This window comes from Chryseobacterium sp. 2P (genome assembly GCF_059579425.1).
On the sequence record NZ_CM184194.1, the window covers coordinates 3,056,128 to 3,113,798 of the forward strand.

The 57,671-nt window shown below is 37.8% G+C and carries 34 protein-coding genes (1 of these 34 running past the window's edge); 12 read left to right on the forward strand and 22 right to left on the reverse strand.

Annotated features, from left to right (window positions below; genetic code table 11):
- Window positions 1-98 precede the first annotated feature (98 nt).
- Both AC52CF_RS13900 and AC52CF_RS13905 read left to right on the forward strand, forming a co-directional pair.
- The gene (locus tag AC52CF_RS13900) at window positions 99-443 is read left to right on the forward strand and encodes a MerR family transcriptional regulator (protein WP_076392608.1); all 345 of its coding nucleotides are present in this window, start codon (window positions 99-101) and stop codon (window positions 441-443) included.
- A 112-nt stretch (window positions 444-555) separates the two neighbouring features.
- Window positions 556-1,872 carry a helix-hairpin-helix domain-containing protein gene (locus tag AC52CF_RS13905; protein ID WP_496517277.1) on the forward strand — a complete coding sequence of 439 codons (1,317 nt, stop codon included), beginning with the start codon at window positions 556-558 and terminating at the stop codon, window positions 1,870-1,872.
- A 664-nt stretch (window positions 1,873-2,536) separates the two neighbouring features.
- Here AC52CF_RS13905 and rluF read toward each other — a convergent pair.
- From rluF to AC52CF_RS13930, 5 genes are all read right to left on the reverse strand, one after another.
- On the reverse strand, window positions 2,537-3,259 hold the full coding sequence (gene rluF, locus AC52CF_RS13910) for a 23S rRNA pseudouridine(2604) synthase RluF (RefSeq protein ID WP_375180922.1): 723 nt from the start codon (window positions 3,257-3,259) through the stop codon (window positions 2,537-2,539).
- Window positions 3,260-3,300: 41 nt separating this feature from the next.
- Window positions 3,301-3,999, reverse strand: a complete 699-nt coding sequence (truB, locus tag AC52CF_RS13915; protein ID WP_375180923.1) for a tRNA pseudouridine(55) synthase TruB — start codon at window positions 3,997-3,999, stop codon at window positions 3,301-3,303.
- A gap of 62 nt (window positions 4,000-4,061) precedes the next feature.
- The gene (locus tag AC52CF_RS13920; protein WP_375180924.1) at window positions 4,062-4,880 is read right to left on the reverse strand and encodes an undecaprenyl-diphosphate phosphatase; all 819 of its coding nucleotides are present in this window, start codon (window positions 4,878-4,880) and stop codon (window positions 4,062-4,064) included.
- Between the two features lie 89 nt (window positions 4,881-4,969).
- Window positions 4,970-5,269 carry a DUF3098 domain-containing protein gene (locus AC52CF_RS13925; protein ID WP_076392542.1) on the reverse strand — a complete coding sequence of 100 codons (300 nt, stop codon included), beginning with the start codon at window positions 5,267-5,269 and terminating at the stop codon, window positions 4,970-4,972.
- Between the two features lie 2 nt (window positions 5,270-5,271).
- Entirely contained in the window at window positions 5,272-6,171 is a 900-nt protein-coding gene (locus tag AC52CF_RS13930) for a cell division protein FtsX (protein ID WP_076392540.1), read from the reverse strand.
- A 92-nt stretch (window positions 6,172-6,263) separates the two neighbouring features.
- Between AC52CF_RS13930 and rsmA the strand changes: the two genes are divergently transcribed.
- Window positions 6,264-7,034, forward strand: a complete 771-nt coding sequence (gene rsmA / locus AC52CF_RS13935) for a 16S rRNA (adenine(1518)-N(6)/adenine(1519)-N(6))-dimethyltransferase RsmA (RefSeq protein ID WP_214589155.1) — start codon at window positions 6,264-6,266, stop codon at window positions 7,032-7,034.
- A gap of 93 nt (window positions 7,035-7,127) precedes the next feature.
- Here the strand turns inward: rsmA and AC52CF_RS13940 are convergent, their stop codons facing one another.
- The 8 genes from AC52CF_RS13940 to AC52CF_RS13975 all read right to left on the reverse strand — a co-directional run bounded on the left by AC52CF_RS13940 (window position 7,128) and on the right by AC52CF_RS13975 (window position 19,934).
- The gene (locus AC52CF_RS13940) at window positions 7,128-9,500 is read right to left on the reverse strand and encodes a choice-of-anchor L domain-containing protein (RefSeq protein ID WP_214589154.1); all 2,373 of its coding nucleotides are present in this window, start codon (window positions 9,498-9,500) and stop codon (window positions 7,128-7,130) included.
- A gap of 119 nt (window positions 9,501-9,619) precedes the next feature.
- Window positions 9,620-13,225: a choice-of-anchor L domain-containing protein gene (locus AC52CF_RS13945; RefSeq protein WP_214589153.1), complete on the reverse strand. Its 3,606-nt coding sequence runs from the start codon at window positions 13,223-13,225 to the stop codon at window positions 9,620-9,622.
- Between the two features lie 245 nt (window positions 13,226-13,470).
- Window positions 13,471-15,831 (reverse strand): choice-of-anchor L domain-containing protein, encoded by a 2,361-nt coding sequence (locus AC52CF_RS13950; RefSeq protein ID WP_290265059.1) that lies wholly within the window; start codon window positions 15,829-15,831, stop codon window positions 13,471-13,473.
- 196 nt (window positions 15,832-16,027) lie between these two features.
- Complete coding sequence (locus tag AC52CF_RS13955; RefSeq protein ID WP_290265057.1) at window positions 16,028-16,561, reverse strand: DUF1003 domain-containing protein; 534 nt, start codon at window positions 16,559-16,561, stop codon at window positions 16,028-16,030.
- A gap of 12 nt (window positions 16,562-16,573) precedes the next feature.
- Window positions 16,574-17,344: a TIGR02757 family protein gene (locus AC52CF_RS13960; protein WP_496517278.1), complete on the reverse strand. Its 771-nt coding sequence runs from the start codon at window positions 17,342-17,344 to the stop codon at window positions 16,574-16,576.
- A 6-nt stretch (window positions 17,345-17,350) separates the two neighbouring features.
- Window positions 17,351-18,265 carry a ribonuclease Z gene (locus AC52CF_RS13965; protein WP_235131286.1) on the reverse strand — a complete coding sequence of 305 codons (915 nt, stop codon included), beginning with the start codon at window positions 18,263-18,265 and terminating at the stop codon, window positions 17,351-17,353.
- A gap of 145 nt (window positions 18,266-18,410) precedes the next feature.
- Window positions 18,411-18,986 (reverse strand): RdgB/HAM1 family non-canonical purine NTP pyrophosphatase, encoded by a 576-nt coding sequence (gene rdgB / locus AC52CF_RS13970; protein ID WP_375180931.1) that lies wholly within the window; start codon window positions 18,984-18,986, stop codon window positions 18,411-18,413.
- Between the two features lie 117 nt (window positions 18,987-19,103).
- Window positions 19,104-19,934, reverse strand: coding sequence for a CPBP family intramembrane glutamic endopeptidase (locus AC52CF_RS13975; RefSeq protein ID WP_496517279.1), 831 nt, complete (start codon window positions 19,932-19,934; stop codon window positions 19,104-19,106).
- Window positions 19,935-20,301: 367 nt separating this feature from the next.
- On the opposite strand from AC52CF_RS13975, the gene AC52CF_RS13980 reads away from it, so the two are divergent.
- The 3 genes from AC52CF_RS13980 (at window position 20,302) to AC52CF_RS13990 (ending at window position 25,100) form a co-directional block, all read left to right on the forward strand.
- Window positions 20,302-21,480, forward strand: coding sequence for an MFS transporter (locus tag AC52CF_RS13980; RefSeq protein ID WP_496517280.1), 1,179 nt, complete (start codon window positions 20,302-20,304; stop codon window positions 21,478-21,480).
- Window positions 21,481-22,212: 732 nt separating this feature from the next.
- Complete coding sequence (locus tag AC52CF_RS13985) at window positions 22,213-23,808, forward strand: peptide chain release factor 3 (protein ID WP_496517281.1); 1,596 nt, start codon at window positions 22,213-22,215, stop codon at window positions 23,806-23,808.
- Window positions 23,809-24,149: 341 nt separating this feature from the next.
- Entirely contained in the window at window positions 24,150-25,100 is a 951-nt protein-coding gene (locus tag AC52CF_RS13990) for a DUF4349 domain-containing protein (protein ID WP_496517282.1), read from the forward strand.
- A gap of 261 nt (window positions 25,101-25,361) precedes the next feature.
- Here AC52CF_RS13990 and AC52CF_RS13995 read toward each other — a convergent pair whose 3' ends face one another.
- Complete coding sequence (locus AC52CF_RS13995) at window positions 25,362-26,501, reverse strand: acyl-CoA dehydrogenase family protein (protein WP_116099329.1); 1,140 nt, start codon at window positions 26,499-26,501, stop codon at window positions 25,362-25,364.
- Window positions 26,502-26,743: 242 nt separating this feature from the next.
- On the opposite strand from AC52CF_RS13995, the gene AC52CF_RS14000 reads away from it, so the two are divergent.
- Entirely contained in the window at window positions 26,744-28,522 is a 1,779-nt protein-coding gene (locus AC52CF_RS14000) for an AMP-dependent synthetase/ligase (protein ID WP_290265035.1), read from the forward strand.
- Window positions 28,506-29,207, forward strand: coding sequence for a hypothetical protein (locus AC52CF_RS14005; protein ID WP_214589145.1), 702 nt, complete (start codon window positions 28,506-28,508; stop codon window positions 29,205-29,207). Before AC52CF_RS14000 ends, AC52CF_RS14005 begins: the two co-directional genes overlap by 17 nt.
- Before the next feature lie 460 nt (window positions 29,208-29,667).
- On the opposite strand, the gene AC52CF_RS14010 is transcribed toward AC52CF_RS14005, so the two are convergent.
- Together AC52CF_RS14010 and AC52CF_RS14015 are read right to left on the reverse strand one after the other, a co-directional pair.
- A complete protein-coding gene (locus AC52CF_RS14010) occupies window positions 29,668-30,444 on the reverse strand; it encodes a zinc ribbon domain-containing protein (protein WP_076392508.1) in 777 nt (258 codons plus the stop codon).
- A 3-nt stretch (window positions 30,445-30,447) separates the two neighbouring features.
- Window positions 30,448-31,545, reverse strand: coding sequence for a Nif3-like dinuclear metal center hexameric protein (locus AC52CF_RS14015; RefSeq protein WP_214589144.1), 1,098 nt, complete (start codon window positions 31,543-31,545; stop codon window positions 30,448-30,450).
- A gap of 63 nt (window positions 31,546-31,608) precedes the next feature.
- On the opposite strand from AC52CF_RS14015, the gene AC52CF_RS14020 reads away from it, so the two are divergent.
- Together AC52CF_RS14020 and AC52CF_RS14025 are read left to right on the forward strand one after the other, a co-directional pair.
- The gene (locus tag AC52CF_RS14020) at window positions 31,609-32,436 is read left to right on the forward strand and encodes an ion transporter (RefSeq protein ID WP_214589143.1); all 828 of its coding nucleotides are present in this window, start codon (window positions 31,609-31,611) and stop codon (window positions 32,434-32,436) included.
- A 43-nt stretch (window positions 32,437-32,479) separates the two neighbouring features.
- Window positions 32,480-32,638 (forward strand): hypothetical protein, encoded by a 159-nt coding sequence (locus AC52CF_RS14025; protein ID WP_336690036.1) that lies wholly within the window; start codon window positions 32,480-32,482, stop codon window positions 32,636-32,638.
- 65 nt (window positions 32,639-32,703) lie between these two features.
- Here AC52CF_RS14025 and AC52CF_RS14030 read toward each other — a convergent pair whose 3' ends face one another.
- From AC52CF_RS14030 to dnaE, 6 genes are all read right to left on the reverse strand, one after another.
- Complete coding sequence (locus tag AC52CF_RS14030; protein WP_496517283.1) at window positions 32,704-34,674, reverse strand: T9SS type A sorting domain-containing protein; 1,971 nt, start codon at window positions 34,672-34,674, stop codon at window positions 32,704-32,706.
- Between the two features lie 137 nt (window positions 34,675-34,811).
- On the reverse strand, window positions 34,812-38,330 hold the full coding sequence (locus AC52CF_RS14035) for a fibronectin type III domain-containing protein (RefSeq protein ID WP_496517284.1): 3,519 nt from the start codon (window positions 38,328-38,330) through the stop codon (window positions 34,812-34,814).
- Between the two features lie 1,268 nt (window positions 38,331-39,598).
- Window positions 39,599-40,348, reverse strand: a complete 750-nt coding sequence (locus AC52CF_RS14040; RefSeq protein ID WP_496517285.1) for a DUF6261 family protein — start codon at window positions 40,346-40,348, stop codon at window positions 39,599-39,601.
- A 211-nt stretch (window positions 40,349-40,559) separates the two neighbouring features.
- The gene (locus tag AC52CF_RS14045; protein WP_496517286.1) at window positions 40,560-45,677 is read right to left on the reverse strand and encodes a T9SS type A sorting domain-containing protein; all 5,118 of its coding nucleotides are present in this window, start codon (window positions 45,675-45,677) and stop codon (window positions 40,560-40,562) included.
- A 402-nt stretch (window positions 45,678-46,079) separates the two neighbouring features.
- Window positions 46,080-49,736 carry a GEVED domain-containing protein gene (locus tag AC52CF_RS14050; RefSeq protein ID WP_496517287.1) on the reverse strand — a complete coding sequence of 1,219 codons (3,657 nt, stop codon included), beginning with the start codon at window positions 49,734-49,736 and terminating at the stop codon, window positions 46,080-46,082.
- Between the two features lie 265 nt (window positions 49,737-50,001).
- Window positions 50,002-54,681, reverse strand: a complete 4,680-nt coding sequence (dnaE, locus tag AC52CF_RS14055) for a DNA polymerase III subunit alpha (RefSeq protein ID WP_214589136.1) — start codon at window positions 54,679-54,681, stop codon at window positions 50,002-50,004.
- A 224-nt stretch (window positions 54,682-54,905) separates the two neighbouring features.
- Between dnaE and AC52CF_RS14060 the strand changes: the two genes are divergently transcribed.
- The gene (locus AC52CF_RS14060) at window positions 54,906-56,978 is read left to right on the forward strand and encodes an alpha-ketoacid dehydrogenase subunit alpha/beta (protein ID WP_496517288.1); all 2,073 of its coding nucleotides are present in this window, start codon (window positions 54,906-54,908) and stop codon (window positions 56,976-56,978) included.
- A 165-nt stretch (window positions 56,979-57,143) separates the two neighbouring features.
- Window positions 57,144-57,671, forward strand: partial view of a bestrophin family protein gene (locus tag AC52CF_RS14065; RefSeq protein ID WP_496517289.1) — the 5' portion only. 504 nt of this gene lie beyond the right edge of the window; 528 of the gene's 1,032 nt are visible here — the first part of the coding sequence; it begins with the start codon at window positions 57,144-57,146; its stop codon lies off the right edge, out of view.

Here is a 57,671-nt window from a genome sequence, read left to right on the forward strand (position 1 = left end):
TTGAACCCTGATTACAAAGCGGAGAATGAACTTTTTGCCCTCTTAATTTGCTGTGGGATTTAAAAAATTTTTTATCTTTGACCATTACGATTCTAAAAATGAAGATAAATTTACCTGATAAACTGTATTATTCAATAGGAGAAGTAGCGAAAGCTTTTGATGTAAATACTTCATTAATACGTTATTGGGAACAGGAATTCCCTATCATTAAGCCTAAAAAGAACAAAAAAGGCAATCGGTATTTCACTCCGGAAGACATTAAAAATCTTCAGATCATTTATCATCTCGTAAAAGAAAAAGGCTACACTCTGGACGGTGCTAAAATCGCATTAACCACCAACAGCAAGATCTCCGAAACCATCACCATCATCGACAGATTGGAATTTGTAAAAGCTGAATTGCTGAAACTGAAGGAGTCTTTGGCAGAGAGGGATGAGGAATAGTTTAAATATTTCTTCCATAATCTTTTTTGAATTTATTTTTTGAAGCCGAATAACAGAATTTATATCCTAAAATAATCCAATTGCAACCCCATCATTGCGAATACTTAACAGAATGATTAAGTTTACAGCGATGAAAAAAAACTATTACCAGAGATTGGCAGTCATGGGAATATTGCTGATCATTTTATTCGCTTTTCAAAAATATACAAGTAAGGAAAAGGAAGAATTTCCCGATGTTCAGTTTATCACACAACCATTCGCTGTGCTCCATCTCACAGAGTTTGATCCTAATGAACTGGATGAAAAACAATGGCAGAATTTAGGGTTTACAGAAAAACAAACAGCGACGATTCTCAACTATAAGAAAGTAGTCGGAGGAAGATTTGTATCAAAGGAACAGCTTAAAAAATGCTTTGCCATTTCTGAGGAAAAGTTTTCGGAGCTGAACCATTATATTTTACTTCCGGAAACCCGTAAAGAAGCCAAATCAGTTGCATTCAAAAGTTTTGAAAAAAAATCGATTACGGTTAGAGGAAAATTTAACCCCGATCTTTATTCGGCAGACGACTGGACGAAAATGGGCTTTAGTGAAAATCAGGCAAAAGCTATTTTAAAATACAAAAGTTATCTGGGCGGAAGTTTTGTGAGCAAGGAAAAATTCAGGGAGTGCTTTATCATCAGTGAAGAAAATTTTCAGAAAATCGATCCTTATCTTATTCTACCGGAGAAAACACCGGAAAATTACAGAGCTGCTAAAAATTTTAATGTCGATAAAAAGAAAATTCAATATCATTCTTTCGATCCGAATGCATTGGATTTTGAAGGATGGAAGTCTTTTGGCTTTTCAGATAAACAGGCACAAATCATCATCAATTACCGTGACCGGAATTTAAAAGGAAGCTTTAAAAATCTGGAAGACATTCAGAAATGTTTTGTTATTTCTTCTGAGAAGTTTGAGGAAATGAAACCGTTCATTAAATTCAATACAGAAACAATTGCGGTGAGTAAAAATGACAAATCTGAAACTAAGCAGCAGGAAAAAACGGATTTTACCAAGGTAGATTTAAACGCAATAACCTACAAACAGCTTATAAAGTTTGGATTTGACGGAAAAGCAGCCGGTTCGATGATCGGTTTTCGAAATAAACTGGGTGGATTCGTGAATAAAGAACAGATTCTTTCTACGTACAATATTGATCCGGAACTGACGAAAAAATTACTTTCAACCGCACCGCTTATAACTTCGAATGTTCAGAAATATACGTTGCAGGATGCTCCGGAAGAATGGCTGAAAAATCATCCTTATTTTAAATATTCTGCAGAAAAAATTATTTTTTACCGAGTTTCCGAAAAAGATGAGAATAAAATCTGGAAGATGCTAAAACTGAAACCAGAGTATGAAGTGAGGATGAAATGGTATTTGAAGTAGGATGCAATTTTCCACACTTTAATTGAACCGCAAAAGAAGCATAACATAAAAATATCACATTTAAAATCAACAAGATACCTCTTTTTAATTAACCTCAGTTCGGGATAAGAAAAAAAATTAAATAATTGATTTATAATGTTGTATTATTTTATCGCAAAGAAAAACAAAAGATTTTTTTAATTATTGAAAGTTTGTAAGGTAAACAAAGGTACTTCGTTTATTTAAAAAAGACAAAAATGGTATTACTTTGATAAGTTTTACGCCTTTGTATATCTTAAAAGCGGAATTCCTGATAATTGAATCTCTTTGTTTAACCTTGCGTTTAAGACTTATCCCGAACTCAGTTAATTAATTTAAATTTATCAATTAAATCTGCGCGATCTGTAAAATCCGCGGGAGATAAAAAAACTTTTTGAGATTCCTCCTGTGTCAGAATGACAATGCAGCTTTAATTTTTTTGTCAAAATATTTTTTTAACAATCATTCATTGTTTTAACTATTATAGGAAGTATTCGCAATGTCACCCTCAGCTTGTCGAAGGGTTTTCTTTAAAGTTAATTTTTTTAGACTTTGCTTAGATCCTTTCAGGATTACAAAAAAGCTGTAAATACATCTGAGAAAAGTTTAAAAAAAAGAGATGTCCAATCCGGCATCTCTATTATTTTTAATCATATGTTTTACTGGAACTTTCAACCAGTTTTTGTAGGGCAGAAAGTTCTTCCTCCGTAAGATCCCTCCACTTTCCGATGGGAAGATCGAGTTTGATATTTAAAACCCTGATCCGTTTCAGCTTCTTTACTTCGTAGCCTAAATATTCGCACATTCTTCGGATCTGTCGGTTCAGACCTTGTGTAAGGACGATACGGAAATTCATTTCATCAATTTTTTCGACCTCGCATTTTTTTGTGACGGTATCTAAAATCGGAACTCCGTTTCGCATTTTATCCAGAAATTTGGGCGTAATCGGCTTATCGACTCTTACAATATATTCTTTTCCGTGGTTGTTTCGGGATCTCAGAATTTTATTTACTATATCGCCATCGCTGGTTAAAAGAATCAAACCTTCACTAGGCTTATCAAGTCTTCCGATCGGGAAAATTCTTTTGGGATGATTAATATAATCGATGATATTATTTTTCTCACGTTTTGTATCAGTCGTACAAACGATTCCTACAGGTTTATTAAAGGCAATATAAACATGGTTTTCTTCCGGCTCACGGATTGGTTTTCCGTCTACTTCAATCACATCTTCATCAGAAACCTTTGTTCCCATTTCCGGAACTTTGCCGTTAATGGTGATTCTTCCTTCCTCCAAAAGCTTGTCTGCCGCTCTTCTCGAACAGTATCCTACTTCAGATAAATATTTGTTAATTCTTGTTTTTTCCATACTATTTTCAGACTGCATTCATCAATAAAAGCAATTTCTTTTTATGATTCGTTAAATCTAAAATCATTTTCCAAAAAGTCGGATGTTGCATCTTCTATTTTATATTCTCCGATTTTTGTCCGTCTTAATTGTGTTAAATAAGCTCCCACACCCAACTCCTGTCCGATATCGTGAGCTAAACTACGAATGTAAGTTCCTTTTGAGCAGCCTACTGTAAAACTTACAAGCGGAAGATCAATTTTCACATTATCAATATAAAAAATTGTGGTTTTACGGGATTTCATTTCCACTTCTTCTCCTGCTCTGGCAAGATCATATGCTCTTTTTCCTTCGATCTTTATTGCCGAAAAAACAGGCGGAGTCTGATCTATTTCTCCTACAAATTTTTCCAATGCCGTTTTTATCTGCTCTTCTGAAATCTGCGAAATATCCTGATGCAGAATTTCGGGTTTTTCAGTATCGTATGATTCTGTCTGAACGCCGATTTTTATTTCGGTCCGGTATTCTTTTGGGGCATCCTGAATTTCAGGAATTTTTTTGGTGAATTTACCACAGCAGACAATCAATAATCCTGTTGCACGCGGATCTAAGGTTCCTGCGTGACCAATTTTGAATTTCTTAGGTAAATCAAACTCTCTTTTGAGTTTGTATTTCATTTTATTGACCGCCTGAAAAGAAGTCCAGTCCAAGGGTTTGTCTAATAAAAATATATGTCCAGATTGTAGATCTTCAGCAGTCATGGATATGAGTAATTGGTAATGAGTAATTTTTTAGTATTACTGTTTATATTTTTTAGCTTAAACTATTTAAAGAAATAAAAATAAATCAGTAAAGCAACCCCAACGAAAATACGATACCAACCCCAAGGTTTGAAACCATATTTATTCAAAACTCCGATGAATGCTTTGATGGCGATTAGTGCAACGATAAATGCAACAACATTTCCTACGATGAAAATCATGATGTGATCCTGAGATTCCATAATCATTTCATAACCTTTCTGCGGATTAGGTGTTTCTTTGCCCCATGTTTTTACAAAAACCGAATATACCGTTACCGCCAACATGGTAGGAACCGCCAAAAAGAATGAAAATTCTGCCGCTGCTTTTCTTGTCAGTCCCTGTGTCATACCTCCGATAATGGAAGCTGCACTTCTGCTCGTTCCCGGCATCATTGCAAGACACTGCCAAAAACCAATCGTTACCGCTTTTTTAATGGTAATGCCTTTTTCATCATCAATCTTTGGATTTTTGAACCACGTATCGGCAAACAGTAAAACAATACCTCCAAGAACCAAAACGGAGGAAATAGCGATCTGATTTCCTAAAACGGCTTCAATTTTATCATCAAATAAATACCCTAAAACCAAAGCCGGAACCACTGCAAAAGCAAGTTTAAAATAAAACTGCAAATTTTTCAGATCAAAAAACTTTTTCCAGTATGCCACAACCACAGAAAGGATTGCCCCAAACTGTATGGAAACCTGAAACATTTTTAAAAATTCAGTTTCTTCCAATCCCAGCAAATTGGCGGTGAAGCCCATGTGTGCAGTTGACGAAATCGGGAGATATTCTGTTAAGCCTTCAATGATCGCAATAATAATTGCTTTGATTAAATCCATAATTTATCCAAAATTAAAAGATTAAGAAACCAAGAGATTTAGACTGATCTAAATTTCCGAATTTCTTAATCTTCAAATAAAATTTATTTCTACTTTCTTTTTAAAATCGCGTATACTTCGATTCCGAAACCAATCACCACAAATAATGGTGCAATCCTGATTCTTCGGATAGAAAAAATACCTTCATTCCATGAGTTCGGATCGTATTTTCCGTCTACGGTATTGGCATCGGCTCCCATCATCAGAAGAAACCCTACCACGATGAATGCCAAGCCGATCAGCATCCATTTAAAGTTTTCTTTTCCGAAGTAAAAAGTGTTCTCCTTTGGAACTTCGGTTGTTTCTTTCCCGAAGTTATCTGCGGAAAATTTATTTGTTTTTTTGCTCATTTTTAAGAGTAATATAAGTCGTCAACGTTTGATCTTAAGAATCTCCAGGTAGCTACAATCGTACTTAAAACCGTAATAAAAATTCCTACTCCGAATACCAGCAGAACCAGCCAGAAGTATTGGTTGTTGTCCTGTACAAAGGCAGATCCGATCTGGCTTGTAAAGTAATACCATGCTCCGAAAAGAACCAGAAGTCCGATTGCAGAACCAATTGCCCCTAAAACTACCGCTTCGATGATGAACGGTTTCAGGATGAATCTTCTCTTCGCTCCTACAAGCTGCATGGTTTTAATAATAAATCTCTTGGAGAATATTTTCAGACGGATGGAGTTGTTAATTAATACAACCGCCAGTATTAAAAACAGGATGGAAAATCCTAAGATCCATTTCAGAATTCTGCTCAGGTTGTTGTATACATCGACCATTAAAGTACTGTCGTTCTTTACATCGATAATTCCCGGAACGGCTTTAATGGCTTTAATGGCTTCATCGATCTTTGCCGGATCTACATATTCCGGTTTTAGGGCAATTTCTACAGATGAAGGGAAAATATTTTCTTCGAAAAGCGCATCCGTATCAATTCCCATTGCTTTTTTCGCTTCTTTGGAAGCCATTTCTCTGGTTATGTACGTTGCTTTCTTTACCGGAGCCAGTGTCTGAATTTCTTTGAAAACCTCAGCTTCCATTTTCGCAATCTTTACAGAATCTTTTGCCTCATAGTTTTCATCAAAATAAGCATTTACCACAAGTTGCTCCTTGATATAGTCGGAATATTTCTGGGCATTGATTAAAATAAGTCCCATTAATCCCAACAAAAATAACACTAAGGCAATACTTATTACTACTGTAATATTGCTAGACCTAAGCCTTTTCTTATTAAATTCATCTACAGATTTAGCCATTAATATTAAAATTTTTGGCTAAAATAGAAAAAATCTTCCGAAATTTGGGAACGAAAAAGAGAAAATCACTGTTAATAAAATCATAAAAAACATTGAGTGTAAAAGCAAAAAAGCATCTTGGTCAGCACTTTCTGACGGATGAAAACATCGCAAGAAAAATCGTGGAAGGTCTGAGTTTTGAGGGCTACAATAAGGTAATGGAAGTGGGTCCCGGAATGGGAGTTCTCACCAAATATCTTATTGAAAAAGAACAGAATATTTACCTTGCGGAAATCGACAAAGAATCTATAGAATACTTAAAGCAAAACTATTCTAAAATAACCGAAGAAACTTTTGTGGGAGATTTTCTGAAGCAGGATTTTCGGTTTACCAACGGAGAACAGATTGCCATTATCGGAAATTTTCCTTACAACATTTCTTCCCAGATCTTGTTCCAGATTATCGATCATTATGAGCTGATTCCTGAAATGGTGGGAATGTTTCAGAAAGAAGTAGCGGAAAGAACAGCAGCCGTCCCAAGAACAAAAGATTACGGAATTCTCTCTGTCCTGATTCAGGCTTATTATGACACTTCGTACTTGTTTACGGTTCATGAAAATGTCTTTAATCCGCCGCCAAAAGTAAAATCCGGTGTTATCAGAATCACCCGAAACCCGAAAGAAGGATTAGCCGGAAATGAGGTTTTATTCAAACAGATCGTAAAGGCAGGTTTTAACCAGAGAAGAAAAAAGCTGTCGAATGCGCTGAAAATTTTAAATATTCCGGAAGCTTTAAAAACACATGAATTTATGGATAAAAGAGCGGAAGAACTCAGCGTAGCAGATTTCATTTCATTTACACAGCTCTGGAAAGAAAGTGTGTAGTAAAAAAGTTAAGAAGAGCAATAACTTAATTTATCCTAAAAAAAGCCCCTCAATTTCTTGAAGGGCTTTCATTTTGCATTATCGATTGATTTTTTATTCTCTGTTTTTCAACATAATCCAGCCAGACTGGGTCATGCTTGTTTTTGATTTCGGATACTGGAAGTTAAATTTATACCAGTATGTTGCAGTTGGTAGCTTTTTACCTCCTAAAGTTCCGTTCCAGATTGGGCGTTCTTTCGAGAATCTGAATAATTCTGATCCATATCTGTCATACACTGAACCTGTGAAGTTATTAAAGTTTCCAAGCGCTGTAAGATCCAATGTATCATTAACACCATCCTGATTTGGAGTAATTATATTTGCAATATTCAATGTGAAGAATTCTAACGCACCTACACAATGTGTACCCACTGTTCTTACCTGAATATCATAATGTGTATTATTTATAAGCCCTGTAAATACATTAGACTGCTGCCATGAAATACCGCCATCCACAGAATATTCTGCCGTTTGAGGGATGTTATTAATCATTGGAACCTGCGCAGTAATTGTTAACGTATTGTTGCTGTAATCAACATTCGAAACAAATGGTGAAGCTGCCGCCATTACTTTTGCAGTGAAAGTCTGCTGGCAAAATCCATTCTTAATGGTTACGGAATAAATACCCCACTGATCTACTTCTATAGTTCTTGTGGTTGCACCCGTACTCCATAAATAAGTGTAATTTGGTCCCGCTCCTGCGTCTAAAGTTACCCTGTCTCCCTGACACATTTCCACATCTCTCAATGAAGAACTGATTTCCGGAACAACCTCAACGGTAACTTTTGCAGGCTGTAAAGATTTACATCCTTTTGTTCCCAATGCATATACAGAGAAAGTAGTTGTATTGTAAACTGTTGCACTTTGCGTATTGCCTGTTCCTGAGAAGTTTGCCCATTGATAAGTTACTCCACCTGTGGCAGTAAGATCAACTACTGTTCCCGGGCAGACTTTAATTTTGGATGCCACAAGATTTGCAACAGGAGTAGTTTCTTTTGATAAGGTTAATTTAACCATCTTACTACAGAACCCGCCATTTGATACTACAACATAGAGAATCTGTCCGTCATTACCATTATAATGAAGAATATCCTGAATATAGTTGTTGTTCTGAGCAATTGCATCTGCCTGATTTACATAAAAATGAAATACCGCGCCCGGCGTTGTACTGATTGATGCCATAGAGTTGGTAAGATCAAACCAGGTGACATCCGGAGTTGTACAGAGCAGCAATGTCGCATCTACTGCGGCGGGTGTTGTTCCTCCGTTAATCTTAATATTGGCTTTACCCGGACAAGGACTTCCCGGGAATGAAACCTGAATTTCATAATTCCCCGGCTGTGTTGCTGTAATGGTAGGAGAAGTAGCTCCCGGAATAGCAACTCCGTTGAAGAACCACTGATACGTCATATTCGGATCACTAACCGATGCTGTGATAACCTGAGGAACATTGTCGCATACATTAATTTCCTCCGGCAATGTTGCTCCGGAAGGATCTAATAATTCTACTCCAATGTTGAAAGATCCACCATCTAAAAATACAGCAGAATCATAGCTGCTGTCAATAGCATCTGCCAAAACCATTTTAAAGTGGTACGCCTGTCCAGGAACCACTGTAGCGGTCGCCTGTAAAGGAACCGTTCTTCCGTTAAAGTTAGTTTCTATATTAGCCGTGTTATATCCTCCAAAAAATGCAACGTTTGGCGCGCCGCATCCCATATTGGTTCCCGCAAAACTATTTTGTGGGTGAATATTGGTTACACTCACCGGTCCTGTTCCCGGAGCCGGTAATACAGCCATGTTGACATAAGGTCCGCCGGATACAGGTTTTAATAATAAAGCAAATGCATCTGAGAAACTACAAGGGAAAGTTCCTGTATATTCTTCGGAAGCAAAAAGATAATTAAACTTTACCTGACTGGAAGTAGGTACAAAGTCAAACTCTAGAATAACGGCATCATTAAGTGTTGCAGAAGGATTCGTTGCTGCAACAAGATCCGGATCACTACCCGTCGGCAAATCATCTCCTAAAGTAGAGCTAATATAGCTGTTTCCGGCTTTTTGAGCATATCCTGTAGAAAGAACAATACCATCCTTGAAAGGAAAGCTGGTTGTTCCTCTGTTGAAATATCCCCAGGATCTGTTTGCATTTGTTGCCGGGAGATTCGGACTCACCTGCACGTTGGAAACGTTGGGTGTAACACAAGAATTGGTTCCTGATGAAATCAGCACATCTTTTACCAGCTGCAAAGGGGTATAAGCTGACGCAGGATATGTAGGAGCATTCACATCAATAAAAGCACCCGCTTTCATTGTAAGAGAGGAAGCCTTTTCTTGCTGAGGCTTTCTGTTTGTATTTTTTTGTGAATAAAAGAGACTCGATGAGGAGACCGCAAATAAAGAAAACAATAGTAGATATCTCTTCATAATAATTTTGTTTTAACAAATTTAACTTTTTTTTGAATATACCACACACATATTTGGCATTTTTATATAAAAAAAGCAAAAAAACCTCCCGGTTGGGAGGTTTTCAATTTAAATATCTTTTAATTTCTGTTTTTCAGCAAAATCCATCCGCTTCTCAGCTCAAGTTTTTTACTGGCAGGATTTTCCCATTGTACTCTGTACCAATAAGTAGCAGTCGGAAGCACCAGACTTCCTCTCAACATTCCGTTCCAGAAAGTCTGGTTTTTGGAAGCTTTAAATACTTCCTGTCCGTATCTGTCGAAAATGGAAGCTGCAAAATTGTTATAATTGCTGATTCCTGTAAAATCTACAATATCATTTTTTCCATCAGAATTTGGTGTAATGGCATTGATTATAACAAATGTAAAGAACGATATGGAAGTGCTGCATTTCGCATCTTTTACCTTTACCAGAAGATTATAATTGGCATTATCCAGTATATTGTAGAAAATATTTGAGGTCTGCCAGCTAAAACCATTATCTGCAGAATACTCCAGAGTTCCGCCTGTCGGGTTTGTCGTAGACAATGTTAAAACATGGTTCTCGTAAGAAATATTTGTGAATTGTGGTAATACCGGATTAATCAGCTGTGCAGAAAATACTTTAGAACAAACTCCATTACTTATCGTTACCGTATAAGTTCCCGGTGTACTTACGGAGATCGTTTGTGTTGTTGCTCCGGTATTCCATACATACGTATAATTTGTTCCTGCACCTGCATCTAAAATTCCTGAATCTCCGGCGCAAACATTAACATCTTTAAGAGTAGAGACAATTGCCGGTACAACCTGAATGGTAATTGAAGTAGGATTAGCCACTTTACATCCGTTTCCTCCTAACGCAAAAACAGAATAAGTAGTCGTGGATGTTGGAGATACAATTTGTGTACTTCCGTTACCCGGTAAACCTACCCATTCGTAAGTAACGCCGCCGGTTGCTGTTAAAGTTACAGATTCACCCGCGCATATTTTCATTTGAGAAGCAGTTAAAACTGCTACAGGAGGAGCCACGATTATTGTAATGGTAGCTGGAGTCGCTGAAACACATCCATTAGCACCCACAGCAAAAACGGTGTAAGTAGTTGTAGAAGTAGGCGAAACTACCTGTGTATTTCCATTTCCTGTAAGTCCTGTCCAGTTATAGGTTGCACCGCCAGAAGCCGTTAAAGTAACAGACTCTCCGGAACATATCTGTAATGCCGTAGAAGTTACAGTTGTTACAGGAGCTGTTGTATTTTGTGTTACCGTAACATTTGCTGTATAAGTACAATTTAAATTTCCTGGCTGGTTGACGTTAGTTACCGTTAAAGTATATACTCCACCCGCGTTTACCACCGGAGTTAATGTATTAGCTCCAGAAACAATATTTCCACCGCCTGTTGCGGTCCATGTAATCGTAGAACCTGCAGGGATTACAGAAGACGAAGCATTCAATGTAATCTGAGGTGTGGTACAGGTAATCTGCTGAGGCGGATTAATGGTTAAAGTGGTCTGAGGCGTAGATAAAAGCTGTAAGGTTACTACATTCTTACATCCTCCGTTCGTCACCAGAACATATATCGTCTGTCCTCCTGCACTGTTAAAAGACGCAGGATTTGCAATGGTATTCGTATTTCCGGCATTGGCGTCTGCAGCATTCAGATAATAAGCAAAGGTAACCCCTGTTGCTGTCGTAATCTGAGGTTGTGCCTCTGTTAAATTATAATTAATTCCTCCGTTCTGATAACATTTTAATAAAGTTGCATTCTGAACGGTAATAGGCTGAGTCACCTGTATCGTAATCGTTGCAGGAGTAGCAGAAACGCATCCGTTCGCACCTACTGCAGTTACCGTATAAGTTGTGGTAGTTGTAGGAGAAACAGTTTGTGTAGCTCCGTTTCCGGGAAGACCTACCCAATTGTAGGTAGCTCCACCAGAAGCCGTTAAAGTTACCGATTCTCCTGAACAGATTAAAACTTTTGAAGCTGTTAATCCTGTGGTTGGCGGTGCACTGTCTCCTGTAACCGTCACATTTGCGGTTCCTGTACAGGTAAGATTTCCCGGCTGATAAATATTAGAAATAGTTAAAGTATACGTTCCCGCTGTATTTACAACAGGATTTAAGGTATTTGCTCCTGAAACAATATTTCCGTTGGTAGTTGTCCAGCTGAAAGTGGAGCCTGTAGGATATACTGAACTCGAAGCATTTAACGTAACTTGTGAATTCGTACATGTTAAAACTCCCGGTGTGGCAATCGTTGCTGTAATCTGAGGAGCTTTTATCAATTGTAATTCGGCAACTTTGGAACAAAAACCATTTTTAACCGAAACATAAACAGTCTGTCCCGGACTTGAAAACGCAGTTGGTGTTGCTATTGTATTTCCGTTTCCGGCAACTGCATCTGCCTGATTTACATAATAAGCAAATGTAGCTCCCGGTGTTGTACTGATTGAAGACTGCGCCGATGTTAAGTTGAAAGTAGCATTCCCCTGCGTATAACAGGAAGTAAGTGTTGAATTCTGAACCGTCGGCGAAGTTCCTCCGACAACAGTAATAGAAGCCGTTCCCGGACAGGTATTTCCGGGTAAAAATACCTGAACAGAATATACTCCCGGCTGTGTAGCCGTATAGGAAGCATTTGTCGCTCCCGGAATTGGATTTGTTCCCAGATACCACTGATAAGTAGCTCCGCCTCCCTGAACCGAAGCCGTAAATGTCTGCGGAGCGTTATCACAAACGTTGATGGATGAAGGAAGTGAAACTCCGGCAGGATTTAACAGCTGTACCCCAATGTCGAAAGATCCTGCTTCAAGAAATACCGCAGAATCGAAATTAGCATCCTGATAATCTGCCAAAACCATTTTAAAATGATAAGTCTGTCCCGGAATTACCGTTGCTGTTGCCGTTAACGGAACAGTACGACCGTTAAAATTGGTTTCAATTTGAGGAATATTATATCCTCCAAAATAAGATACGTTTGCAGCTCCACAAGCTAATGGTGCTCCAGTCTGATATTGTGTGGAAGGGTGAATATTGGTCACACTTACAGGTCCTGCTCCTCCCGGTAAAACGGCAAGATTGGTATATGGATCCCCTACTTTTTTCAATAAAAGTGCAAAACCGTCACTGATAGTACAAGGGAAGTTCGTCTGATATTCTTTTGAAGCAAATAAATATCTGAAACTCACTTTCGTGGAAGCCGGAACAAAATCGAATTCGATATAAGTAGCATCATTAAGCTGATTGTTAGGAACTCCAAGAGCCGCTGCCAAATCTGCATCTCCTCCGGAACCTAAACCGTCACTTAATGTTCCCTGAAGATCATTTCCTGCTTTTCTCGCATATCCTGTCGTAAGAACAATTCCTTTGGCAAAAGGAAAATTAGTGGTTGCTTTATTAAAATATCCCCAGCTTCTGTTTTGGTCTGTCACTGCTAAATTAGGAGAAACAGATACATTGGTTACGTTAGCTGCGGAACACGTAGACCCTCCACTAATGAGCACATCTTTTACCAGTTGTGTTATGCTGTATGCAGACTCTGGATAAGCCGCAGTATTTACATCTATAAAAGCTCCGGCTTTCGTGTTTTCAGGGGTTTGTCTGCTCACAACTCCTTTTCCGTCTCTGCCTTTCTGGGCATTAACGAAACTCCCTACAAAAACCAAAAGCAAAGCCAAAAATAAATTTTTTGTCCTCCTATTTAACATTTTATATTATTTTAAACAAAAATACTATTTTTTTTAATTGAATTTTAATTCGGTGCTAATTACATTATCACTAATACAATTAAATATATCATAAAAAGAGTAATTTCAATTATCTGTAAAACGTAAAAAAGACCAACAAATTGTTGGTCTTTTTTACTATTGATTTAAATTTTTCCGCTCATAGTTTATCAATCTTGTGCATAGTTTTAAGCTGGTTCACAAAGACTGTAACAAATTACGGATAATTATTCGAAATTTTTCAATAAGATCCAGCCTGTCTTTACAACCGGCTTTTTACTTGCGGGATCTTCGAAGCTTACCTGATACCAGTAAGATGAGGTATTCAGTCTTTTGCCTTGGAAATATCCGTCCCAATAAGGCTGTAAGCTGCTTTCCCTGTAAACTTCTTTACCGTAACGGTCGAAAATAGAAGCTTTAAAGTCTTTGTTTTTATTAACGATTCGGAAATCGATGATGTCGTTAATGTTATCTCCGTTTGGCGTAATAACGTTCTGCATTACAAATGTAAAATATTCAAGGAAGCCTACACAGCTTGTTTTCTTCACTCTTACTCTGATGGAGATCACCGTATTTCTAGGCACATTGGTAAATGTATTGGAATTTTGCCATGTTAAACCATTATCAACAGAATATTCCAAAACACCGTTGCTTGGATTACTTGCCGTAATAATCATGGTTCCGTTTTCGTTATAGTTAACATTAATAACTTCCGGAATAACCGCCTGGATAACCTGTGTTGTAAAGACTTTTGAACACACTCCATTAGTAATGGTTACACTGTATGTTCCCGGAGTTCCTACAGAAATCGTCTGAGATGTTGCTCCATTACTCCACAGATATGTATAGTTCGGGCCTGCTCCTGCGTCTAAATTAATAACATCGCCCTGACAGATCATTCCACCGGAAAGTGTTGATTTAATAGCCGGAACAACTTCTATAGTAACGGATGCAGGCTGTAAAGATTTACATCCCTGTGTTCCGATCGCGTAAACAGAATATGTTGTAGTCTGGGTTGGAGAAACCGTTTGTGTAGCTCCGGTTCCCGATAAATTCGTCCATTGATAGGTTGCTCCGTTCGAAGCTGTTAAAGTTGTAGATTCGCCTAAGCAGATTCTTACTTTTGTTGCAGTAAGCTGTGCAACAGGCGTTGCTTCTTTTCTTAAAGTTAAAGTTACCGTTTTGCTACAGAAAGCTCCATTAGAAACCACGACATACAAAACCTGTCCGTCTGTTCCGTTATAACTTGCCATTTGTGCAGCAGTAAGATAATTTCCATTCTGAGCAACAGCATCTGCCTGATTTACATAATAACGAACGATGGCCGTAGTGGAAGTTGTAATCTGCGGCGTTGCATCATTTAAATTAAATGTTGCCAAAGATGGTGTTGTACAAAGTTTTAAAGTAGCATTCTGTGCAGGCGGCGTTGTTCCACCTACAATGGTAACGGTAGCTGTCTGACAATTGGTTCCTCCCACAAATGTTCTTACAACATATACCCCAGGTTCTGTTGCAATGTATGTAGCACTTGTTGCACCCGGTATGGCAACACCGTCTTTGTACCATTGGAAAGTCATTCCCGGAACGGAAGCAATTTGTGCCGTTAAAGTTTGCGGTGTATTATCACACATGTTAACGCTTGTTAATGGATTTCCATTTCCGTCTACAATGGTCATTCCAATATCAAAAGATCCTCCCTGAAGAAAAACCGCAGAGTCAAAACTACTGTCGGAAGCATCAGCCAGAACCATTTTAAAATGATACGTCTGTCCCGGAATTACCGTTGCCGTCGCTGTTAAAGGAATTGTTCTTCCATTGAAATTCGTTTCAATATTTGCGGTGTTCATCCCTCCAAAATATGCTTCATTAATAGGTCCGCACGTGAAACCGTTACCTGCAGGAACAATATTGGTAACACTTACAGGTCCCGCTGTTCCCGGTAAAATTGCCATATTGGTATAGGTAGGATCACCTACTTTTTTCAGTAATAAAGCAAAACCATCAGAATAAACTCCACATGGGAAATTAGACGTATATTCTTCCGAAGCAAAAATGTAATTAAATTTTACCTGAGTACTGTTAGGAACGAAGTCAAATTCAATAAAAACAGCATCTTTTAAAGGAGCCAAAGGGTTAATTGCCGTTACAAGATCCGGATCACTTACCGTAGAACCGGGAACAGTATCACTTAATCCGCTTTCCAGAACATTTCCCGCTCTTCTGGCTTTCCCTGTTACGAGAACAACACCGTCCGTAAAAGGAAAAGCGGTAGTTCCTTTATGAAAATATCCCCACGCTCTTTCCGTGTCTGTTGCAGGCTGGTTGGGTGAAACGGTAACATTGGTAACGTTGGCAACCGCACAACTGGAGCCACCGGAAATCAGAACATTTTTAACAAGCTGCTCTATATTGTAAGAAGATGGCGCATAAGATGCCACATTCACATCAATAAAAGCTCCAGACTTCAGACTCGCACCGGAATGCTTTTCTGTTATTGGTTTTCTGGACGTTTTTTGGGCAAAAACAGATCCTGAAACCAAGAGTAAAACTAAAAAGAAACAGTAGTTTTTTAATCTATAATTTAACATTTTGTTGTTGTTTGTTCAAAAATACTAAATTATTGGCTAAAATCAGAACAAAAAATAAGCATTATAATATAAATAACCTAAAATATTTTAAAATTAAAGAAATAACAGATAATCTATCTGAGTTAATAAAAAAGACTGATAAAATTATCAGCCTTTTTGTATGGAATTATAATAATTCAGCAATTATATCTGCTGATTAGTTATCTTTTTTCAGTTCATCAATCATATTCTGCAATTCTGAAATCTTATCTTTCAATGCTTTAATTTCATTTTTATTGGAACTTACATTGCTTTTCAGCATTACATTTTTGGCGCGCTCATTGTGGTCTTCCTCATCTTCATCCTCGTTAATTTCTTCAATATCTTCCTGAATGTCTTCGATGTCTTCATTAATTTCTTCGATATCCTCACTGATTTCCTCAATATCTTCGCTGATCTCTTCAATGTCTTCCTGAATATCTTCAATATCTTCCTGAATATCTTCAATTTTCTCATGGCTTTTATTCACCGACATCTGAATGAAAATCGCAAGATAAATTGCCTCCAATGAAACCACTGTGGTAAGAATCAGCAGCATTTTATCAAACTCTACAAGGTGAAGAATAGGCAGAAGAAAAGAAATCAAAAAAAACAGGGTATGTGCAATGAGCGAGGGAATAGAACCAATCCACCATGTAATTCCGTTTGCAATTCTTTCTAGCATTTCAATTTTTTCTTCGTTCTTTTTCATTGCGTTTCAATTTTAAAGTAATTCCTTTGTAACTCCCAGTCCAAACAATGCAAAATCGTATTTTGCAGGATCTTTTTCATCAAATGTACGGATCACCATATCCAGTTCTTCCACCGTTTTCCAGTCATTCTGCGTTCTTGTAATAAGCCCCAGTTTTCTAGAAATATTTCCGGTATGCACATCCAGCGGAATAGAAAGATATTTCGGATCTGTATTTTCCCAAAGACCAAAATCTACGCCACGCTTATCTTTACGCACCATCCAGCGCAGAAACATGATAATTCTTTTGGTGGAAGAATTTTTATACGGTGAACTTACGTGTTTATGTGTTCTGTGCTTTTCCGTTCCCAGAAACTGTGTTCTGAAACGTTCAATCGCGTGAGAAAAATTAACTTCAGAATCATTTACCCTGAATAAATCTTCCAGACTTTCATTCTCCGTATAAATCCTGTTAAACTGCTTAATAAAATAAGCAAAATCTTTTCCGTTAAACGTTCTGTGGACACTTTTGCCTTCAAGAAATTTCAAATCCTTTTCCGAGTGATTCAAAACAAAATCATAGGGGGAATTCCCTATAATATCGAGCATCTTTTCTGCCGATTTAATGATCGCCTTTCTGTTTCCCCATGAAATTGTAGCCGCCAGAAATCCTGCAATTTCAATATCCTGTTTCAGAGAAAAACGATGCGGAATCTGGATCGGATCATTTTCTATAAATTCAGGATCATTGTATTGGTCTGCCTTTTCATCTAAGAAGATTTTCAGTTCTTCAAACTTCAACATTATTTTTTAAATTTTTACAGGTTCCAGTGCTTTCGGTAAGAAAGTATTGGGAAAAACAGTTCTTGCTTCATCGGTAAATACGGTAAGATCTCCATAACGGTTGGAAAAATGTCCTAAGATCAGTTTTCCGACTTCTGCTTTTCTCGCAACTGTTGCAGCTTCCAAAGCAGTTGTATGCCCTGTGTAATCTGCCATTTCTTTCAAATCGTGAAGAAATGTAGATTCATGATAAAGCACAGTTACATTTTTAATGATCGGGATCACACTTTCCAGATATCTCGTATCGCTGCAAAAAGCGTAAGACACAGAAGGTGCAGGTTCTACGGTAAGAATTTCATTTTTAAGAACATATCCATCGCTTAAAACAAAATCTTTTCCGGCTTTTATATTGTGATAATCACAGGTTTCTATTTCGCTGTACTTTGCGATTTCCTTCATGTTCAAATGCCTGTCTTTCGGCTTTTCTTTAAATAAATATCCGTTGCAGTATATTCTGTGATCCAAAGGAATGGTGTACACTTCTACCCTGTTGTCTTCGTAAATTTTCTCTGAATAATCTTTATCCAGTTCATGATAAACGACTTCAAAACCTCGGTGCGTTTCTGTAATCGTGAAAATAGTTTCCAGCATTTTCTTAATTCCTTTCGGACCGTAAACGTGAAGCGGCGTTTCTCTTCCCAAAAGCCTGAAGGAAGCAATAAGCCCCGGTAAGCCGAAACAGTGGTCTCCGTGAAGATGAGAAATAAAAATATGATTGATCTTCGAAAATTTCGCTTTGGCTTTTCTCAACTGTACCTGCGTTCCTTCCCCGCAATCGATTAGGAAAGACCGTTCTTCCATCTCCAGAAACTGTGCGGTAGGAGAAGAATTTATCGTAGGAATTGCTGAATTAAAGCCTAATATCGTTAAATAAGTACTCAAATCGATGGTTTATTAAGGTGACAAATGTACGGATTTAGGTTAAGACTAAGATTTAGGCTGAGATTAAAATTGCGTAGTGGAAACCAATTTAAATATCTAAATTCTGGTTTCTGTTTTTACCATACATCTTAGCCTCAACCTCAAACTATTCTTTCCCTTTCAGGAAATCCAAAAATAGATCCAAAGCCTGTTTTCTGTGGCTGATTTTGTTTTTATCCTGTGGTTCCATCTCTGCAAAAGTCATGTCGTACCCTTCCGGAACGAAGATCGGATCGTAGCCGAACCCTTTGAAACCTTTATTTTCCTTCAGTAAATTTCCATGAACCCTTCCGTCGAAATATTTGGCTCCGTTTTCGTCATAATAGCATAAAACAGTAATGAAATACGCTTTTCTGTTTTCAATACCTTCCATTTCGCCCAAAACTTTTTCGATATTTTTGGCAAAATCATGATTTCCTGCATAACGCGCGGAAAAAATTCCCGGTCTTCCGTCCAGAGATTCTACAACCAGTCCGCTGTCGTCGCCCAAACTTGGAATTCCTGTTTTTTCGAAGCAGTATTTCGCCTTAATTAACGCATTGGCATTGAAAGAATCTCCGTCTTCTACGATTTCGTCATGAAGATCGTAATCAGCAAGACTTTTAACGATAAATTCATCGCCTAAAATCTGCTGAATCTCTTCTTTCTTATGTATGTTGTGCGTTGCTACCAGTAATTCCATATTCAATTTCATTTATTTAATTTCTATTTTGTTTAAATCTCAAATCATCATCACAAATAACACCAATGATATTAGTGAAATTCGTGTTTAAAAATTTAGTGCCATTCGTGTTTAGATTTAAATTTCAGAATAATGCACTTTATATTTTTTCATAAAAAGAAAATAAAACAAGGAGAAAAGTGCAATTCCTATCATCAGTATGATCCATTCCGAAACTTTAAAAGCATCTGCGAAGCTTTCCGTTTTTATATAAGTGATTAACAAGGTGGAACATAAATTATTAAAACCATGCAAAAGCATCGGTAAAAGCAGAGATTTTGTTTTGTAATAGACCAATCCCAGAACGCATCCTAACAGAACAGCTCCCACAAACTGCCATGGATTTCCGTGAATCACTCCGAATATGACAGAAGCAAAAACAATTGCCATTTTTGGTTCAACACCCTTATTCATCAATCCTTTCTGGATAATTCCCCTGAAAATAATTTCTTCAAAAATAGGCGCACAGATAACAGCAGTAATGATCATCACAACCGGATCATCGGTAAGTTTTTCCATCATCTGCGTGAAAAAATCGTAATACTTTCCGAAAAAAGGTCCCGTTGTAGGAATCTGAGCAGTAATAAACTCTGCAATAAACATCATCCCGATCATCATTGGAAAAATCAGGAGATAGGTATAAAAATTAGTTGGAGAAAAATTAAAATTCAGCTTCATTCCCGTTGTTCTTCTTACAATGAAAAAATCAAAGAAAGCAATCGCTGTAAGAAATCCTGCGGCATTGGTAATCATAAAAAACCAGTCTCTGTACTGTAGATTTTCCTTGAAAGTAAACACCCAGAAAACATTAAAGGATGAAACCACCATTGTTCCAAAAAACAATCCTGCCACTAAAACAAGACCGCCAATCCATGTAAACTTGAAATTCGGATATTTACTTTTTTCCATAGAATCTAAGAATTTATTGAGAAACAAAGATAATTCAAATTATGGGAAAAGAGAATCGCAGAGAAGTTTAACCTTAAAATACATTGTTACATTTATGTTTTTTAAAATGTTTAAACTAATTTCAAAATTAACCGCAAAAGTTGCAAAAGACCATTATTCCGCAATAATTAAAGTTCTCAAAAGACTAAAAATCGAAGATTTTTAAAGCTGTTGTTGCCTTTTTCATTTTTCGTTATTTAATTTGAATAAAAAATCAGCTTATATTTTATAATTTTTGCGGTTAAATAAAAAAGGTTAAACAGATTTTAAGTTAAAATTCTCTGTCAGACTATTTTAATGAAGTAACTTTGCAGCTTAATATTTTCACATGCAGGGTTTGGTAAAAAAGTCGGAGAATGTTAATCTGTCTTTAATCAGTTATGTAAGTTTTACCTTTATAGGATATTTCATTATCGGATTATCGCTTTCGGTGCTTCCTATTTTCATTAACAAAAGTCTTGGGTTCAGTCTGGTGATTGCAGGTTTGGTCATCAGTCTGCAATATGTTTCTACTTTTTTTCTGAGAGCTTATTCCGGAAAAATAATTGACGGAAAAGGCCCGAAACCAGCCGTTTTATTCAGCATGATCAGTTTTTCGCTGACGGGAATTTTCCTGATCATTGCTTATTATTTTAAATTTTCTCCGTGGTTAAGTTTAACATTTTTGGTCATCACGCGTCTTCTTACAGGCTGCGCGGAAGGAATGATTGGTGCAAGTCCGATTAACTGGGCAATTATGGCAGTCGGAGAAAAACATACAGCAAAAATTATTTCCTACAACGGAGTTGCCTGTTACGGAGCTTTAGCAATCGGAGCTTCTCTGGGGGTAACGATTGAGCATGAATTCAGCTTATACGGAATCGGAATTCTTTCGATTATTCTTGGAATTTTAGGGTTTCTTTTTGCAAAAACCAAAGACAATAAAACCAACACGAATATAAAGGAATCGCAGCCGTTCTGGAAAGTTTTGGGAAAAGTGGCTCCTTTCGGGGTTTGTCTGGCTTTAGGCGGACTTGGCTTTGCGAGTATTTCTACTTTTATCACTTTATATTACAACTATTTTCACTGGAATAACGGCGCTTTATGTCTGAGTGTTTTTGGGGTACTGTTTGTTGCGGGAAGACTCGTTTTCAATAATGTAATCAATAATTACGGAGGAATTAAAGTCGCCATTGTCTGTCTTTTGGTAGAAACTATCGGGCTTTTAATCATTTCATTTGCAACGAATTCACAAATGGCTCTTGTAGGAGCCGGCGTTACGGGACTTGGTTTTTCATTAATTTTTCCGGCTTTGGGTGTGGTTGCGATTAAAAGCGTGCCTTCATCCAATCAGGGTTCCGCTTTGGCGGGATATGGTCTTTTTATTGATCTTTCTCTTGGTGTTGCAGGACCGCTGATTGGCGGAATTGCCGATCTTTACGGGATGAGCTATATTTTTCCTTTCAGTGCGGCGATGGTTTTTGTGGGATTGGGACTGGCTTATTTACTTAAGCTTAAACACAAATAGCACTAATTTTTACAAGAATTAATAGGACTCAGATTGGTTTTCGCAAAGACGCAGGATTTTTACTAGTCTCAAATCTTTAAGGCGCAAGGATTTTATCTTTGATAAAATTGATCATCAGAATTATAAAATAAAATCTTTGATTTTATCCTTGCGTCTTAAGACTGGAAAACTCTTATTTAAATCTTGCGCCTTAGCGTTTTTCCAATAAAATTTAAACTCATCGTTGATCTTTTAAACACGAATAACACAAATGGTTTTCACAAATTCCACGAATTTGATTTTTTTTAGCCTATTTTTAGTTTGGCAAAAGCAAACAAAAAAAGTTGTTTAAAGTAAAACGGTAGAAAACTCTATGGAGTTTTATCTGTGTAGACACCATATTCACAATGTATTTTGCGTTCCGTAGGAACGCTATCTTTAAAAAATTTATCATATTTATAGATATCAATCCTACGGATTGATTTGCAGATTTATTCTTATTTCTACACAGATTCTGCTCCTAAAGGAGCAAACTCTCTTACTTCAAACAACTTCAAAATAAAAAATCAAAGATTTTTAAACTAATGGGTTCTTTTACGTATAAAGAATTTCATCTTAAGTTACTAATGTGTTATAATTTTTTGTGAGTTTTTGGTTAAATAAAATTCATGTCTTTTCGTGTAAAAATTTGTGTTCAAACAAAATTTTCAGGATTCGACAAAATTCCCGATTTTTGCAACTTCAAAATACGATATGTCAGACTTAATCAAAGAAATAGAAAAAAGAAAAACCTTCGGAATTATCTCTCACCCGGATGCCGGAAAAACCACTCTTACGGAAAAGCTTTTGCTTTTCGGAGGTGCAATTCAGGAAGCAGGTGCGGTAAAATCCAACAAAATAAAAAAGGGAGCGACCTCCGATTTCATGGAAATTGAAAGACAGAGAGGAATCTCCGTGGCAACTTCGGTATTGGCTTTTGAATACAGAAACCACAAAATCAACATTCTGGATACTCCCGGTCACAAGGATTTTGCAGAGGATACGTACAGAACTTTAACGGCGGTTGATTCTGTAATCGTTGTGATTGACGTTGCAAAAGGGGTTGAGGAACAGACGGAAAAGCTTGTTCAGGTTTGTAGAATGAGAAATATTCCGATGCTGGTTTTCATTAATAAGCTTGACCGTGAAGGTAAGGATGCTTTCGATTTGCTGGATGAGGTGGAACAGAAACTGGGATTAACGGTTTGTCCGCTTTCTTTGCCAATCGGGATGGGAGCTGACTTTCAGGGAATTTACAATATCTGGGAAAACAATATCCAGTTGTTTTTGGAAGAGAAGAAACAGAAGGTGGGTGAAGCGATAAAGTTTGACAATATTAATGATCCTTCAATTGATGAAGTGATTGGCGAAAAAGCTGCCGCTATTTTAAGAGAGGAACTGGATCTGGTTCAGTCGGTTTATCCGGAATTCAACCGTGAAGATTATATGAAGGGCGATTTGCAGCCTGTTTTCTTTGGTTCGGCTTTGAATAATTTCGGGGTTCGTGAGTTGCTGGATGCTTTCATTGATATTGCACCGATGCCACAACCGAAGGAAAGTGATACGCGTATTGTAAAGCCCGAAGAAAATGGTTTTACAGGATTCGTTTTCAAGATCCACGCAAATATGGACCCGAAACACAGGGACAGACTGGCTTTCGTGAAAATTGTTTCGGGAACTTTCAAGAGAAATGAAAATTATCTTTTGGTAAGAGAGGGCAAAAAAATGAAGTTCTCTTCACCAAATGCTTTCTTCGCGGATAAAAAAGAGGTGGTTGATGAAAGTTTCCCGGGAGATATTGTAGGTCTTCATGATACGGGAAGTTTCAGAATCGGAGATACGTTAACAGGCGGTGAAAAACTGAATTTCAAAGGAATTCCGAGCTTCTCTCCTGAACATTTCAGATATATTAACAACAACGATCCGTTGAAAGCAAAACAACTGGCAAAAGGGATCGATCAGTTGATGGATGAAGGGGTTGCACAGTTATTTACCCTTGAAATGAACGGCAGAAAGATCATCGGAACAGTGGGTGCGCTTCAGTATGAGGTAATCCAGTATCGTCTGGAGCATGAATATGGCGCAAAATGTACTTACGAACCTCTTTCTATGCACAAAGCGTGTTGGGTGGAAGCGGATGAAAAGTCAGACGAATTCAAGGAATTTGCAAGACTGAAACAGAGATTTTTGGCGAGAGATAAATACAACCAGTTGGTTTTCCTTGCTGATTCTTCTTTCACGATTCACATGACGCAGGAGAAGTTCCCGAATGTGAAACTGCATTTCATCAGTGAGTTTAAGAATGCTTAATTGAAATAAATCAGCTTTAAATAGATAATCCGCGGAAGTTTTTCTGCGGATTTTTTTATGAAATTAAATGAAACTTTTATACCATGAAGAATCTTGAGTGTATCTGAGATTTTTCGACTCCGCTTTGTTTCGCTCAAAATGACAGCTCCGAAAATTAAATTCAGACAGGATTTGGTTAAGAGAAAAAATAAAAATTTAAAAAAACTTTGTAAAACAGCATTTTTTTATTTTACAAAATACTAAAATTCAAACCCTTATCAATTTACATAAGCAAAACAATTCCTTTACAATCTTTACAAAAACTTCCCTCCTAATTTTACCTCATCGAAAAAATTAATGTTATGAGAAAGTTCATATTACTCGTTGCTGTATCAGGCACGTTCATTATGTGTAAAAAGGGAGAATCTGCAGTTTCTAAACTGGAAAATACCGCAGATTCTGCAGACAGCGCAATTTCTGTTGCTTCAGAAAAATTAAATGACGTAAGCGAAAAAGCCAATGCTGCGCTGGATTCTGCCAATGTAAAAATTAAGGATTTTGAAAACGCTAAAAATGAAGTGAAAGACAAGATTGAAAATACTTCCAAAATGGTAGATTCTTTATCTGAGAAAATTTCTTCCGTAAGACTGGAATCGAAAACGGAGAAAAAGGATTCGGCTAAAAAAGAAGAAAAAATTGTGGTGAATGTTCCCGCTCCGAAAGTGATTAAAGAAACCAAAATCGTTTATAAAGACAAACCAAAAAGTGAAAATTACGAACTGAATGTTCTGAAAAATAAAATGGTAAAATCGGGCTATTTAACCATGAATGCAGACAATACGGAAACAGTAAGGGAAGTTATAAGACAGGAAACGGTTAGAAACAACGGTGCTGTGACAAAAGAAGAACTCACTTATATTGCAGCAGAACCTTCCGATGACAGATCTTCGGAAATGGCGGATCAAAAAGCATATTATCTTCAGATTAAAGTTCCTCTGCAGAATTTTGACCAACTGATGGATGATTTAAGCAGCAATATCGGCAATATTAAAAGCAAAAACATAGAAGTAAAAGGAAATGACTATTATAACAATACGCTTTGTGAAATCAGGATCTCTCTTTTGGATAACGCTCATAAAGCTCCGGAAACTTTTGGTGAAAAATCTTTAGCCGCCGTTTCTTCAGGATGGAGTGTCATTACTTCTATTTTCCTGTTTATTCTGCCGCTCTGGCCATTGCTTTTAATTGCCGGAATCGGATATTATTTTTATAAAAAGAGGGGTAAAAACACAACCAATCATGATGCTCATTAATTTCGAAAGTCCATCCCTTGTGATGGATTTTTATTTTAATATTATTTTAATCATATAATCTCTTATGTAATAATTCTTATTGATATTTTTGATATATCAACAAACATAAGAATACAATCAAGGATTTAACTTTAACGAAAAATTTCAATCAAAAAGATAAATAAAGAGAAAAATTTTATATATTATATTTTGTGGTTCGTGTGAATGTAAAAAGGCTCCCAAATCTGGAAGCCTTTTACTATTTCATGTATAATTAAGCAATTACTTTGCAATGCTTCTTGAAATAACGATCTTCTGGATTTCAGAAGTTCCTTCGTAGATCTGAGTGATTTTTGCATCTCTCATCATTCTTTCTACGTGATATTCTTTCACATATCCGTATCCGCCGTGGATCTGTACAGCTTCAATCGTAGTGTCCATTGCCACCTGAGAAGCGTATAATTTTGCCATTGCACCGCTTTCAGAGATATCTTTTCCTGCATCTTTTTCTACAGCCGCCTTGAAGCAAAGCATTCTTGCTGCTGTAATCTGAGTTGCCATATCTGCTAATTTAAATGCAATCGCCTGATGATTGATGATTTCTGTTTTAAACGCTTTTCTTGTTTTAGCATATTTTAAAGCCAGTTCGTAAGCTCCGGAAGCAATTCCTAAAGCCTGAGAAGCAATCCCGATTCTACCACCGTTCAGAACAGCCATTGCGAAATTGAATCCGAAACCGTCTTCCCCGATTCTGTTTTCCTTCGGTACTTTTACGTTATTAAAGATCAAAGAATGCGTATCGCTTCCTCTGATTCCCAGTTTGTCTTCTTTCGGACCGATCTCAAAACCTTCCCAACCTCTTTCTACGATAAAAGCATTGATTCCTTTATGTTTTTTCTCAGGATCTGTCTGTGCAATTACAATATAGTAAGATGCTGTTCCTCCGTTTGTGATCCAGTTTTTAATCCCGTTTAAAAGGTAATAATCTCCTTTATCTTCCGCAGTTGTTTTCTGGGAAGTTGCATCAGAACCCGCTTCAGGCTCAGACAAAGCAAAAGCTCCTATTACCTGTCCGCTTGCCAAAGGGGTAAGATATTTTACTTTCTGCTCTTCAGAAGCAAATTTCTCAAGACCGGCACAAACCAAAGAGTTGTTTACAGACATTACCACAGCCGCAGAAGCATCTACTTTTGCAATTTCTTCCATAGCAAGAACGTAAGAAACACTGTCCATTCCGGCACCACCGTATTTAGGATCCACCATCATCCCCATAAGTCCCATTTCTCCCATTTTCTTTACCTGTTCTGCAGGAAACTTCTGGTCGCGGTCTCTTTCGATTACTTCCGGTAAAAGTTCGCTTTGCGCAAAATCTCTTGCTGCCTGCTGAATCATCAGCTGTTCTTCTGATAAATTAAAGTCCATAACATTGAATAATTAGATGGTCGCTAATTTACACTTTTTGGACAAATCTGAAAATAGAATCATAAATTAGATAAAAACAACGAAAGAAGTTGATTTTTAAATATTCATCATATATATGTTAAGTTTGAATTATTAAATATATTATGGCATACATTTTATTAATTTCTAAATAATCACTTGCAATTTCCACAATTAAAAAAAATGCTTATATTTAAAATCCTTTAACAATTACTTAAAAAATCATGACAATCAAAAGATTATTTGATATTCCTCAACATGCATTGAAAACCTATCCCAAGTCGGATATGTTTGTAACCAAATATCATGGTGAATGGAAGAAAACTTCCACACAAGAGTTTATCAATGAAGCCAATAAGATCTCAAGAGGACTTTTAAAGCTTGGCATAAAACCGGGTGATAAAATTGCATTAATCACCACCAATTCCCGAACAGAATGGGCAATAATGGATCTTGGACTTTCCCAGATCGGAGTAGTTTCCGTTCCTGTTTATCCTAGTATTTCTGCCGAAGATTATGAGTTTATCTTTACCAACGCCGAGATTAAGTACTGTTTTGTGTCTGATAAAGATCTTTTGAATAAGGTAGTTAAAGTAAAACATAACATCCCTTCATTACAGGGCGTTTTTACTTTCGATAATGTTTCGGGAGCTGCCAACTGGAAAGAAATACTGGATCTTGGCGAAGATGATTCTACGCAGATTGAAGTGGAAGATCTTTCAAATGCTATTAATCCTGAAGATCTGGCTACCATTATTTATACTTCCGGAACCACCGGAAAGCCAAAGGGAGTTATGCTGACGCATCACAATATCGTTTCCAATGTTTTGGGTTCTATCCCAAGAATTCCCAAAAAGAAAGGACTGGATTATAAAGATACAAGAGTTCTGAGTTTCCTTCCCATCTGTCATATTTTCGAAAGAATGCTTTTCTATCTTTTCCAGTACAATGGTTTTTCTATTTATTTCGCAGAAAGCATTGAAAAAATGGGAGAAAACGTGAAAGAGGTAAAACCTCACTACATGAGCGTTGTACCAAGACTCGTAGAAAAAGTGTATGATAAAATCTACGGAACCGGTTCTTCTGCGGGAGGATTGAAACAGAAAATCTTCTTCTGGGCACTGGATCTGATCTCTAAAAAGAAAAGCGTATCTAAACCATCCGGATTAAAGGAAATTATCGCCGATAAACTGGTATTTAAAAAATGGAGAGAAGGTTTAGGCGGCGAAATTGTTACTTTGGTTTCCGGTTCTGCGGCTTTGTCTACAAGACTGAATTTAATGTTCCAGAATGCAGGAATTCCTATTCTGGAAGGATATGGATTAACGGAAACTTCGCCTGTAATTTCGGTAAATTCTTTCAGCAAAATGAAAATCGGAACGGTAGGATTACCACTTGATAATCTGAGTGTTAAAATTCAGGCAGACGGAGAAATTACCGTAAAAGGACCTTCTGTTTTTAAAGGATATTTTAAAAATGAAGAAATGACGAAAGAAGTTTTTACAGAAGACGGTTATTTCAGAACGGGAGATATCGGACATATCGACAGCGACGGATTTTTACAGATCACCGACCGTAAAAAGGAGATGTTCAAGACTTCCGGAGGAAAATATATTGCACCGCAGACCATAGAAAATTTAGCAAAGGCTTCAAAATTTATCGAACAGATCATGGTTGTCGGGGACGGCGAAAAAATGCCTTGCGCACTGGTACAGCCAGATTTTGAATTTGCAAAAAGCTGGGCATCCAGAAACAATCTGAATGTAGGTTCTACTCCACAGGAAATTGCCAAAAGTGCGGAATTAAAAGAAAGAATTAAAAAAGAGATCGACGATATCAACCAACATTTAGGAAACTGGGAACAGATCAAAAAAATCGAGCTTACCCCAGAAGTCTGGAGCATTGATGGAGGTCTTTTAACGCCGACTTTAAAGCTGAAAAGAAAAGCGATTAAGGAAAAATTTATAGATCTTTACAATAAGATGTATGAACGTAAGGACTAAATTTTCAACGAAAATAAAGAATAAAAAAATTAACCGATTCATCATTTTTGGATCGGTAATTTTATTTTCGTCCTGTGAAAAACATACCGACAACACAAAGATATGTTCCAAAGAAGATTCTGTTCAATTTGTTTCGGATATACCAAAAATTCAAGGACTCAGCAGAACGGAACTTATGGATTATGTGAAATCTTCACCAACCATCGAGACAAACCAGAGCAGCGGAATTCCTTTCAGTACGCTTGATTATGATAAAATTATAGCATACGATTTCAAAGGTGATGAAGAATTGTACGATGCTCCGATTAATGAACAGGGAAACTTCATTCCTATCATAGAAAAACAGCAGTTTCTGTCACAAGAACAGGCTGATAAAATTTTAACGGCTTTAGCGAAAAAATCCAGTTATGGAGAAGCTTCCGCGGCGTGTTTTAATCCACATTTAGGGTTGGTATTTTTTAAGGACAATAAAAAGGTTAACCAGATCAGTATTTGTCTGGATTGCAATGGTTCTATTTCAGAAATTGATATTCCGGCTCGACGTCACAGAGTTTTTAACAAAGGAACTGATGACGAATATTCTTTTACCGGTTTTACTCCTCAAGGAAAAGCAGCTGTTGCTGAGCTTTGCAGAGCAATTAATTTTTACTATAAATCTGCAGACAGTACGAAGGCAAAAAAATAATTTTCTCTGTCGTATTTTTAACACGAATTGCACAAATATTTTTACGAATGGCTCTATCTAATGATTTCAAAATAAAGCTATTTCAGTTTTCCACTAAATAAAAGTTTTTAAATATTCTTTTTCTTTATAATCACTAATATCATGTGGTTTATATTTATTTTTTTAAAACTCTATAGAGTTTTATCTGTGTAGACATCATATTAGAAGGACGTTCGGCGTTCCGTAGGAACGCTATCTTTAGAACATTTATCCTATTATAGATATCAACCCTGCGGATTGATTGATAGACTTATTCTTATTTCTACACAGATTCCGCTCCTAAAGGAGCAAAGCTATTTTACCTTAAAAAACTTCAATATTAAATTGTGCTATCTGCGAAACATTTGCGCAATTAGTTTTTAAAGCCAAAAAAAGCTGTCTCAAAATTGAAACAGCTTTATATCTTTAAAATCGTAAGTTATTAAAATTTAATTACAGATTTCATTCTTTCGTTTTCTTCCATTACCAACTCGTCGTCAACAAGGATTTTTCCTGAATGCTCATCGATGATGATTTTCTTTCTCTGAGCAATTTCCATCTGCTTTTGTGGTGGAATGGTGAAGAATGATCCTTTCGGAGCGCCTCTTTCCAATCCTACTACAGCAAGACCGTTTGGAGAGTTTGTTCTGATTCTGTTGTATGAAGCCAATAATCTCTCATCAATTTTTTCAGAAAATTCTTTTGATTTCTCAATAAGATATTCTTCTTCTTTCTGAGTTTCAGAAATAAGACCTTCCAATTCTTCTTTTTTGAATTTCAGGTGATTTTTAAGCTCATCAATTTTTGAATTCAATTCACTTAACGTTTCGTTTTTGTGACCTATTTTAGCACCGAATTCTTTAATTCTTTTCTCTGCTAGCTGGATTTCAAGCTCCTGATATTCAATCTCCTTTCCTAACGCTTCAAACTCTTTATTGTTTCTTACATTATCCTGCTGAGACTTGTATTTTTCAATTAAAGTTTTTGCATGGTTTATTACTTCATGCTTTGTTTTGATCTGATCGTCCTGATCTTTAATTTCTGCATGAAATTTTTCAGCTCTTTTTTCAAGACCTTCGATTTCAATCTCAAGATCCTCTACTTCGATTGGCAATTCTCCTCTTGTATTTCGGATTTCGTCCAATCTAGAATCAATGATCTGCAAATCGTATAAAGCTCTTAACTTCTCTTCAACTGAAATATCGTTGGTTTTTGCCATATTTTAAATGAAATAATTTACCGGGTTTGTTTTCTCAATAGATTTTGAGATTGCAAATGTACTAAATTTTTGTGACAATATTTCAAATAATTGTTGAGTTACAAATTGTTCTGATTCAAAATGCCCGATATCACAGATCATCATTTTCGAATCGGCAAGGAAAAAATCGTGATATTTTACGTCTCCCGTAAGATAAGCATCACATTTTTTGGAAATTGCAGACCGGATGCCGCTTGCTCCGGAACCACCCAGAACTCCTACTCTTTTAATTTTTTTGTTATTGAATCCTGAATGACGGATCATCTCCAGACTGAATTTTTCTTTTACAAATTTCAGAAAATCCTTTTCATCCATCGGCTCATCAAGGTCGCCATACATTCCCAGTCCGGAATAATGGTTGGTATTTTCCAAACTGTAAATCTGGTGCGCGACTTCCTCATAAGGATGTGCTGTTTTCATTGCGTTAACGATCTGTCCCTGTTTGTAATCCTCAAAAATTACAGAAACCATATCCTCATCTGCATTTTCGCGGATGTTCTGCTGTCCCGAAAACGGATTCGAGCCTTCAATCGGTCTGAACGTTCCGTTCCCGTTGATTTTGAAACTGCATTCGTCATAAAATCCGATATTTCCTGCACCTGCCGAAAATAAAGCTTCCTTCACTTTTTCAGAATAATCTTTCGGAACGAAAACCGTAAGCTGTTTCAGATTATTTTTTTTAGGCTGAAGAATTTTTAAATTTTTTAATCCCAACTGATCACAGATTCCACGGTTCACCCCAAAAAAATCATTATCGAAAGCCGTATGAATGGCATAGATGGCAATTTTATTTTCAATAGCTTTTAAAACAGCTCTCTCTACATAGTTTTTCCCTGTTAAAGATTTCAGTCCCGAAAAAATGATGGGATGAAAACATACAATTAAATTACAGTTCTTTTCAATGGCTTCATCCACAACATTTTCCAATGCATCATGGCATACCAGAATTCCGGAGACATTTCTGTCGGGAACCCCGCAAAGCAAACCTACATTATCAAAATCTTCTGCCTGCTGCAGTGGAATTCTTTCTTCTATTTTGGCAATTACCTTACTTATTGTCATTTTATTGTCTATGTTTGGTACGAAAATAGGGATTATTTGTTAATTTTAAAAAAACCTCGAAAAATGGAAAAAGAGCACAATCTTATTCCCGAAGATGCTCTCTGGAAAAGACATCTTTACCGCATTATATACCGCTCCGACACAAAGCTCGGAAAACTTTTCGACATTACTTTACTGATTCTTATTCTCATCAGTACGGCAATTATCATGATGGAAAGTGTTCCGAAGCTGGATAAAAGGTTTCATTATACGTTCATTATTATGGAATGGATTATTTCCATATTTTTTTCTGCGGAATATTTTTCGAGAATTGCCGTAGTGAAAAACAAACGGAATTATATTTTCAGTTTTTTCGGGATTATTGATTTTCTTGCATTGATTCCGTTTTATCTGAGCTTTATTTTTCCGGTTACCAAATATTTCCTCATTTTCAGAATGCTGAGAATGTTAAGAGTTTTCCGGGTATTCAACTTACTGGATTTTATGAATGACGGTTCTGTAATTGTGAGGGCATTAAAGAACAGCTCACGAAAAATTTATATTTTCCTTTTATTTTTAATTATTTTCTCCGTGATTGTTGGCTCACTGATGTTTATGGTGGAAGGCGGAAGAGAAGGTTTTGAAACGATTCCGCAGGCAATTTACTGGGCGGTTGTTACCGTTACAACGGTTGGTTATGGCGACGTTTCCCCGATTACTCCGATGGGAAAATTTTTCGCCGTGGTTTTAATGCTTGCCGGTTATTCTATCATCGCTGTTCCTACGGGAATTGTAACCGCCGAGATGAGAAACAAAAGGCAAAATCTGGAAAAAGTATGTGACAGATGCGGGAATGAAGATATTGATGATGATGCAAGGTATTGTAAACAGTGTGGCAAGAAATTAGCTTAGTAAAAATTAATACTCAATTTATTAACGAAACACCACAACAATCATGGAACCTAAAAAGAAAAATAAACCGAACAGCTTAGTAATTATCCTTTTCTCGATGATCGCCCTTATGATCGTAATTTACTTCATACTCGTTATGTTCTTCCCTACTGTTTTCGAAAGTATGACGACAGGAGAAATTCAGCCCGTTCCCAATAAATAAAATATCTTCATTAAATAATAAAGGCGATCTTCAATAGACCGCCTTTTATTATGGTTAAAGTTTATTTATTTTTTAATTGCTTTTACAACCTGTTTAGAACCGTCTTTCATATCCAGCATCAGCAGATACACTCCCTGCTTCAGTTCACCCAAATGAATTTCTGAATGAGGATTTTCAATCACTCTTATCAGTCTTCCTGAAATATCTGTCACGGAAACCGATTTTACTTTAGCAATATCAGAAACTGTAACCACATCACTGAAAGGATTTGGGAATACTTTAACGGTATTTTTATTGGCTGCAACTTCAGAAGTTCCTAAAGTGTTTTTTGTAATATTAATGGAAAATGCTCCTTCCGGTTCATCTGACCAGCCACTGTAATGACCAACATTTACATAATAAGTATTTCCTGAAAGAGTGGGAATAGAAATTGTTTCAGCACCGCCCTGTCCTCCGTCATCTACTGTATTTTCACAGGATAATGCAGAGCAGTTTCCGCTATAAACTCCGATCTGAGGATCAAAATCACTTCCCGCAGGCATTGTTACGCTGATATTAAATGTACTTCCGTCTCCAGTAAAAGTAAACCAGGTTCCGTCATTCATTTCATTAGAACATACACTTACAATTCCTGAATTATTAGTAGCTCCCGCTCCGTCATTTTGTATATAAGTATAAGGGAAAGCATTGGCAGATAATGCACCTGAGCAGGCATCATTTACCGGAGGCGGAGGGAAAGTTCCTACACAGATATTAAAGCTCTGATTACTTCCTGCTCCGTAATAACTATAAACTCTCACCCAATATGTTTCTCCTGCGGTAAGACCTGTTACAACTCCGGAAGGCGGATCTGAACAGAATATACTGGAAAGCGCTCCACAGCCTCCACTGAATACCTGAAAATAAGTATCGGTATCTCCCGTTGTACTGCCTACAGAGGTGATATTGAGAAGGGATATTTTATGAGTCGCCGCAGTTGCTACAAATTTAAACCAGACATCATCATCCGCATCTCCGTAACATGGACTTGGGGCTGTTCCTGAATCTGTGGCACCCAGAGTATAACCAGCCGTTACAGTTCCACAGTTTAAATCAGGATTCACCGTTAAAGTAACCGCTGTTGCACATTCGTCATTAGCAGGCTGCGGAGGTGCGGTTGTAAATGATATTTCTGTACATCCGGCAGACTCTCCTCCTGAGCCTACAGCTATAATTTTAACATAATGGGTGGTATTAGGAGCCAATGCGACAGAGGGTGTATAACTATTGGTTGTTACAGAAACCTGATTCGCAACATTTGTTCCTCCTGAAGAAGTTCCGATAGAAACTTTGTAACTTGTTGCTCCAGCCGTATTATTCCATGTGATTGTAGGAGTTAAAGGAATAAAAGAAGCATTACTTCCCGGATAAGTAACTACAGGACAAGCCGGAATAGGATTCGGAGCCAGCCCCTGAAAGGTAACAACAGATTTATAATTTACCAGATTTCCCGTCGCAGGCGGTGAAGCCGGATCCGGATCTGTATAATCGTTTTTATAATAAAGGGTAGAATTTTGTGCCCCGTTATAAACGTGCATTGCCTCATCATAATTATTGTTATCATAGCCTGAAGAATTTTCTTCAGCAGCAATAACGAGATTGGAGGTATTATTGTAGGAAAAAGGGGTAGGAAAAACAATTTCAATAACACCGTTATTATTGGTAACTGTCCCGGAAAAAACCTGCGTTAGCTGAGCTCCGGGAATCCAGTCTGAATCTGTACTGAAAGATGTTTTGTTGGTCAGCCCCAGATAAACCACCCATTGTGAAGAGTTTGAAATGGACATTGTCGGATCTATATAGAACTTCAGTCCTGTAATGTTTCCGGCTGCGTTTGCGTTAATTTCCTGCTTTGTGAAAATCTGCTGCACGTAAGAATATCCATAATATGTACTGATTGGAGCAACGCCGACATTAGTACTTCCTGATCCGAGAGTAATCTGGGCAGAAAAACACATGCTTAAGAACAATAAGCATGAAAGTAGAATTTTTTTCATAAACTATTTATATTTTGTTGATTAAGTACTAATTTAACAATTATTATCTAATTTCTATAACAATTTTCAAATTTAATTAACAAAAAAAATAGCGGCTAATATTAGCCGCTATTATAATTTATGGTATGTATTAAAAACTATTTTTTAATTGTTTTTATCGTTTGTTTAGATCCGTCTTTCATCTCTAAAGTAACTAAATACATTCCTTGTTTCAATTCTCCTAAGTGAAGTTCTGAAGTAGGATTAGCAATAGTTTTCACTAATCTTCCCGCAATATCTGTAACCAGTACATTTTTAACATTAGCTATGTCAGAAATATTCAATACCTCAGAGAATGGGTTTGGATATACTTTGATGTTGTTTTTAGCATCTTTTACTTCATTAGTTGCTAATACAAGTGATGCATCATAAGCAGATACCTTGAATTGACCAGTTGTTGATGAAGAATAATTCCAAACACCAATCAGTAATGTAGATCCCGGAGTTAATCCTGTAAGAGATACTAAAGAGAAGTTACCGTCTGCGGAGCTGTCATCATCACAACCAATTTGCGTAAGTGCTCCACAGCTTCCACTGTACACTCCTAAAACAGTATCCGTAACATTAGAACCAGAAACAGACTGAGTCTCTATTGTAATATTTCCACTTGCAGGAACTACTACAGAATACCATACATCTCTGTAACCTGTAGTCTGGCAAGAATGTGTAGCCGTTGCATCAGAGGTTGCTGTAGCACCAGCATTAGTAGAAACCACTGCATTTTGCGCAAAAGTACCACCAGGCGTTAAAGCAATTGCTCCGGAACAGTCATCATTTGCAGGAGGCGGAGGTGCAGTTGTAAAGCTTCTTTCTGTACATCCCGGAGATGTAGATGTAGCATCATAAGCATTTAAGGTATAATAATAAGTCGTATTATAACTTAGCGCAGTTGGAAGTGTATAAGTTGTTACATTTCCTAAATCCTGAGCATTCATAATATTAGTAGCACCTGCTGAAGTACCGATAGAAAGTTTATAACCAGAAACTCCGGTTACAGCAGTCCAGGTAAATGTAGGGGTTACAGAAACATTTGTTGCAGCAGCTGAAGGTGCAGTAACTGCAGGACAGAAAGATTTTGTCGTAAATGTTACAGGAACCCAGATAGACTGATCTGAAGCACTACAATTAGATCTAACCCATAAATAATAAGTTGTAGAAGGGGTTAAATTAGATAAAGTAGTTGTAGCAGCAGTTAAGCCAGAAAGTGTTGGTGTTGTAGTAGCAGTCGGAGCTGTATTCGTTGTACTGTAATAAACATCATAACCGTTTGCAGGAGCTGTAGCAGGTGCAGTCCAGTTTACAACAGCAGAGTTATATGCTAAAGTTGCAGCAGGAACTGTAACCGCAGAAGGCTCTGAACATGTTGGAGTAACAACAATACTAATATCATCTACATACAGGTTATATTGGTCAGCAGCAGAATATGCATTAAATCCAAAATAATAAACACCGGATGCAGCAGGAGTAAAGTCTACAAAGTTAGTTGCCGCTGTTGCAGTGTTAATGTTTGTATGATCTGCCAAAGCATTCGTCATACTTGCACTGCTGGCAGAGGTGCCATATGCTACCTTTAATTTTTCAACATACGTTGTACTGTTATTTCCATAGGTGTATTTAATTCTATAAGAAACACCAGCCGTTAAATTGATTCCCTGAGTATAGAACCAGGCATTAGCAGCATTAAGAGAATTATACAGATAAGTAAGCGCTTTAGTAGTAAAGCCATAAGCAGCAGGTGAACTTGTAGTCCAATTGTTACCCGTACCCGCATTTTCTATAGAAGTACATGAAGGCAACGCAGGTGTCGTCACACTTTCAAAATCTTGTGTGTAAGGAACATTTGTAGATGTACATGCAGTTGTAAAGCTCAGAGGACCAGCCCAAGAACTTGTAGATCCGGAACCACAATTAGAACGCACCCATACATAATAAGTTGTATTAGAGGTAAGTCCGGATATATTGTAAGTTGTAACCCCCGCTGCAACAGTAGCACTTGGTGTTGTAGTAGCAGTTGGAGCTGTGTTGGTTGTACTGTAATAAATATTATATCCATTTGCAGGAGCTGGTGTAGGAGCTGTCCATGAAATGGTAGCACCTGAAGCTGTAATTGCAGATGAAGTAAGTACCGTTGGTTCAGTACATGCAGGAGTTAATTCCAATTTAAAATCATCAAACCCCATATAATATGGTGCAGTAGATGTTACGTAAGCTTTTATACCAAATGTATAAACTCCTGAAGTTGTTGGTACATATGTTACTGTAACTTTGGTATAATTGGTACTATTAGATCCCCCTGTTGCTGTTTGCGTTGAAGTAAGGAATGTACTAAGGCTTGTTGCTCCTGTAGAAGATTGAGCATTATTTACCAATACTTCATTCTGCCATCCCGTTAATCCATCTCCAACCCAATAGAATGAAAAATCATATGACTGACCTGCTGTAAGATTAAATGAAGGAGTCCATAAATATGCAGCCGTAGTAGGATAGTAAATAGTCATATAGTTAGGAGCAGACTTAGGATCATTATAAGTATTTCCAGATGCAGTCTGACTTGTAAACAGATAAGAAGAGCTTAAACCTCCACTTGTTGCCCAACAGCTTGGAGTAATTCCGTTTCCAACTGTTGTCATACCATCAAAGTTCTCAGTCCATGGGAAAGTTGATATCGCTGCTGCAGGAGCAGATACTGCAACAGGAGTAGAGTTAGTAGTGATTCCTGAACCTGAACAAGTAACAGCACAATAGAAGGAATTAGCAGCACTTACAGTTGTTGTGTAGGTAGATGTTGTAGCACCCGCAATTGCACCTGCATTATTGTACCATTGATAACTAACCCCTGATCCAACCGTAGAATTCTGCAGACTTAGCGTCGTAGAATACGGGGAAGAACACGGTGTACTTGTTGCCGTTGCTAATGTATTCCCGGGATTAGGAGCACCAGAGCAAGCTGTTGCAGTGTATGTTAGTTGTGTCTGATACCTTCTCGTTTGAGTGGTATAACTAGTAGTTGTAGCTGCAATTGCAGTTGAAGCACTGGTTCCCATCGCCTGAGCAGTAGTTGTAGTATCATATAACCATTGGAATGCTCCTCCTGTAAATGGAGTTGCCAAGGTACCGGAAGGAACCCATTCAATATATACTTCAATAGCACCTCCTGTATAACTGAAAGTGTTTGATGTATTATTGTTAAAGGTTACCCAGCCTGCAGCAGCAGGAAAATTGTTAGTACTATTTATCGTAGCACTATAAAATAAAGTTGCTCCTCCAATCATAGTACTCCAGGCAGTACCACTTGCTAAAGCTGTAGCAGTACTATTTTTAAGATAGACATTAAGTGTCCATGCATTACTGCCCGACACATTAAACGCCGTACTCTTATTATAGGCGATACTGTTAATGGTTGCTCCAGGAACAACAGATGCACCACTCAAATCCGCTGCCGTAAGCAACTGTATAGATTTTGAATGATGAAATGAACTCGTACCACTGGAACGATAGATAGGATCGCCATTTGTACCAGCCGATGCTGTACTGGCTCCCGAACCTATTGTTACTGTGGTTTGCGCCATGATGCCTGCATAGAGGAACATCAAACACATCAGTAAAAGTTTTTTCATGCGTAAAAAAATAAAATTAGGTGATGTAAAAATAAAAATAAATTTTAATTTAATTAACCAAAACTTTATAAATAATTAATATTTAATAATTAATAAAAACATTTTAAACCTATTTACTAAACAATCATTTGAATAATTAAATAAATCATAATTTAAACGAACTTATAAAATATTGTTTATTAGCAAGTTAAATAACACTCACAAATATTTGACTTACAATCAATAACAACTTTGCATAAAAAAACCTTTCAAAAAAATATAGACTGCCTCAAAGAGACAGCCTATATTAGTTAGTTCTATTTATCAAAATCTTTTGATAAACCATAAATTATTTACTTTTCGATACCTCTAAATATATATCTTTTTGATATACGGATAAAAACTACCACAAACCTTAACACTCTGATAAAAATCACCCAGTGCTTCAAATTTCATATTTACAGAAACTGTTTACAATGTATCAGGTAGCATGATGCTGCCATACTTTGATATTTCAGTTACAGGATCAGGGAGGCTTAATGGTGAGTGAAGTCATTTTTTTGTCCTTTATTTTTAATCTTTAAACCTGATGCAAAAGATTTTAATACTTTAGTTGTTCAAGTTTAATACTTAAATGGAAAAAGAGCACATAAGTTTAAAAAAATCAAAGATTTTTTCTCTTTGCTGACTTTGAAATAAAAGTTATTTAAAGTAAAATGGTAGAAACCTCTGTGGAGTTTTATCTGTGTAGACACCATATTCGCAATGTGTTCTGCGTTCCGTAGGAACGCTATCTTAAAAAATTATCGTATTTATAGATATCAATCCTATAGATTGACTTATGGGTTTATTCTTATTTCTAACAGATTCTGCTCCTAAAGGAGCAAACTCTTTAACTTTAAATAAGTCCAATAAAGTCTTTTGTGTCTCTCTTTTGCGGTTAAATTTAAATGAGCTTAACAGACTTGTTATATTCATTTTTTTATGGTCGTCTTCTATTAAGATATTGTAGAAAAAGTACTAAACCCTCTAAACCCGAAAAAATAATTTTCAGTCTTTTAGATGAACTTTTTTCTTCCTTTTCATATCAGACTATTTTAAAATATGCTCACTCAGGCGTTTTATCTGCGGATGCTCCCGAAAACACATTTCTTTGGGCGAAACGATTTCGGAACTCCCCGAAAATGTTTTCCTTTTGGCGGAATACACCCGGCGGGTTCCGAAAGTCTGCTCCTTTAGGCGAAACGGTTTCGGCTGTTCCCGACAGCTCCCTCCCTTCGGCGGTGGCTCTAGGAAGGCGTTTCCGGAGATTCAGGTTTCTGATCTTCTCCCCCGCTTTCTTCCGTACTGCTGTATTTGGTAACGGCAAGATTATATTGGTTTACCAGACTGCTGAGCTTTGCCATTAACTGATCGTATTCTGCACTTGGGGTAAGCAGGGCATGAGCCTCTATATGCTGCTTCAGTGTCCGGTAAGCTTCCGTAGATGCTGTTCTGGCAGTGGCTAACACACCTGTTTCTAGTTCCGAAAGTTGTACGGTACGGGCAATGTACTTGTTGTTAAAATTCTGGTTGGAAGTTTTCAGCTCGTTTACCCAGTCCGTAAGTTGAAGCTGGGAGATTTTATCGCTGTGCTTTTCTTCCCATTCTGCTACGATGCTGTTAATCGTGGCGGTTTCCAGCTGATACCGAAGCTTGTAGATACGGTCTCCAAAACGGTTAAGGATATCTAAAAGTGCAAAGGCATTGTTTTTGATCACCGGATCGAAATGGTACTGCCATGCTTCCAGCATCATTTTAATCCCGATAACAGCATTGTCTCTCTGCGCATCCAAAGCCTGAGTTTCCGGCGTAATATCGCTTCCCGTATAGGGCAGATAAGCATTATTAAAACTTTGTGCCGCTGTTTGCAAAATTGTTCTTTGGCTGCCTATATTTAATTGGTCGGCAGCGGCTTGAGGTAAAAGTTCCAGTACATTGTTCACGAATTGCAGAAAATCTCCGTTACGGTATTTTTCCAGATTGGCGGTTGTAATCATTGTGTTATTTTAAAATTTTAAAGGGCTAATTTATAAAAAAATTGAAAGCGTTTTTCTGTTCAGGTATATTTTGTGAAAAATTTTAGATAACTTCGATATATTGGCGGCTATAACATTTTCATAGTAAAGAATTTTCATGAAACATTTATCAAAAAAATAGAGGCTGTCCTATTGACAGCCTCTACCTTTTTATTAGTATAGTTATTTAAGATTATCTCTTAATTGTTTTGAATGTCTGTTTAGAGCCATCCTTCATTTCAAGAGTAACTAAATACAATCCTTCTTTAAGCTCTCCCAACTGGAGTTGAGAAGCTGGAGTTGCGATAGTTTTCACTAACCTTCCGGCAGCATCTACGATGAAGATAGATTTTACATTAGATACATCAGAAATGTTTAGTACATCCACAAATGGATTAGGATAAACTTTAATTCCTTTGTCTTTATACAATATTTCGCCTGTACCCAATGTAGGAGCCATTTCCGCATAAGAAAGGAAACCTGTGTAACCGGCGCTTGCCAATGCAGTAGTAGATTGTGTTGTATTTGGACTGCCTGCCGCATAAGTACCGGTAGTACCAAATGAGCTGTCATACACTCCATTTGCCGTTGTCGCGATTACCGGGAAATTACTACTTGCAATTGCTGCATCTCCTAATCTTACATTGATGGTTGAGAAAGCACCAGATACCAGTGGAGCTTCCCATCTTCTTGTAGCAGATAAATTTTGAGTACCTGCGCCAGCCGTTCCGGAGTTGGAATCAAAAGCTTCAGCTTTCATATTGGTTACCGCCGTAGTTGCCGGTGCCAATGCAATTGGAGCATACGCTGTTTTACCTACAGGATATACTATATAGCTTGTATTCGCATTACCGGAAGCAATCGTTCTGGCAAATGGTCCCACTACATAAGATGTAGTGCTGCCTCCTGACAATGTACCTGCAGCTGTTGCTGTACCTAATGTCAATAAGTTAGTAGAAGTTGTATTTACTTTACCTGCTGTAAGCGTTAAAGTTCCACTTACTGATAACGGTGCATTTAATGTAACACCTCCGGTACTTGCATTGTTTACAGTTAAACTAGTTAAGTTAGCTGTAGGAGATGCTGCTAAATTTCTGAATACACCTGTACCAGATATAGTTTGAGCATTGGTAGATGCCAAGCTAGAAGTAGAAGATGTTAAATCTGCTCCCCATTGTGCCAATTCTAAAGTACCAGTAGAAGTAAGCGTACCATTATTTACAATATTTCCATTAATTTTTGAACCAGATAATCTTAGCTCACCAGAAGTAATGGTTAAATCTTTTTCAACACCTACGGTATATGGAGGTACAACAAATCTATTTGTACCTGTAGGTAAATTAATAACTAAATTACCCGCAATAAAATATCCAGTGCCCGGCCAAGTATTATATTGAAGACCACTCGTGTTTCCACCTGCATCAGTAGACACTCCGTCTCCTAATTGAATTGTATGATTTACTCCTGCACGGTAACCATTACCCCAATACGCGAAAGCATGTCCATTTGAAGTACCTCCTGCTGCTGAAGTTGCCACATGCGGATCTACAATAACAATTCTACCGCCTGTTAAATTTAATGTAGCTCCTGTTCCTGAAGTACCAAAACCAAAGATATTAGTACCAGAAGCAACAGAATTAGCCACTATACCTGCATCATTACCATCTACAATAATATCTCCACCTGATTGATTAAATGTTGATCCATTTACATTATTTACATTACCATTTACATTTAATATACCACCTGAAATTGTTAATGTTCCGTTATTTACTAATGAATTATTTTTAAGAGTACAACCTACCGTAAGATCACCGGATGCATTTACCAATGTCCCTCCTGTATTAATCGTAACATTTTTAGAAACATTTCCTGCGGAATTTACCGTTACCGTAGTACCTGCTGCAATTTGCACCACATCTGTACAAGATGGTACCGTTCCTTTATTCCAAGTTGCAGCACTATTCCAGTTTCCGTTTCCTAAAGAGACAAAAGGAATATCCGAAGCTGCGATACCTAAATAATAAGTATCCGCTAAATTAGCCAATGGAAGAACGGTTCTTTGTGCATTTACATAATTTGTTCCTGCTTGGTGTGTCCCTAAAGCCGGAGCAGAAGCTAAGGTAATTCTGCTGTTACCGTTAACAGCAGTATAAATATTTTGCCCGTTTATTGCCATAGAATAAGTAGGTGTTCCCGTAATCCCTGTCTGAGAAACAACCCAGTTGGATTTTGCCTGCGTATCTACAGTATAAGCCCCATCTACAATGCTTACAGTATTTGTTCCCGCAACATCATTATATTGTACTGCAATTTTACCACCAGTGGTAGCAGCAGCTGTTTGGTTTAAGTAAAGATTTCTTGCCACAAAAGCGGTTGATGTTCCTGTAGCAAAAGGATATACTCCTGTAGTCGTTGCTGACGGTGTTGTACTTGCTGTAATAGTTGCTCCACCTGTTGTAGTAGGCCACCATCTTGCAAAAGTACTTCCTGTACTAAAGCCACCTGCAGTATAAGATAAAGTTCCGTTAGATGTAGCTGAAGTTCCTAAAATAAGAGTATTAGCACCTGTATTTACGAAACCTGTTGTCATTGTTAATGTACCAGAAACAGTTCCTGTATTTGCACCGCTTAATAAAGAGTTTGCATTGCCAAAAGTAACCCCTGTTGAAGAACTATTATTAATCGTTACAGAAGTAAAATTAGCTGTAGAACTTGCCGTAACAATATTATTTCTGAATACTCCGGTTCCTGAAACAGTCTGCGGTGTAGTAGAAGCTGATGCTGTTCCGTTATTTTTGAAATTCTGGAAACTCACTGTGGAAGCAGTATGTGTAAATGTACCATTATTGGTAAAGTTACCCGCAATACTTACTCCCGAAGTTGGTATTCTAAATTCTCCATTTGCATTAATGGTTAATGTATTAATACCAATTGTGGCGGAATTTGATACATATCTGTTTGTACCCAAAGCTCCGTCTATTATTACATTATCAAAATAGATTTTACTTCCTGCATTGTTCCAGATAAATCCTCCAACAGCTGAAGCCGTTGCCGTAGTACCTCCTGCATCTGTAGATGATCCGTCACCAAACTTCAAAGTCCAGCCAGCTGTATTATCAATCGCAGTTCCTCCCGTATAGGAGAATGCGTATGAAGTAGTACTGTTAGCTGCATGAGGATCTACCACCGTCATCGTTCCACCGGTAAGCGTTACGTTTCCGGTAGCTATATTTACTATATTTGTACCAGAAGCTACACTCGTCGCTGTGGCACCCGCATCGTTTCCATCTACATTAATATTTCCTCCACTTTGAGCAAAAGTAGAACCGGAAGCATTGTTAATATTACCATTTACTGCTAATGTTCCTCCAGATACCGATAAGGTACCGTTATTGTTAATATAATTATTTTTATTAACACATCCTACAGCAATAGAACCTCCTGTAACAGCTAAAGCTCCCCCTGTATTAATAATTACATTACTTGGATTTGCCGTTGTAGAAGAAGATACAGTCACCGTATGTCCTGAAAGAATAGCTGCATTAGCACACGAAGGCACCACTCCGCCTACCCATGTACTTGTACTTTCCCAAGGACCGGATTGTGCAGATTCAATAGGAGATTCTGATGCAATAGAAGCTAATGTATAAGTAGCTGCTATATTTGCAGCAGGTACAGCCGCTCTTTGTCCCATAGGCTGGTTTGTACCTGCCTGTGCAGTACCTAACAACGCTCCGTTATTTAATACCGTAACATTGGGAGTTACAGCTGTATAAGTTCCCTGCCCCTGAACGGCAACAGTATGGGTAGCAGAAGAAGCGTATCCCGCAGAAGTCGTCACCACCCAATTAGCATTCGTCTGCCTGTCATAAGTTAATGAACCTTCGGTTAAAGGAGTTATTGCTGTAGTGCCTGAAGCACCATTAAACTTTACAGCCATTTGACCAGCTGTAGTTAATGCTGCAGTAGCTCTATGAAAATGATCCGCTGAAAGTCCAATTACAGGATTACCCATTACAAAAGGATAAGTTCCTGCACCCGGAGTTGGAATTGTAGATGCTGCTATAGTAGTTCCTGATCCTGCTGTTCCGTACCATCTGCTGAATGTAGAACCTGAACTGAACCCTCCTGCAGTATACGACAGTGAACCAACAGTTGTACCACTTACACCTAATATAAAAGCATTAGATCCCGTATTTACCACGCCATTTGTAAAAGTTAATGTCCCTGAAACAGTACCTGTATTTGCGCCGCTTAATAACGAGTTTGCATCTGCAAAAGTAACACCACCTGCACTCGTATTATTGATGGTTAAACTTGAAAAATTTGCGGTTGGAGAAGCTGCTAAATTTCTAAAAACGCCACTACCAGAGATAGTTTGATTTTTTGTGGAAGGTGCATCAACACCATTGGAGAAAAATTGAAAAGATGTTGTACTCGTGTTTGTATACGTATCATTATTAATCAGATTACCTCCTATTCTATTAATAGAAGTAAATCGAACTTCTCCAAGAGTGATTCTGAAATCCCCACTAAAACCAAGCGAATATGTTGTAGAACAAAGTCTCCTATTGCCTGTTCCTGCCGTATTAAGAATAAAATTACCAAAGTAAAGTCTTCCTGAACTGACAAAAGTATTCAAGTTAAAACCCGCTGTGTTAGTAGTAGCATCAGTAGAAACCCCATCTCCAAATTGTAAAATATGTGTTGATGTATTGGATGGATTAGCCATCGAACTGCTGCTATAATTGATAGCATCTCCTGATCCTGCGTTGGGATCAACAATAATGAGTGAGCCAGCTGTCCAGTTGATATTTGAGCTAGTAATACTTAATGTAGCTGTGCCACTGGCTACACTTCCTGTGGTATTGCCTCCATTATTTGGATCTATTGTGATAATACCTCCAGATTGATTGAATGTACTGGTACCCGAAACAATCATGTTTCCATTTACATTCAAATTCCCCCCAGAAACAGTTAATGTTCCTCCTGTTACATTTAGAGTAGAATCAAACGTTCCTGCTTTACTCACCGTAAGAGCATTTGCAGCAACTGTTAAACTTCCGGAGTTTATGGTAAGCTGCCTTACCGATGCATTCCCGGGAAGCGTCATTGCTGATGAATTTTGTATTACAAAATTATCTGCATTACTAATAGAACCGGGTGACGTTCCCGTTCCGTCAGTATTGGTTCCCCAGGAAGCCACATTTGTAAAATCCGTCGCCGAGGCTTTCGAATAATACGTGGTCTGAGCTTTTATTGAGGCGACACCGCCAATCAATAAAAGTAAAAAATACGTTTTTTTCATAAATTGTTAAATTAAAATTAGGACTTGTAAAATTATAAATAAATTTAACCCAATTAAAAAAAACTCAATAAATATTTAAATTTAACATAAAAAAAACATATTAAGCATGATATTTTTAAACAATCATTTAAAAAATTAAAATTTATGTAATTAAAAAGCAATTCATAAAAAACTGTTTATTAGGTAGTTAATTATTAATCACAAATCACTGATTTATAAACAACTATGACTTAACATAAAAAAATAAACATTCTCCAACCTGAGATCTCTGCTTAAAATGAAACTTTTACATCTCGGTTATTATTTTCAGGACACAGAACTGTAATGTAACATTTCTCAAAAAAATAGAGACTATCCAAATTGGCAGTCTCTATAATTTATTGATTGGTATAATGAACAGAATTACCTCTTAATCGCTTTAAAGGTTTGTTTAGATCCGTCCTTCATATCCAAAGTAATTAAGTACATCCCTTCTTTCAATTCATTTAAATGAACTGATGATTCAGGATGGGTTATCGTTTTAACCAATCTTCCTGCAATATCTGTTACATAAACAGTTCTTACATTAGAAATATCCGATATATTCAAAATATCTGTAAAAGGATTCGGATATACTTTAATATCGTTCTTCGTACCGGATAATTCGTTTGTCGCAAGCGGAGCGGTTACAATGAGTGAATAATCAATAATTTCTCCCCTTGAAAAACCTAAACAAGGATCCGTTGGTGCGCTGTTGTTATAATTGATCAGAACCCTCATTCTGTACGTTCCTACAGATGTATTTGCAGGGATGGTAAGTGTTGCACCGCTTGTGGTTGTGGTATAAGCTGTTGTTGCATACAGCTTTTCGGAAGCATCAAAAACATTATTCTGATTTAAATCTACCCAGACAGCCATTCCCACAGTAGGTCCTCCCGCCGTTATGGAAACAGGGATAACCGTATTGGAAGAAGATTTAGCAATTGAAATATTATTTGAACTCATCAGATTCTTATACCCGAAAGTTGCTGCGCTGTTTGCTGTTGCAGAACTATATGCCATATTGGTATTGGCAGTGGTGGATGTAAATGAACTGATCCATGAATTCTGATTGGAAGTTGAAGGTGTACAGTAATTGCTTGTATAGAATCTTGTTCCGCCTTCCCATGCACTGTTATCAGTAGCGGTACATTTAGCTCTTGCCCATACATAATAGAATGTATCACTGGTTAATCCTGTCAGGTTAGCTGTTGTACCCGTTCCACTTGTAGTTACTGAATTAGCCGCATTTAAAACCGTTGTTACTGTTGGTGGTGTATTTGTCGTACTGTAATAAACATCATACCCTACTCCAATCGTAGAAGAAGGTGCCGTCCAACTAACTGCAGCTCCGTTAGCTGAAGTTGATGGTACAGTAATTAATGTCGGATTATCGCAGCTTGGAATAGTCTGAATATTAATATCATCAATCCCGATTCCTCTGTAGGTTCCTCCTACACCGTGTCTGAATGCCAGATACTGATCTGTTCCCGCCGGAATATTTACCGTATACTGTGCCATAGTTGACGTTAAAGTAACCGAACTGATCTGCGTAAAAGTAGAAGCATCAGCAGGATTGCTTAACGTTCCTACCTGAAGCGTATAACCTGCAGCCCCTCCCACAGCCATGAAACGAACTCTGTTTGCTCCGTTTGAAAGAGGGGTAATTTGTGGGGAAACCAACATTCCTCCCGCTGTGGTAGCTGTATCATTATATAGATAATACCCATTTGGAGCAGAAGAATTATACGATGTATTTACATAGCCATATCCTGCCCAAGATGACGGCTCTAAATATCTCCAGCAGGAAGGTGCGTTTGTATTGCTGCTGCTTCCCGTAGCTGTGGTGTCGAAATTTTCAGACACAGGAAGAGAGGTTACAGCCGGGCAAACAGTTGTAAAGCTTCTCTCTGTACAGTTTAAAGAGTTTTGAGTTGCCGTATATGCTCCTACAGACCAATAATATACCGTACTATAATTAAGAGAAGTTGGCAAAGTGTATGTGGTAACATTTCCTACATCAAAATTATTAAGGACATCATTTCCGCCCGGCGTTGTTCCTATTCTCAGCTTATAGCCTGTAACTGCAGAAGAGGAAGAAGCAGTCCATGTAAAGGTAGGCGTCAGCGGAACATTTATAGCAGATGCTGCAGGCGCAGATTGTGCAGGACAGATAGAAAGTGTTGTAAATGTTCTCTCTGTACAACCTGTAGATGAAATCGCAGCATTATAGGAATTAACCGTATAATAATACTTTGTGTTATATGCTAATTCTGTTGGCAAAGTATACGTTGATACGTTCCCTACATTCAAATTATTTAAAACATCTGTTCCTCCTGAAGTTGTACCCACAGATAATCTGTATCCTGTAGCTTCCGGATTTGCCGTCCATGTAAATGCGGGCGTTACGGAAACTCCTGTTGCCGCCGAAGAAGGCGCAGAAACCGTAGGACAGAATGTTTTCGTGGCAAAAGAAGATCCTGAAACCCAAGAACTCTGATCCGAAGCAGAACAACGGGATCTTACCCAAACATAATAGGTTGTATTCGGCGTTAAATTGGTTATTGTATACGTTAAACCTGTTGCTCCCACAACATTTGGCGTTGTAGTAGCAGTAGGTGCTGTATTGGTAGTACTGTAATAAATATCAAATGCCGGTGCAGGATTTGCCATCGTCCAGCTTACCGGAGCTGTTGTAGAGGTAGTCGTTCCGGGAGTTATAGAATCCGGGAACATGCAAGGAATTACGGAAATATTTACATTATCAATATAAATATCGTTGCTTCCATTATCTCCTGTAGCCATAAATCTTACAATCGCCGTCGGACTGCTCGTTCCCAAGTCTGCATATTTGGTAGTCCATGAAGCAGAAATCCCCTGAGTAGAACCTACCTGATTGAAAGTATTTCCGCCATCTGTAGAAACCAGAACTTTTAAAACATCAGTTCCTGAAGTATTCTGATAATCATACGACAACAGCCTCGATCCTGTTCCAGAAGATAAATTGATATACAAGTCCATATATCCTGAAGCATTGATCGTATTGTATGAATGGAATCTTGCGGCAGGAGCTACACCGGGTGCAGCAACAGCAATATTTCCACCCACGCTTGTCCATCCTGTTGTACTTGCGTAACCATTTACCGTAATATCACTTGCTCTCCAAGAATTATCCCCTCTCGAAGGCCATGTTCTCCAATAGCTTGCATTAGGAAGATCGCCTATGGAGTTTCCGTTTTCCCATGTCGTGAAACTTTCATTAAAAGGAATCGCAGCATACGTTGCAGGCGGCGCAATCCATGTTCCCGGAGAATAAGTAAACGTAAGACCGGAAGCAGGTACAGTTGTGGAATTGGTCGTTCCTAAAGTAACCGAATCTGTACTTCCTGTTCCTATGGAAGTTGCTGTCCAGTCTGTTCCTACTCTGTTGTTGGTATCAGAAGCTTCTGATCCTCTTATTCCGACCTGTCCCGTTAATACTGCAGTACCGGAAACACAATTTCCGTAGACAATGCTTACATTATTAGAAGTTAAATCAAACTGAATCTGAAAATTAAGAAGCTGCGCAGCAGATGCCCCACTTCCCTGAAGATCTTTAAACTGTATAATAAATTTTGAACCAACAGTATCGTAAGAGATCTCGGAGGTTGTTGTATTTGCGTTCTTCAAATTGGCTGCAAAACCTGCAAATGCCCCTTCATAGGGAGTTGTGGTATCTGTAGACAACCCGGTATATGTAGCTGCAAGAGCAGCGGTTCCAAGCGTTACAAAACCATTATTGCTGAGGTAAACAGCGTTATAAGATTTACCATTAAATTTAAAAGCTGATGGTAAATTAATCGCAGCAGAAACAGCATCTGTCCCTAAGGCTGCTCCCGACTGCCAAATTGTTCTGGAGGCAGAAAGCGGTGTGTAAGCTCCTGTAGTCTGCGTAAATCCGTAGCCGTTATTGGTATTCGGATTGGTAGCCTGAGGCGGTCCCACCTGTGCAAACGCTGCCGATCCCAAGGCAAGAAGACACGTGAGTAGAATTTTCTTCATATTTCAATAAAATTAAGGGCGGTAAAAATATAAAAATTATTCATTAAATCTGTTAAAATTCAGAAATTCATCATTATTTAATGTTAAAAAGATAAAATATTTTAATAAAAAATAAACATTAATTTAATTTTAACAGATCAATAAAAAGTGGAATTTTAATGAGTGGCTCATGGTATTGGTTTAAAAAACACAAAAATAAAAATGGCTAAAAATCTGATCAATAGATTCATAGCCACTTTAAATTTATATCAGCAGAGTTTTAAATTTAATTCAGATAAAATTCATATTTTTTTAATAATTGAATTTCTTTGATCAGTTCACCGCTTAGATTTACAGAATGCTTCATAGACTGAACTTCGAGATGTTCCACCTTCGAATCTTCTTCTACATTTTTCAGATAAAATTTCAGCTTCTGCGTTCCCTGATTTCTTTCTAAAACTTTTCTGAAAAAATTCAGGTCTTCCGGTCGGAAATCCATCACATCCATCACTAAGGAAATACTTTTTGCAAATCTCTCAAAAGCTTCCTGAAGCTCAATAACATCCGTAACATTCACAAAAACCCTTCCGTCCTTTACCTGAGCAAATTTTATTTTGAAAATAACAAACCGCTGAACCTCCAGTTTTTCTTTCAGCTTCATATAATCACGATCTCCCAGTCGGAAAGAATAAGAACCGGAATAATCTTCCAACGTTACAAAAGCCACTTTTTCACCACTTCGGAAACCATCTTTTACCACATATTCGGTAATCAGACCGGCAACAGTATATTCTTTTCCGCCACCGCCGTTTTCTCTTTCCTTCTGTAAGGTTTTCCAGTCTTTTTTCTTCTCTTCGAATAATTCTTCCTGCTTATTCGCAAAAGCCTGTTCTTTATACGCATCTACTTCATCAAGATTAAGGAAATGGAAAACACCTTTTGGCTCTGCTTTTTTGGTGACTTCCTCAATGATTTCCTCTTCTTCACCCGCAATCACATCATCGGAAACAATTTCCGCAAGTTCAGCCACATCTTCCGGAACCTCCTGCTCTAAGATCGGAACCTCATCTATTACGATTTTAGATTCGTCTTCTTTTTCCAGAACAGATTTTTTGGAAAGACTTCCCTGTATAAACTGGAACTGGTATTTGAATTCGTCCAGAGGATGTGCAGAAAGATAGAATCCAATGGTTTCTTTTTCCTTATTCAGCTTATGCATATTCGGCCATTCCGGACACGGAGCCAGTTTGGGCTGCTCGATCTGAACTTCCTCTGCAAAATCCGCAAAAAGAGAATGTTCCATTTCATTTTTACTTTCCTGAAAGCTCTGTCCGTAACGGATCAGTCTTTCGAGATTGGTTCTTCCCGCCATATCAATATCGAAATACTGACCTCTGTGGAAATTGTCGAGTTCGTCAAAAGCTCCTGCCAAAACCAAACTTTCTGCCACTCTTTTATTCATTTGCGAAGGCAGAATTCTTTCGAAGAAATCATAGATATTTTTAAATCTTCCGTTCTGTCTTTCTCTTGTAATGGCTTCACTCGGACCTTCACCAATTCCTTTAATGGCACCCAGACCAAAACGGATCTGCCCTTTTTCGTTTACCGAGAATTTGTACTGCGATTCGTTTACATCCGGTCCCAAAACATCAACGCCCATACTTTTACAGTCTTCCATGAACATGGTGATGGAATCTGTATTGTTAATGTTGTTACTCATCACACTCGCCATATATTCTGCCGGATAATTGGCTTTTAAATAAGCAGTCTGATACGCAATAAATGCATAACACGTAGAGTGAGACTTGTTGAAGGCATATTCTGCAAAGGCTTTCCAGTCGTTCCAGATTTTCTCTAAACGTTCTTCGTTGAGGTTATTTTTTCTTCCGCCTTCAATGAATTTCGGGTACATTTTATTAAGAACGTCGATCTGCTTTTTACCCATCGCCTTTCTCAGCGTATCGGCTTCCCCTTTCGTGAAATTTGCCAGTTTCTGGGATAAAAGCATTACCTGTTCCTGATATACGGTAATTCCGTAGGTTTCTTTTAAATATTCCTCTGTTTCCGGTAAATCGTAGACGATTTCTTCAATTCCGTGTTTCCTGTTGATGAAGTTCGGGATGTATTTTATAGGACCGGGACGGTACAATGCATTCATGGCAATAAGATCGGCAAAAACGGTAGGTTTCAGCTCTCTCATGTACTTTTGCATTCCGGGACTTTCATACTGGAAAATCCCGACTGTTCTTCCCTCTTTAAATAACTGATAGGTTTTTGCATCATCAAGCGGAATAAGATCCGGATCAATATCTACTCCATATCTTGCTTTTACTAGTTTTAAAGCATCTTTAATAATGGTTAAAGTTCTCAGCCCTAAAAAGTCCATTTTCAGAAGCCCTGCACTTTCTGCCACCGAGTTATCAAACTGCGAAACCAGAATATCGGCATCTTTTGCCGCAATGGTTACCGGAACCAGATTACTTACATCTTCCGGCGTAATGATAACCCCACAAGCGTGAATTCCTGTATTTCTGATGCAGCCTTCCATTTTTTTTGCACTCGCCAAAACTCCGTGACGCGCATCATTCGGACTGTCGAGAACGTAGCGCATTTCGTCAACAAGCTGTTGTTCTTCAGGTTTTAATTTATCGTATTTTGCTAAAGCTTTCGCAATATTCATTCCCGGTGTGGAAGGAATTAATTTAGCAATATTATTCGTGTCAGGAATCGGGACATCCAAAACTCTCCCCGCATCTTTAATCGCAGATTTACCTCCTAAAACCGAATAGGTAATAATCTGGGCAACCTGTGTTTTTCCGTATTTATCAACCACCCACTTGATGATTTTATCACGTCCTTCATCATCAAAGTCGATATCGATATCGGGCATGGAAACCCTTTCCGGATTCAGGAATCTCTCGAAAAGGAGATCGTATTTAATAGGATCTACGTTTGTAATTCCGATACAGTAGGCAACTGCAGAACCTGCCGCAGAACCACGACCGGGACCCACCCAAACGCCCATTTTACGGGCTTCGTTACAGAAATCCTGAACAATCAAAAAGTAACCGGGATATCCTGTATTGGCAATAACTTCCAGTTCGAAATCCAGACGTTCTTTTATCTCATCTGTAATTCCGGTTTCCACATATCTTCTTTTTGCCCCTTCGTACGTTAAATAGGTAAGATAAGCCATCTCACCGCGTTTTCCGCCATCGACATCATCTTCGGGATGAATAAATTCTTCCGGAATATCGAATTTAGGAAGGAGAACGTCTCTTTTTAAAGTATAAGGCTTGAACTTTGCGAAAAATTCTTCATATGCTTCGAATGCATCGGGATACGTTAAAAACGCTTCCTTGATTTCATCCGCCGTTTTCATATAGTATTCTCCGGTTGCAAGTCCTCTTCTTTTTCCAAAACCTTTTCCTACAGGCGTTGAAAGCTTTTCACCATCTTTGATGCAGCTTACAATATCCTGAATATTAGAATCGTCTTTATTGGTATAGAACGTTTCATTCTGCGCTAAAATTTTAACATTATATTTATCGGCAAAATGCAACAATACATCATTTAAATGCTCTTCTTCCGGCAGTTTATGGTTCTGGATCTGGACATAAAAATCGTCTCCGAAAGTATCTTTCCACCATCTGAAAAGCTCCTCCCCTTTCTGTTCCCCCGTATTTAAAATGGCATCCGGAATATCTCCGTGAATTCCTGAAGTTAGAGCAATAACTCCTTCTTTATATTCGGCAATCAATTCCCGGCTTACCCTCGGAACTCCGAAATAAAATCCTTTAAGAAATCCGATACTGGATAGTTTGGCTAAATTTTTATAGCCGTTAAAATCCTTTGCCAATAAGACAACCTGCGTTCTTCGGTCGGGATCATCTTTGGTAAACTGCTTCTGCTCATAACGGTCTGAAATATAAAATTCACATCCAACTACAGGAATCAAAGGCTGTGAAACCGGTTCCGGTTCATTGAATTCTTCGCCTTTTTCTTCTGCTTCCTGTTTTTTAGCGAGGTATTCTTTATGCTTTTTCGCACGGTCGCCGTTTGCGCCTTCTACCGCAGAAACAAATTTGAAAGCACCCATCATATTTCCCAGATCCACCATTCCGACAGCGGGAAAATTATCATCAGTTGCTTTTTTAATTAAATCGTTGATGCTTGTGGTAGCCGTTAAAGTAGAGAAAACACTGTGGTTATCAAAGTTGAAATATTTTCCGAGGTCGATCTCATCAATACTTCCGAAGTCCTGCTGTTTCTTTTTGTTGTGAAAATCCGCAACCTGCCTTCTGATAACAATATTGAAAGGCTTTATCGGATCAGGATACAGCGTTTTAAAATACGCAAGCTGATCTTCCGAAGTTTTCAGTACTTCCGCAGGAATGATCCCGATTCTCATCATTTCGAAGAAAACCTGCGCCGTTGCATTTACGTCGGCAGCGGCGTTGTGCGCTTCATCAAATTTATGACCGTATAATTTTTCGTAAAGTTCTTCCAGCTTCGGAGCTTTGTACCTTCCTCCTTTTCCGCCTCCTAACTGACAGAAATCTGTTCCCAGAATCATCGTATCGGCTTTGGGCTTTTCCTGAAGATTGTCTTTAATATTTTTACGGTAGAATTCGGCTCCCACAATGTTGTAGTCAAACTCCACATTGTGTCCGGAGACCACTCTTACTTTTTCTAAAACTTTAGAAAATTCATTTAAAATTTCTTCGAGATCACGACCTTCCTCATTGGCGATTTTTGTTGTAATCCCGTGAATTCTCGCGGCATTGAAGGGAATATCATACCCTTCCGGTTTTATAATATAATCCTGATTTTCAATTAATGTTCCGTCATCATCATGCAACTGCCACGCAATCTGCACCATTCTTGGCCAGTTATATGAATCTGAAAGCGGAGCGTTGAAATTCTTCGGTAAACCTGTGGTTTCTGTGTCAAAAACTAAATACATGTAATTTTTCTAGCTTTTATTAAAAAGAGAATGTAAAGTTACTTTAATTTTTTGTCTTTTGGAATTAGTTTTTATAAATCCTGCTGAATCATGGTATATATATTTGATTTTGATAAATCAGGTTTTAGCGCAAATCAGACATCAAAGAACATTGAAAAACAACAGATTACCGAAAAACACTAACGATTGTTAGTATTTTGATTTTTTGTTTATCTTTGCTTTCTATGGAAAATACACTTCACGAAAAGGTTTCTCAAGATATATTACTCAAGGCTTATAACCACATGATGCTTGCCAAAGCAATGGCAGATATTTATGAAGAAAACAGAAATGTCTGTAAATATGTTCATAGCACATCAAGAGGTCATGAAGCCATTCAGCTGGCAACGGCTTATCAGTTAAAAAAAGAAGACTGGGTTTCCCCTTATTACCGTGATGAAAGCATACTTTTAGGAATCGGCTTTGAACCTTATCAGCTTATGCTTCAATTGCTGGCGAAAGCTGATGATCCTTTTTCCGGAGGCAGATCCTACTACTCACACCCTTCAAGCAGGGACGAAAATAAACCAAAAATTATTCATCAGAGTTCTGCGACAGGGATGCAGACCATTCCGACAACGGGAGTTGCGCAGGGAATTAAATATATTCAGGATTTCGAATTGCAGCAGTTTGAAAATAATCCTGTGGTAGTCTGCAGTCTGGGCGACAATTCTGTAACGGAAGGTGAAGTAAGTGAAGCTTTCCAGTTTGCGGCTTTACATCAGTTGCCTATTATTTTTCTTGTTCAGGATAATGAATGGGGAATTTCCGTAACCAAGGAGGAAGCAAGGACGTGCGATGCCTATGATTTTGTAGCCGGTTTCACGGGTTTAAGCAGAATGAGAGTAGACGGAACAGATTTCGTGGAAAGCTTTGAAGTAATGAAAAAAGCGGTGGATTTTGTAAGAACTGAAAGAAAACCTTTGGTGGTTTGTGCCAAAACTGTTCTCATCGGCCACCACACTTCAGGAGTACGAAGAGAGTTTTACAGAGACGAAGAAGATTTAACCAAACACCGTGCGAAAGATCCGGGAAATATTCTTAGAAATCATTTGATCGAATCCGGAGTTGATGAAGAGTTATTAAAACAGATTACGAAAAAAGCCCGTCTTGAAGCTGAAGAAGCTTTTGAAAAGGCTAAAAATGCAGAAGATCCGAAGCCTGAAAGTGTTATGAATCATGTTTTCGCGCCAACTCCAATTACGGAAGAGATTGGAACCAGAGAACCTGAAGGTGGAGAAAAAATTGTGATGGTTGACGCTGCAATTCACGCGATTCAGGAGCTAATGTGGAAACATCCGGAAGCTTTGCTGTACGGACAGGATGTTGGGGAAAGAATCGGAGGGGTTTTCCGTGAGACGGTAACATTAGGAAAAAAATTCGGAAGCAAAAGGGTTTTCAATACCGCGATTCAGGAAGCTTATATTATCGGTTCTACAGCGGGAATGAGCGCAGTCGGATTAAAACCGATTGTTGAAGTTCAGTTTGCGGATTATATTTATCCGGGAATCAATCAGTTAATTACAGAGATTTCAAAATCGAGTTATTTAAGTCAGGGGAAATTCCCTGTAAGCAATATCATCCGTGTTCCGATCGGAGCTTACGGCGGCGGCGGTCCTTATCACAGCGGAAGTGTTGAAAGTATTTTAGCGAATATCAAAGGGATTAAAATTGCCTATCCGAGCAATGCGGCAGATTTCAAAGGTTTATTAAAAGCAGCCTATTACGATCCGAATCCGGTGGTGATGCTTGAGCATAAAGGATTGTACTGGAGCAAGGTTCCGGGAACGGAAGATGCAAAAACCATTGAACCTGCGGAAGATTATATTTTACCTTTCGGAAAGGGAAAAGTAATTATTGAAGCGGATAAAAAGGAAACCGAAAAAGGCAGAACTTTATTGATCGTTACTTATGGAATGGGGATTTACTGGGCAAAAGAAGCGGCGAAAAACTTCAACGGAAGAGTTGAGGTTATCGATTTAAGAACCCTGATTCCTCTGGATGAAGAACTGGTTTTTGAGAGAGTAAAAGCGCATGGAAAATGTATTGTTTTAACGGAAGAACAATTAAACAATTCTTTTGCGGAAGCTTTTGCTCACCGAATTTCGAAAAACTGCTTTAAATATCTTGATGCACCGGTAGAAACGATGGGTTCTCTGGATGTTCCTGCGGTTCCTATCAATTTGGTGCTTGAAAAGGAAATGCTTCCGAATGCGGAAAAGCTTTCCGATAAAATTGAAGAAATGCTGAAATATTAATTCAGTTTAAAATAAAAATTGTAAGCCTCTAATTTTTTAGAGGTTTTTTTGTGTCTTAATTTCTTATATTTATATGCTGCCAGTGAAAGTTTTTCAAATTCTGTTTCAAAACATGGTATCTGTTTTGCTAAGTTTTTTGCTGGTTCAAAATTAAATTGCACAAATATGATTACAACAAAATACGTTAATTACCGACAGGTTCTCAATTTATCAGGATTTCATGTGATTCTGATTTCAATCTGGTGCACTTTAATTGCTGTGCTTTTTCACTTTTTCCATTGGGACTGGATGATTATTCCGTGGGTTCCGGTAGCATTGATTGGTACTGCGGAAGCTTTCCTGGTAGGTTTTAAAAATAATCAGGCGTATGACAGATTGTGGGAGGCAAGAAAAATTTGGGGCGGAATCGTAAATTCCAGCAGAATGCTCGGATCAATGGTTTATGCCTTTGATACCAAAGAAGAAAAAGTAGGAACATTTGATCTGGAAGACCGCAGAAAGAAAATCGTTTTCCGGCATATTGCATGGCTGTATCAGTTAAGGGAGCAACTCCTGATTCCTACAGAGTGGGAACATATTAAAGTAGAAGAAGATCGGTTCAAAAGTGTGGATTATAAGCGTAACCGACTGATAAAGGCGGGTTTTCCTGATTATGGGAGAACGCCTATTTTCCTCAACAAATACTTGTCTGAA

Coding starts and splice junctions, on each gene's coding strand:
- truB (WP_375180923.1), bottom strand. CDS start 3,999: ATGACTGCTGAAGATCTACAATCTGGACATATATTTTTATTAGACAAA.
- AC52CF_RS13960 (WP_496517278.1), bottom strand. CDS start 17,344: ATGTTGAAGTTTGAAGAACTGAAAATCTTCTTAGATGAAAAGGCAGAC.
- AC52CF_RS14035 (WP_496517284.1), bottom strand. CDS start 38,330: ATGAAAAAACTTTTACTGATGTGTTTGATGTTCCTCTATGCAGGCATC.
- AC52CF_RS13905 (WP_496517277.1), top strand. CDS start 556: ATGATTAAGTTTACAGCGATGAAAAAAAACTATTACCAGAGATTGGCA.
- AC52CF_RS13995 (WP_116099329.1), bottom strand. CDS start 26,501: ATGGACTTTAATTTATCAGAAGAACAGCTGATGATTCAGCAGGCAGCA.
- AC52CF_RS13955 (WP_290265057.1), bottom strand. CDS start 16,561: ATGAAAAAGAACGAAGAAAAAATTGAAATGCTAGAAAGAATTGCAAAC.
- AC52CF_RS14000 (WP_290265035.1), top strand. CDS start 26,744: ATGACAATCAAAAGATTATTTGATATTCCTCAACATGCATTGAAAACC.
- rdgB (WP_375180931.1), bottom strand. CDS start 18,986: ATGGAATTACTGGTAGCAACGCACAACATACATAAGAAAGAAGAGATT.
- AC52CF_RS14050 (WP_496517287.1), bottom strand. CDS start 49,736: ATGAAGAAAATTCTACTCACGTGTCTTCTTGCCTTGGGATCGGCAGCG.
- AC52CF_RS14040 (WP_496517285.1), bottom strand. CDS start 40,348: ATGATTACAACCGCCAATCTGGAAAAATACCGTAACGGAGATTTTCTG.
- AC52CF_RS14025 (WP_336690036.1), top strand. CDS start 32,480: ATGGAACCTAAAAAGAAAAATAAACCGAACAGCTTAGTAATTATCCTT.
- rluF (WP_375180922.1), bottom strand. CDS start 3,259: ATGGAAAAAACAAGAATTAACAAATATTTATCTGAAGTAGGATACTGT.
- AC52CF_RS13990 (WP_496517282.1), top strand. CDS start 24,150: ATGAGAAAGTTCATATTACTCGTTGCTGTATCAGGCACGTTCATTATG.
- dnaE (WP_214589136.1), bottom strand. CDS start 54,681: ATGTATTTAGTTTTTGACACAGAAACCACAGGTTTACCGAAGAATTTC.
- AC52CF_RS14015 (WP_214589144.1), bottom strand. CDS start 31,545: ATGACAATAAGTAAGGTAATTGCCAAAATAGAAGAAAGAATTCCACTG.
- AC52CF_RS14005 (WP_214589145.1), top strand. CDS start 28,506: ATGAACGTAAGGACTAAATTTTCAACGAAAATAAAGAATAAAAAAATT.
- AC52CF_RS14045 (WP_496517286.1), bottom strand. CDS start 45,677: ATGAAAAAAACGTATTTTTTACTTTTATTGATTGGCGGTGTCGCCTCA.
- AC52CF_RS13950 (WP_290265059.1), bottom strand. CDS start 15,831: ATGTTAAATTATAGATTAAAAAACTACTGTTTCTTTTTAGTTTTACTC.
- AC52CF_RS13940 (WP_214589154.1), bottom strand. CDS start 9,500: ATGAAGAGATATCTACTATTGTTTTCTTTATTTGCGGTCTCCTCATCG.
- AC52CF_RS14010 (WP_076392508.1), bottom strand. CDS start 30,444: ATGGCAAAAACCAACGATATTTCAGTTGAAGAGAAGTTAAGAGCTTTA.
- AC52CF_RS13975 (WP_496517279.1), bottom strand. CDS start 19,934: ATGGAAAAAAGTAAATATCCGAATTTCAAGTTTACATGGATTGGCGGT.
- AC52CF_RS13920 (WP_375180924.1), bottom strand. CDS start 4,880: ATGGATTTAATCAAAGCAATTATTATTGCGATCATTGAAGGCTTAACA.
- AC52CF_RS13930 (WP_076392540.1), bottom strand. CDS start 6,171: ATGGCTAAATCTGTAGATGAATTTAATAAGAAAAGGCTTAGGTCTAGC.
- AC52CF_RS13985 (WP_496517281.1), top strand. CDS start 22,213: ATGTCAGACTTAATCAAAGAAATAGAAAAAAGAAAAACCTTCGGAATT.
- AC52CF_RS14030 (WP_496517283.1), bottom strand. CDS start 34,674: ATGAAAAAAATTCTACTTTCATGCTTATTGTTCTTAAGCATGTGTTTT.
- AC52CF_RS13900 (WP_076392608.1), top strand. CDS start 99: ATGAAGATAAATTTACCTGATAAACTGTATTATTCAATAGGAGAAGTA.
- AC52CF_RS13980 (WP_496517280.1), top strand. CDS start 20,302: ATGCAGGGTTTGGTAAAAAAGTCGGAGAATGTTAATCTGTCTTTAATC.
- AC52CF_RS14060 (WP_496517288.1), top strand. CDS start 54,906: ATGGAAAATACACTTCACGAAAAGGTTTCTCAAGATATATTACTCAAG.
- AC52CF_RS13945 (WP_214589153.1), bottom strand. CDS start 13,225: ATGTTAAATAGGAGGACAAAAAATTTATTTTTGGCTTTGCTTTTGGTT.
- AC52CF_RS13925 (WP_076392542.1), bottom strand. CDS start 5,269: ATGAGCAAAAAAACAAATAAATTTTCCGCAGATAACTTCGGGAAAGAA.
- AC52CF_RS14020 (WP_214589143.1), top strand. CDS start 31,609: ATGGAAAAAGAGCACAATCTTATTCCCGAAGATGCTCTCTGGAAAAGA.